The following is a 57,110-nucleotide window of genomic DNA, read 5'->3' as shown; positions in this document are numbered from 1 at the left end:
AGCGCCGCCCGTCGGCGTACCAGGTCGCGGTGGAGGGCACCGTCGACCTGGACGAGGACTTCTGAGCCGGCGCTCCGTTTCGGGGATACGCCTACCGGCGCGCGTTCCGGGGCCCTGAGGCCGCCTGAGCGCGCGCCGGTACCAGGTGTCCTGCCCCGGCGCTCCTACCAGGGCAGCGGCCTCAGCAGCAGGTTGTGCGGGCGGAGCGTGATACCCACGCGGGTGGTGTCGTCGGACCCGGCGACCTGCTCGAAGCGGTACTTCGCCGAGATCGCCGCGGTGATCAGGCTCAGCTGGGTCATGGAGAAGTGGTCGCTGGGGCACTTGCGGTTGCCGACGCTGAAGGGGCTCATGGCGTACTTGGGCACCTCCTTGGCCCGCTCCGGCAGCCACCGGTCGGGGTCGAAGTCGAGGTGGCGGTCGTAGGAGCGGGCGTCGCGCTGGATCGCGTAGGGGCTGTAGACGATGTCGGCCCCGGCGGGAATGCGATAGGCGCCGAGCGCGGTGTCGGTCACCGCGCGCCGCGTCAATATCCATACGGCCGGCCTGAGCCGCATGGCCTCGACGACGACATTGTTGGTGTGCGCGAGTGAGCGGACGTGTTCGAATCCGACCGGTCGGCCACCGGTCACGGATTCGACCTCGGTCCGTACCTTCTCGGCGTGTTCCGGGTGTTCCGCGAGGACCTGAAGCAGCCACATGATCGTGGAAGCCACTGTTTCGCTTCCGGGGGTGAGTATGGCGACGACCTGGTCGTGGATCTCCTGTTCCCCGATGGGGTCGCCATTGTCGTCCTTCGCCTCCAGCAATGCCGTCAGCAAATCGTCCGGCTTTTGACCAGATGCCCTCCGCTCGGCGACGATCTCGTCCACCAGCAGATGCAAATCGGCCAGCGCCCGGTTGAATTCGCGGTTGGCCGGGAAGGGCAGCCGGTACAGCGGCCCCAGCGGGATGACCATCCGCCGGTACATGCCGCGGAAGACGGTGGCGAGGTCGATGCTGAGCCGCTCGGCGCGCTCGTCCATGTACTCGCCGCGCAGCAGGCAGCGGGCGGCGATGCGCACGGCCACCCGGAAGGACTCCGAGGTGCAGTCGACGGTCTCGCCGGGCCGCCAGCGCTCGGTCAGCCCGTGCGCCTCCTCCTCCATGATCGGCCCGTAGTCCGGGATCGCGTCGAGCCGGAACGCGGGCTGGATGGTGCGCCGCTGACGCCGGTGCCGGGGGCCGTTGGCGGTGGCCACGCCCTCCTTGCCGAGCAGCCCCTCGAGGGACTCCCACAGGGGTCCGTCGATCTTGAAGTCGGGGTTGAGGGCGAGCGCGCCGGTGAGCTCCGGGGTGGTGACGGCGTACACCGTCTTGGGGCCGAGCTTGAGGCGTACGACGTCGCCGTGGTCGCGGAGCCGGGACATGAACGCGAGCGGGTCGCGGACCAGTTGCAGGCCGTGCCCGAGGCCCGGCACGGCGCCTCCGGCCAGCGGGGGTTCACGCAGCTCGGTGGTCTCGGAGGTCAGGGGGTGCACAGACTCGACGGTCATTACTCACCTGCCGCTTCGTTCGTGACGTACGGGGGCGTGGACCGGTCGTCCCAGGTGTCGACCATGTACCGGCCGGACTCGTGGTGGAACCAGTAGACGGAGCTGAACCAGTTCCGCATATTGCCGACGCAGGCGCGCACCGCGGCGCTCAGTTCCTTTCCGTGGACGGTGCCGTCGGCGAGGTCGTCGGCGAATTGCAGGGCGTCCTGCTCGACCTGGAGGAATTCATCGATGCATTCCTCGACGCGCCGCCTGACTTCGTCCACCGATTCCTCGAGAGTCAGCCCCTCATGGGTGATGAGACTGATGCCGAGATTGTGGACCTCGTCGCCCGCGATTTCCTTCGGCAGCGAGCACAGATCGTTGTACCAGGCGGCGAATTCCTGGCTGAGCAGCGCGGCCCGGCGATAAGCGGGGTCTTTTCTTACGGAATCCGGGAGTTCACACCCGGCGCTCGGCTCCAGCAGGTCCGTCCATATCCAGTGGGCGAAGGTGTGCCGGCGCAGGGCGAGGTATTCCTCGACGCCGGGGATGTATCCCTCGGTGCGGTTGCGGAACTCGCGGTCGTAGGCCTCGACCACCGCGTGGAAGTGCCGGGCGAACCGCTGGTTCCAGGTGCGCGACAGGAAGCCGTACAACCGCAGCACGCTGTCAGCGAACCCCGCGACCAGCGGGTCCGGGTGGTGCAGATGGTGCCGGGGTGCGTCCAGGGCCGCGTGCAGGCGGTGCCTGAGGCGCCGCCAGTCGTCGGCCCGGCCGTGGACGACGTACCGGTCGTGGCGGTCGTCCCAGACGAAGAACCATGCGCTGTAGTCGGCGATGGCCTGCAGGACCTCGTCGGCGGCGCCGAGGTAGTAGCCCGCCATGAGGTCGGTGTAGCACAGTCCGTCGGCATATTCCTGCACCTTGTCCGCCGGCATGAGCCGTTTTTCCAGCAGCCAGAGACGTGTCTTCTCCTGGAGTCGCGGCCAATACGGGTGCAGTTGCCGAGGAAAGGCGGACTCGATCACCGGGAGTGCCAGCGAGGGTGGTACTACGACCGCCATCGGCGTCGCTGTGGTGCTGTGTGGGAAAGCATGCACGTACAAACCCCTCTCAGCCGCCAGGAGCGCACGCCCCTCCCGTCGTGCCGGGCGTGCGCCGTTGCGTATCCCCGCACTTACATTCAGCACCACAACTGACCGTCATGGGAACGGATTTGCTTCACTCACTACCCCAAGGTGCCGAGAATCCCCCCTTGCGTGACCGATTAAGGATCACCAGGAGGACAGAAGGGATCAGTTGTACGCCGCACGGACGAGCGAGGCCGGGCAAGAGAAGGGCGCCCGACCGGGAGCGATCCCGGCCGGGCGCCCCAAGTGCCCGACGTCGGCTAGTCGTTGGCGACCACCGGATAGCGTGGCTCGTTCTCGGCCATCTGCCGCAGCGCGTCCTTGCGGTCCCGCTTGGACAGCCGGTCGATGTACAGGTAGCCGTAGAGGTGGTCGGTCTCGTGCTGCAAACACCGTGCGAAGTAGCCGGTGCCGCGGACCCTGATCGGGTTGCCCTTCTCGTCCTGGCCGGTCACCTCGGCGTAGTCGGGCCGGGCGAGCGGTGCGTACGCCGTCGGCACGGACAGGCAGCCCTCGTTGCTGTCGTCCAGGCGGCGCCTGTCCGCGGGCAGCTCGACGAGCTTGGGGTTGCAGACCACGCCGGTGTGCCGGACGCCCTCGTCGTCGGGGCAGTCGTAGACGAAGACCTTCAGATCGACACCGATCTGGTTGGCGGCCAGGCCCACGCCCTCGGCGGTGCGCTGGCTGGCGAACATGTCGGCGACGAGCTGCTGCAGCTCCTCGCCGAACTCGGTGACGTCCTTGCACTCCTTGTGCAGCACCGGGTTGCCGACGACCGTGATCGCCCGCGAGGTCCCGCGCTCCCGCCAGGCCTTCTCGCGCTCCTCGCAGTCCTCCGTGTCGACGACGTACCCCTCCTCGTCGACGGGGAGCACGCCCGCGTGCTGCTGATCGGTGTCCTGCTGCGCCATGACCGACGTACGCCTTCCTGCAAAACTGGGAAAAGTCTCGGGTACAGCCTAAAGGCGGCAGGTCGTCGGCGGCTCAGCAAACCTCTTCCAGGTCGCGCCAGTCCCTGGAGTCCGGGCTGTCGGCGACCCACCCGTCCAGCAGCCCCCGCACCAGCGAAGCCGGCGCGGCCACCCCGCACTCCCGCTCCGGCACCCACAGCTGCCCGTCCGTCCGGTGCCCCAGCGGCCCGGGATGACCGGGCTCGCTGTGGTCGTGCGGATCCAGGTGGTCGCCCTCGCCCTCGTCCGACGGCATCCGCGACTCCGAGCACATCCGGCACAGCAGCCGCACCGAGGAGGACCAGTCCTCCGCGGCGAACCCCGCGTCGGCGGCCAGCTGCTCCAGCGCGTCCCGGTCCGCCTCCGTGGCCGCCTCCAGCAGCACCACCCAGGTCGGCACGGGTGAGGGCGCCCACAGCTCGATCTCGTCGAAGACCGGGTAGGCGTGGCCGGTGGTCGTCGTGCGCTCGCCGTGCGGGACCCCGTCGTGCAGCACGACCTCGCCCCAGCGTCGCCCGGACGAGGGAAGCGGGATGGACAGCACCTCTATCCGCGCCGGGTCCAGCCTGCGGCCCCACACGACCTCGGCCTCACCCTCCGGGGACAGCCGTACGGCCGCGCTGCCCAGCTCCATGCCGACCGGTTCCCCGGCCACGGCGGCTCCGCCGGGCACCTTCAGCCCGTACGCCTGCCAGGCGCGGCGGGCCAGCGACCAGTCCTGCAGGGCGGTGGCGGCGATGCCGACGTTCCACCAGTCGGGCGCCCCGTTCTCCCGGTCCAGCAGCGCGACCGCCCGCAGACCGGCCGCGCGAGCCTGCTCCCAGTCGTGGCGGAACTTGTGCAGCAGGGCGAGGTTGAACCAGGACTCCGACAGCCAGGGCTCCAGATCGGCGGCCCGTGTCAGCAGCTCGCCCGCGTCCTCGTAGCGGCCGTCGCCGATGAGCGTGAACGCGCGGTCGGTGGCCTGCCGCCAGGAGGCGGAGGGCCGGTGCCGTCCCTTGCCGAAGATCCTCACGATTCCCGCCTGCCAGTTCCATTTCCGCACAGTGGGCTGGCTTGTGCCCCCGGACACCCTCTCCCTCGCATCCAACCACGTACGCCGGGAAAGGCGCTCATTACCCATGGGTTACCCAGCCGGGAGCGGGGTCAGACAGTGCCGTGCGTCTCCCGTGGCCCGCCACCGGCGCGCTCTCCCGCCAGGCCCGTGGCCGGGCCAGGACCCGGGCGAGGGACTCCACCACCTCCGGAGCGTAGTCACCGGCGGTGCCGAGGCGCAGCTCCTCCAGCGCCCGCAGGGGCCCCTCGGGGCCGGCGTCCCGGGTCTTCTCCTCGTAGGCGTTCACGGCCCGGACGATCCGGGCGGCGACGGGCTGTTCGCGCCAGGGTTCCGCCTGCTGTTCCACCACCACGGCGACGGCCGCGGACACACCGGTCTGCCGTACGACGGCCCCGCCGAGCAGGGCGATCCGCCGCTGCTCCGCGGCGGGCAGGTCGGCGGTGGCGCCGGCCGGGACCGGGTCGACCAGGCTGAGCTGGCCGATGTCGTGCATGAGGGCCGCGTACTCCAGGACGGTCAGTTCCTCCCCGGTCAGACCGAGATCCCGGCCGACGGCGAGGCCGAGCGCGGCCACGCGGCGGGCGTGCCCGGCGGGGGTGCAGCCGGCTATCTCGGTGGCGCGGGCGAGGGAGGCGATGGTCTGCCGGTAGGTGGCGCGGACGGCCGCGTACCGGCGCAGGGACAACTGGGTGAGCAGCAGGGGCAGGCAGAACACGGGCAGCGCCCACAGCCCGGCGACGGCGACCCCGAGCGCCATCACCGCGCCGGTCGCGCAGACGGCGGAGCCGATGCCGAGCAGCCCGCGCAGCTCCTCGCGCAGGCGCGGGCCGAACGGCCAGCGGGTGCGGGAGTGGGCGAGGACGGCGGCCAGGACGGCGTCGCACAGGGCGGTGAGGCAGAGCAGGGCGACCAGGAGCAGGGCGTGCTCGGGGCCGCTCCAGGAGGTGAACACGCCCCTGCCGTAGAGGGGTTGGAAGCAGACGGCGGCGAAGCCGACGGTGAGCACCCGGCGGGCCAGATGGTCGAGGGTGGGGGTGCGTCCGTGCCAGATGTGCGGGACGGCGCCGAGTAGCGCGGCGGCGAGGACCACGGTGACGACCTGCGCCGCGTCGTGGTGCGTGGGCCGTCCGGCCACCGCTCCGAGCAGGGCGTACGACAGCGAGCCGGCGGTGGCGAGGGGGGCGGCCTGCCGTACCTGGGCGCCGCTCCAGCGGGTCAGCTCGCCGACGGCTATGAGCACCCCGAAGGCGAGGGCCACGCCCCGTTCGTCGAGCCCGGTCCACAGGGTGACGGCGAGGGAGCCGGCCGCGGCGAGGGCGGCGGCGCCGTGGACGATCCGCAGGACGGTCACCGGGGTGCCCCGATGACCGGCGTCCGGCCCTGGCTCCCGTGCGGCGTCCCGGTGTCCTCGGAGGTGACCGCGGGGTGCCAGCCGCAGCGGCGCAGCGCCCGGCCGAGCGCGCCGACCATGCGCGGGTCGAACTGCGTGCCGGCGCAGCGCTCCAGCTCGGCGACGGCGGCCTCGACGGGCCGGGCCCGGCGGTAGGAGCGGGTGGAGGTCATCGCGTCGAAGGCGTCGGCGACGGCGACGACGCGGGCGCACTCGGGGATCTGGGTGCCAGCGAGGCCGTAGGGGTAGCCGCTGCCGTCGAGGCGTTCGTGGTGGTGCAGGATCGCGGCGCGGGCCTCGCCGAGGAAGGAGATCCCGCGGACCATCTCATGGCCGTACTCGGGGTGCAGTTCGATGATCCGGCGTTCCTCGGGGGTCAGCGGGCCGTCCTTGCGCAGCAGCCTCGTCGGGACGCCGAGCTTGCCGACGTCGTGCAGGATGCCGGCGAAGCGCAGCACCTCGACGCGGTCGTCGTCCATGCCGAGTTCGCGGGCGATCATCACGGAGGCCTGGCCGACGCGTTCGCTGTGGCCTCGGGTGTAGCCGTCCTTGATGTCGACGGCCTGCACCAGGGCGCGGATGGTGGCCTGGTGGGCGGCGCGTTCGCGGTGGTACTGGGCGAAGATCCACCAGGACACGCACATCGGCAGCAGCACGAGCAGCGCGGCGACCGGGCCGTACGGACTGCGCCACAGCACGGCCATCATCAGCCCGGCGAGTCCGTGCACCGCGACCGGCGCGAGACAGCGGGACAGCAGCCCGCGCCAGGCCCGGCGCAGCGGGATGCCGAGGGCAGCGGCGCGGATGCCGCCGTCGAGGACGGTGAGGATCAGGCAGAAGGCGAGGACGGCCGCGCCGGCGGGCAGCAGCGCGTACGGGAAGTCGGGGCCGACGACCGCGTCCCGGCCGCCGAGCGCCCAGTGCACCCGGGCGGCGCCCCACACGGCGAGCGCGGGCCGCGCGGCCCGCCAGACGCGCCGGAGCGGCGCGGGCCGGTGCCCGGCGCGCTCGACCGGCGAGAGCAGGGCCGCGGGCAGCGGGACCAGCGCGGCGGCCGGCGGCGGCAGCAGGAACGCCCCGGCGAGCAGCACGGGGTAGAAGGTGCCGCCGAAGCGCCGGCGTACGACGTGCTCGGAGGCGGCGTAGAGCGCGGCGAGCAGGCCGAGCGCCCACCAGGGGGCGCGTATCGTCGGCAGCGGCAGAAGGCACAGCAGCGCCAGCAGGGCGACGGCGGCCACCCAGCCGCGTGCTCTCGCCGGTACCGCCTCCATCGCTCCCCTCCCCGACCGTGCCCTGTCCGGGCTGGGAGCCTAGGGCGGAGATCGGGGGGTGCGGGGGCTACGACCTGAGGATTAGCACGTTCGGGTGACGACCCGGCGGTCAGCTCTCCTGCGGGGTGGCGGTCACGTCGTGCTCGGGCACGGCCTGGCCGGAGCGGATCAGGTCGATCCGTCCCATGACCTTGGCGCGCAGGTCGGCGGGTACGTCGTCATGTCCGCAGCACCGCTTGACCAGCTTCTTCACGGCCTGCTCCAGGCCGTACTTCTCCAGGCACGGAGAGCATTCCTCGAAGTGGTGCTGGAACTTGTCGCGATCGATTTCCGGCATCTCACTGTCGAGGAACTCGTACAGATGGTCGAGGACCTCACTGCAGTCCGTCTCGTGCGGCTCTCCGCAGCTCATGAGCCCGAGCCTTTCGCTTCGTTCGACTCTCCGGCGCCCGCCGGGACCAGCCCGCGCTCACGGGCGTAGTCCTCCAGCATGCCGCGCAGTTGACGGCGGCCCCGGTGCAGCCGGGACATCACCGTACCGATGGGTGTCCCCATGATGTCCGCGATCTCCTTGTACGCAAAGCCCTCTACGTCCGCGAGGTAGACGGCGATGCGGAACTCCTCGGGGATCGCCTGCAGCGCTTCCTTCACGTCCGAGTCGGGCAGGTGGTCGAGCGCCTGCGACTCGGCGGAGCGCAGACCCGTCGACATGTGCGACTCGGCGCGGGCGAGCTGCCAGTCCTCGATCTCCTCCGCGGCGGAGCGCTGCGGCTCGCGCTGCTTCTTGCGGTAGGAGTTGATGAAGGTGTTGGTGAGGATCCGGTACAGCCACGCCTTGAGGTTGGTGCCCTCCCGGAACTGGTGGAAGGACGCGTACGCCTTGGCGTACGTCTCCTGCACCAGGTCCTCGGCGTCGGCCGGGTTGCGCGTCATGCGCAGCGCCGCCGAGTACATCTGGTCGAGGAACTCGAGCGCGTCCCGCTCGAAGCGCGCGCTGCGCTCGCCGGTGGACTCGGAGATCGCCTCCGCGCTCACGCCCTGGCCCTCGGGCTGCTCCGCCTGGCCGTTGTCGGTCCCTGCGTCGGTACCGGTGACCGGACCCACCTCCTCAAGATCCCGGGCAGGACCGAGACCGGTCCCACTCGTTTCGGAGGATAGAACACGACCCGTGCCTGCCGCCCCTCGAATAGGAGCGGTCTTGGCCGCGTGCAGCACCGTCCAGTCCAGGTCAGTACGGCTGCTGCGGGCCGGGCAAACGGTCGAACCCATGCGGCGGACTTCCTCTCCTACGACGTCGGTGCCGAGGCCTCAGCACTTCTGTCCGCCTCAACAGTGGTCCGGCGCGGGGCATTCCCGGCCGTCACCCGAGTGACCCGAGCCACCCCGCCACACCCTCGGTGATGATCTCCAGGGCCCGCTCCTCGGTGATCTCCGCGCGCCTGGGGATCGCGAACCCGTGATCCCCGTACGGCACCTCGAGCAGCCCGAAGTCGCCCTTCGGGAACTCCTCCGGCTTCCCGAAGGGGTCGTTGCCGCCCTGCACGACGAGCGTCGGCACCCCGGCCCCCAGCAGCTCCTGGGCACGGGACTTCTCGGGCCTGCCCGGCGGGTGCAGCGGGAAGCTGAGCGCGAGCACGGCGTGCGCGCCCAGCTCGGCCGCCGTGCGGCAGGCGACCCGGGCCCCGGCGCTGCGGCCGCCGGAGACCACCGGCAGCTCCATCCCGGACAGCGCGGGCCAGATGCCGCGCCAGCCGGTGTCCAGGGTCTTCGGCGCGGCGGCGACCTTCTTCCCGGCGACGCGCCAGGGCTGCTCCACGAGGGCCACGGTCACGCCGTGCTCCGGGAGCACCCGGGCGAGCGCCTGGAGGTCCCGTGCCTCGATGCCACCGCCCGCGCCGTGGCTCACGGCCAGCACCAGCCGCGCCCGTTTCACCTTGTGCCAGGTGATGCGCGCGGTCCCGGCGTCGGTCTCGACAATCTCGATCACGCTAGAAGAGTGTGCCCTCTTCCGGCGCCTCGAGCTCCTTCAGCAGCTCCGGGCCGTTGTTGCGGACGTTGCTGACGGCCGTGGAGACCGGGTAGGCGCGCATCAGGCCGGGCGGGGGCGGGGCCAACAGGTCGCGCAGGTCGTCGGGGTCGGTGCGGCCCGGGTCGAGCCAGGCCTCCCAGCGGTCCGGGGTGAGCATCAGCGGCATCCGGGGGTGGATGTCGGCCAGGGTGTGAGGGCCGTCGGCGGGGGCCACGGCCAGCGGGGTCCTCTCGGCCTCCGTGGTGATCACCGAGCACGTGACCCACCAGGCCTGGGGGTGGTCGTCGGGCAGGGTCCGGTCGCGCCAGAACTCGTACAGCCCGGCCATCGCGAACACCGAGCCGTCGGCGGGCAGCACGAAGTAGGGCTGCTTGCGCGGCCGCTTCTTCCTGCCCTCGACCTCCAGCTCGCGCTCCTGCTCGCCGGTGACCCACTCGTAGTAGCCGTCGGCGGGGATGATGCAGCGGCGGGCGGCGAAGGCGCGGCGGTAGGCGGGCTTCTCGTGCACGGTCTCGGCGCGCGCGTTGATCATCCGGGCGCCGCCCTCGGGCGTCTTGGCCCAGGACGGCACCAGTCCCCACTTCAGCTTGCGCAGCTGGCGAACCGGACGCGGGGAGTCCGCGTCTTTCAGGGGACGGTCGAGGACGGCGTGGACCTCCTTGGTCGGGGCCACGTTGTAGTCGGGCTCCAGGGTCTCCTCGGGCTCCCACTTCTCGATCTCAAAGATTCCTGCGAGATCCTCGGGCCTACGACTCGATGCATACCGTCCGCACATACGTGCCACACTGCCAGGCCCACCCGTCACCCGGCCACCACCCCTCAACGACGGCGCTCCGCGCCGACCCCCATTGATCTCCAGCACAGGGAGCCACTCGGACACATGGACAGCAGCCTCGCCGCCCTCGCGCTGCCCGACCTCTGGGACCGGCTCACCGGTACCCAGCCCGACCCCGACGTCTGGGTGGTGCTCGCCACCTCCGCGGCCGCGCTCGCCGTCGTCGTCCCGCACACCCTGTGGCGTATATCCCGCAACGCGATCACCATCGCGCACGAGGGCGGCCACGGTCTGATCGCGCTGCTCACCGGGCGGCAGCTGACCGGCATCCGGCTTCACTCCGACACCAGCGGCCTCACGGTCAGCCGGGGCAAGCCGTACGGGCTCGGCATGATCCTGACGGCGGCGGCCGGGTACACCGCCCCCTCGCTGCTGGGGCTGGGCGGCGCCGCCCTGCTGGCGGCCGGCCGGATCACGCTGCTGCTGTGGGTGGCGACGGCGCTGCTCGTGGCGATGCTGGTGATGATCCGCAACGCGTACGGCGTCCTGACCGTGGTGCTGGCGGGGGGCGCCTTCCTGCTGGTGTCGTGGCTGACGGGGCCGCAGGTGCAGGCGGCGTTCGCGTACGCGGTGGTGTGGTTCCTGCTGCTCGGCGGGGTACGGCCGCCGTTCGAACTGCAGCTGAAGCGGTCCCGGGGTGGCGCCGGGGACTCGGACGCGGACCAGCTGTCGCGGCTGACGCACGTACCGGCGGGGCTGTGGCTGTTCCTGTTCCACGCGGTGTCGCTGTCCTCGCTGATCGGCGGGGGGCGCTGGCTGCTTCAGGTGTGACGGCCTGGAAAGCCCCGCCCCCGGCGTGCAGGGGCCCGGCCGTGCCCAGCCACTAAAGTGGGGCGCATGACCGTTGACCCCGCACACACCGCCCTCTGGCCCGCCCCGCACGCGAGCGGAGCCGTCGACGCGACGGTCCACGTGCCCGGGTCCAAGTCGGTCACCAACCGCGCCCTGGTGCTGGCCGCCCTCGCCTCCGAGCCCGGCTGGCTGCGCCGCCCGCTGCGCTCCCGCGACACCCTGCTGATGGCCGGTGCCCTGCGCGCGATGGGCGTGGAGATCGAGGAGACCGTGTCGTCCAGCTCCTCCGTCGCGGGCGGCGCGGACGGCACCGGCGAGGCCTGGCGGGTGCTGCCGACGGGCCTGCGCGGCCCGGCGACGGTCGACGTCGGCAACGCCGGCACGGTGATGCGCTTCCTGCCGCCGGTGGCCGCGCTGGCCGACGGCCCCGTCCGGTTCGACGGCGACCCGCGGTCGTACGAGCGTCCTCTGCACGGGGTGATCGACGCGCTGCGGCAGCTCGGCGCCCGGATCGACGACGACGGCCGGGGCGCGCTGCCGCTGACCGTGCACGGCGGCGGGGCCCTGGACGGCGGCCCGGTGTCGATCGACGCGTCGTCCTCGTCGCAGTTCGTGTCGGCCCTGCTCCTGTCCGGCCCGCGCTTCAACCAGGGCGTCGAGGTCCGCCACACCGGCGCGACCCTGCCGTCCATGCCGCACATCCGGATGACCGTCGACATGCTGCGCGCGGTCGGCGCCCAGGTCGACACCCCGGAGTCGGGCGGCGAGCCGAACGTGTGGCGGGTGACGCCGGGCGCGCTGCTCGGCCGGGACCTGACGATCGAGCCGGACCTGTCCAACGCCCAGCCGTTCCTGGCGGCGGCCCTGGTCACCGGCGGCAAGGTGCTGATCCCGGACTGGCCGGAGCGCACCACCCAGCCGGGTGACCGGCTCCGGGAGATCTTCACCGAGATGGGCGGCTCCTGCGAACTCACCGAGTTCGGGCTGGTGTTCACCGGTTCCGGCGCCGTCCACGGCATCGACGTCGACCTGGGCGACGTCGGCGAGCTGACCCCGGGCATCGCGGCCGTCGCCGCCCTCGCGGACTCCCCCTCGACCCTGCGGGGCGTGTCCCATCTGCGGCTGCACGAGACGGACCGGCTGGCCGCGCTCACCAAGGAGATCAACGAGCTCGGCGGTGACGTCACCGAGACCGCCGACGGCCTGCACATCCGCCCGCGCCCGCTGCACGGCGGCGTCTTCCACACCTACGACGACCACCGTATGGCCACCGCCGGCGCGATCATCGGCCTGGCGGTCGAGGGCGTGCGGATCGAGAACGTGGCGACCACGGCGAAGACCCTGCCGGACTTCCCCGAGCTGTGGACCGGGATGCTCGGGCAGTAGGGACCTACGCCATGCGCCGCTACGGCAAGCACACCGACGAGGACGACATCCGCACCCGCCCCGGCCGCCGGGGCACCCGGCCGCGTACGAACATCCGGCCCAAGCACGAGGACGCCGCCGAGGGCCTGGTCCTCACGGTCGACCGGGGCCGGCTGACCTGCCTGGTCGACGACCGGACCGTGCTCGCGATGAAGGCCCGCGAACTGGGCCGCAAGGCGGCGGTGGTCGGGGACCGGGTGGCCCTGGTCGGCGACCTGTCGGGCAAGAAGGACACCCTGGCCCGGATCGTCCGCATCGAGGAGCGCACGTCGGTCCTGCGGCGCACGGCCGACGACGACGACCCCTACGAGCGCGTGGTCGTCGCCAACGCCGACCAGCTGGCGATCGTCACGGCCCTGGCCGACCCGGAACCGCGCCCGCGCCTGATCGACCGCTGCCTGGTCGCGGCCTTCGACGGCGGCCTGGAGCCGCTGCTGGTGATGACCAAGTCCGACCTGGCCCCGCCGGACAAGCTGCTGGAGCTGTACGGCGCCCTCGACATCCCGTACCTCGTCACCAGCCGCGAGGAGCTGGAGAACGGCGACGCGGCGGACCAGGTGCGGGAGCACCTGGACGGCAGGGTCACCGCGTTCGTGGGCCACTCGGGCGTCGGCAAGACGACGCTGGTGAACGCGCTGGTCCCCGAGGAGCGCCGGCGGATGACGGGACGCGTCAACGCGGTGACGGGCCGCGGCCGCCACACCACGACATCGGCCCTGGCGCTCCCCCTGTCCGATACGGACGGCTGGGTCATCGACACCCCCGGGGTCCGCTCCTTCGGCCTCGCGCACGTCGACCCGTCCCGGGTGATCCACGCCTTCCCGGATCTCGAACCCGGCACGGAGGGCTGCCCGCGCGCGTGCAGCCACGACGAGCCGGACTGCGCGCTGGACGCCTGGGTCGCCGAGGGCCACGCGGAACCGGCGCGCCTGTACTCGCTCCGCCGGCTGCTGGCCACACGGGAGCGGAAGGAAGGCGACTGAGCGGTCCTTCGTTGTTTGCCGGGGCCCGGGCCCGGTAAGTGCATAATCGCACCGAGCCGGGGATCCGGATCAACGGGAGGACCGCACATGGCGTGGCTGCTGGTCATCGTGGCCGGGATGCTGGAGACCGGTTTCGCCGTGTGCCTGAAGCTCTCGCACGGGTTCACCCGGCTCTGGCCGACCATCGCCTTCGCCTCGTTCGCCCTCGGCAGCTTCGGCCTGCTGACCCTGTCCCTGAAGAAGCTCGACGTGGGCCCCGCCTACGCGGTGTGGACCGGCATCGGCGCGGCCGGCACCGCGATCTACGGCATGGTCTTCCTCGGCGACCTGGTGTCCACCCTGAAGATCGTCTCGATCAGCCTGGTCATCGTCGGGGTGATCGGGCTGCAGCTCTCGGGGTCGGCACACTGAGGGCATGTCCGAGGAGGTTTTCATGAGCTCCGAACAGAGCACCGGCCCCGTCCGGCATCGCGACCAGGGGGCATGGCTCGCCCGGTTCGCCGACCGCGTTCTGGTGGTCTGCCCCCGCTGCGGCGGCCGGGCGGACGTCACCGAGCGACCCGGTCTTCCGGCTCTCAAGTACTACTCCGAGTTGTTGTTCCGGCCCCGTCGGCTCACGTGTGCGGCGTGTGGCGCGAACGCGGAGTGGGAGGCGGCCGTGCGGGGTGGCGGGCTGGTCGCGGCGCAACTCGGCGGGACCGAGGACCCGTTCTTCCTGCGCCCGCTGTGGCTGCAGACGCGTTGTGCGGGCCGCGTGCTGTGGGCCTACAACGTGGCGCACGTCGACGCGCTGGCCGCCTACGTCCGTGCCACGCTGCGCGAGGGCGGGACGGGGGCCACTCGGGCGATGATCCCGCGACTGCCCCGCTGGATGAAGGAGTCGGGCCATCGCGCCGAGGTGCTGGCCGGCCTGGAGCGGCTGCGCACGCTGTCGGAGCGCTCGGCCCCCGCGCACCGGTCCGACGCCGCCCACGAGCACGGCGACCACGCCCGGCCGTACGGCGCCCAGTACTTCCGGGGTGGCCCGTACTGAGACGTGGGCCTCACACCAACTGGCGTGGGACGACCGCCTGGATCAGCTCCGCCATGCCACCCTCCCCCGGCGGTGCCGCGACGCAGGACAGGGCGAGGCGTACGGCCAGTTCGCAGGGGCGGGTCAGTTCGGCGGTGTCGCCGGGGCCGGCCGCGGGACCGGTCAGCGCGGTGACCGCACGGTCCCGCACGATCCGTACGAAGTCGCGGGGCGTGGGCAGCGGGCCGTCGGCGCGCCGCTGCGCCGGCACCGAGGAGGAGGACGGTACGGCGCCGAGCGGTGGGGCGGGCAGCCGTTCGCTCCAGCAGCCGGTGAGCATGGCCCGTACCAGCGCGTTGTCCCGCGCGGCGGAGCTCGTCCAGTCGGCGACGGCGGTGAGCCGTTCCCTCGCCTCGCCCGGCCCGGCGAGGGCCCGCTCCACTCCGGCGAGGTAGCCGTCGGCCTCCCGCCGCACCAGCGCGCGGGCCAGCCCGTCCTTGCTGCCGAACTCGTTGTACAGGGTCTGCCGGGACACCCCCGCCGCCGCGGCCACGTCGACCATCCGCACCGCGGACCACGGCCGGCGCGCGAGGGCCGTGTAGGCGGCGTCCAGGAGGGACTCCCGGGCAGCAGGCATCATCGCCTCCCTGGGGGCGGAGCGGCTCTGCGCCCAGATTTGACGCGCTTGTATGCACTGTCAAGGGTTCGCGGGGGTTCGAGGTCCTGTCGCCGGGGCGGCCCACGCACCAGCCCGGCCGCGGCACCGCGCGCACGCCCACCCGTAGCACAGGGCTCCGACACCGCCCGCCGCTGCTAGCCCCCACCGACCCCGGCGGATACGGTTCCTTACATGCCGGACTACCTAGACGACCTGCGCCTCGCCCACGTCCTGGCGGACGCCGCCGACGCCGCCACCATGGACCGCTTCAAGGCCCTCGACCTGAAGGTCGAGACGAAGCCGGACATGACCCCCGTGAGCGAAGCGGACAAGGCGGCGGAAGAACTGATCCGCGGCCAGCTCCAGCGCGCCCGCCCGAGAGACTCGGTCCTCGGCGAGGAGTACGGCGTCGAGGGCTCCGGCCCCCGCCGCTGGGTGATCGACCCCATCGACGGCACCAAGAACTACGTGCGTGGCGTCCCCGTATGGGCGACCCTCATCGCCCTGATGGAAGCGGCAGAGGGCGGCTACCAGCCCGTCGTCGGCCTCGTCTCCGCCCCCGCCATCGGCCGGCGCTGGTGGGCCGCGAAGGGCCACGGCGCCTTCACCGGCCGCAGCCTGACCTCCGCGAGCCGCATCCACGTCTCCGGCGTCGGCAAGCTCGAGGACGCGTCGTTCGCGTACTCCTCCCTCTCCGGCTGGGAGGAGCAGGGCCGCCTCGACGGCTTCCTGGACCTCACCCGCGAGGTGTGGCGCACGCGCGCGTACGGCGACTTCTGGCCGTACATGATGGTCGCCGAGGGATGCGTGGACATCTGCGCGGAGCCGGAGCTGTCGCTCTGGGACATGGCCGCCACCGCGATCGTCGTCACGGAGGCCGGCGGTACGTTCACGGGCCTCGACGGCCACCCGGGCCCGCACAGCGGCAACGCGGCGGCGTCCAACGGCCTGCTGCACGACGAGTTGCTGGGGTATCTCAACCCGCGCCACTGAGCAGGCAGGGCACTCCCGATACGCCCTCAACTGACCTCGCGCGCCCCCTTGTTGACCCGGGCTTTACCTGTCAGTCTGAGGCTACCCCCACTTGTGAACTTGTGAATCCAGGAACTAGCGCACTGGATTCCTAGCGCACTGGATTCCTAGGAGGTGGCCCCACCCATGCTCGTCCGTGACGCCATGAGCACGGTGATCCTCACCGTCGGCCCCGCCCACACCCTCCGCCAGGCAGCCGCCCTGATGTCCGCCCGCCGCGTAGGCGCCGCCGTCGTCCTCGACCCGGACGCCGGCGGCATCGGCATCCTCACCGAACGCGACATCCTCAACTCGATCGGCCTCGGCCAGAACCCCGACACGGAACGCACCAACGCCCACACCACCACCGACGTCGTCTTCGCCGCCCCGACCTGGACCCTGGAGCAGGCCGCACGCGCCATGGCCCACGGCGGCTTCCGGCATCTGGTCGTCCTCGACCGCGGCGAGGTGGCCGGAATCGTCTCGGTCCGCGACATCATCCGCTGCTGGGCCCCGGCCCCGGAGCCCGCACCGGCGTTCTGAACGAGCGGAACGGGCCGGACCCCGAGCACCATGGGGTCCGGCCCGCCCAGCGGCATCATCGTGCCGCCGACTCGACACGGCCGATTCGGTACACGGCCGGCTCAGCCGCGCAGCACGCCCGCCGTCTCGCTGTCCCGTGGCCAAAGCCAGTTCAGATCCTATATTGGATAGATTCTAAATCAAATGACGATCCAAACTCACACCTATTCCCGTCCTGGTCCCCCTTGCTGCTAGGCTGGTGGCCATGAGCGACCTTCTGGAACGGCTGCGGGGACGCGGATGGCGGATGACCGCGCAGCGGCGCGTCGTGGCCGAGGTCCTCGACGGCGAGCACGTCCATCTGACGGCCGACGAGGTCCACGCACGGGCTGTCGCGAAGCTGCCCGAGATCTCCCGGGCGACCGTCTACAACACGCTGGGTGAGCTGGTCTCGCTCGGCGAGGTGCTGGAAGTCGCGACGGACAAACGCGCCAAGCGCTACGACCCGAACGCGCACCGGCCGCATCAGCACCTGGTCTGCGCCCGGTGCGGAGCGATCCGTGACGTCCACCCGACGGGCAACCCGCTCGCCGACCTCCCCGACACCGAGCGCTTCGGCTTCACGGTGTCGGACGTCGAGGTGACGTACCGGGGGCTGTGCCCGGACTGCGCGCGGGCGTAACTCACCGCTTCGTAACTCACGCTTCCTGGAGCCCCGGCGACCGCCGGGGCTCTTTTCGCATCGCACACGCGCGCACAAAACCGAGGACACGAACACCGAGGACACAAACACCGAGGGCCGGAATCCATCTCTGGATTCCGGCCCTCGGCCTTCAGTAGCGGGGACAGGATTTGAACCTGCGACCTCTGGGTTATGAGCCCAGCGAGCTACCGAGCTGCTCCACCCCGCGTCGGTGAACACGACATTACGTGAGGGAGGTCGACGGAAGCAAATCAGTTACCGCAGAGGTGGCCGAGCTCACGCCGAGAGTTCCTCCCGCAGCGCATCCCGCAGCCGTCCCGCCCGCTCCGAAACCTCCGCCGGTCCCAGCTCCACGGCCCGGTCGGCCCACTTCTGCCCCTCCGCCAGCTCACCCCGACGCGCGTAGACCAGGGCCAGCCGCAGCGCCGCCCGGCCGTGCCCGGCGTCGGCCGCCCGCGTCCACCACACGGCGGCCTCCGGCTCGCTCCCCTCCCGCGCCAGCAGCAGCCCGAGGTTGAAGGCGCCGTTGCGCGACCCTGCCTCCGCCGCCGCCCGGTACCACCGCGCCGCCTCGACCACGTCGCCCCGGGCCGCCGCGAGCATCCCGACCCGCACCTGCGCCCGCCGGTGCCCCTGGGTCGCCGCCCGCTCGTACCACTCCTCGCACTCGGTCTTCTCGTGCACGGTCTCGCCCAGCTCGTGCGCCGGCTCCGGCGGCCGCCGCGCGTCGAGGAGCGCCGCCAGCCGGTAGGCCGCCTCCGCGCTGCCGCCGCCCGCCGCGCACCGCAGGTGCCGCTCGGCCTCCTGCTCCTCGCCCTCGCGCAGCCGGGCGATCCCGACCTGGAGCGCGGCCTCGGTGTGCCCCGCGGCGGCCGCCCGCTCGTACCAGCGCAGCGCCATGGTCTCCTCGCCGCGTCCGGCGTAGAGGATGCCGAGGTTGAACGCGGCGTCCACGCTGCCGGCCTCGGCCGCCTTGGAGAACCACGGCTCGGCGCCGGTGGTGTCGCTGCCCCGGAGCAGCAGGATGGCGAGCGCGTTGGCGGCCTCCCGGTGCCCGGCGTAGGCGGCCCGCCGGTACCACTGTTCGGCCTGCGCGGTCCGCCCCTGCTCGGCACACAGCAGCCCGAGGTTGTAGGCGCCGTTGTCGTCGCCGGCGTCCAGCGCCGCCCGGTACCAGCGCTCGGCGGTCTGGGTCTCGCCGCGCTCGGCGTGCAGCGCGCCGAGCGCGTTGGCCGCGTTGCCGTCGCCCTCCTGGGCCGCGCGCAGCCACCACACGGCCGCGCTCTCGGTGTCCCCGGCGTCGCGCAGCAGAAAGCCGAGTGCGCAGGCGGCCCGGGACTCGCCGTCCTTGGCGGAGGTCAGATACCAGCGCCCGGCCTCCTTCAGTTCCCCGCGCTTCTCCAGGATCGCCCCGAGGTGCAGCGCGGCACGCCGGTGGCCGCGCGCGGCGGCCTGCCGGTACCACTGTTCGGCCTCGGCGACAGCGTTGTCGGCCCCGGCCTCCTCCTCGCGCCCGGCGGTGTCGAGGGCGCGGGCCAGCCGGTAGGCGGCCTCCCGGTGCCCGCGCTCGGCCGCGGCCCGCATCCAGTGCTCGGCGCCGACGTCCCCGCGGTGCTCCAGCAGGTCGGCGAGCGCGTAGGCGCCGAGGACATGGCCCTGCTCGGCGGACTGGCGCAGCCAGTACTCGGCCGCCGGCTCGTCACCGCGCTCGCGGTGGTAGCGGCCCAGCGCGTGCGCGGCGGCGGCGGACCCGGCGACGGCGGCGATGCGCCACCAGCCGGCGGCCTCCTCGGGGTAGCCGCGCTGGTGCAGCAGGACGCCCAGGTTGTTGGCGGCGGCCCGGTCGCCGGCCGCGGTGGCGGCCCGCAGATGGGGTTCGGCTCCGTCGAGGTCGCCGCGGCGCAGCAGCAAGGCTCCGAGGACGCTCGCCGCCTCGGCGTCGCCGCTCTGCGCGGCGAGACCGAGGCGTACCTCCTCGGCGGCTTCCCCCATGTCGGTCAGCTCGTCACGGGGCGGTTCCTCATCGGAAGGCTGCACAAATCGCCCTGACTCGAACAGAGTTGCCTTCTCCCCCATAACGTCCATCGTCGCACCACCTGCACCCTGGGTACACCCGGTATACCGCAGCCCGTGAGGTCACTTCAGCGTTTTGTCGACATGCCCACAGGACGACAAGTCAAACACACACCCCTCAACTCCCCACGGCGGCGCGGCCGTCCCTCCCCTCAGCACATGAGTTCGCACACCACGAAGGCCCGGATCCCTTGGGATCCGGGCCTTCGACTGCAGTAGCGGGGACAGGATTTGAACCTGCGACCTCTGGGTTATGAGCCCAGCGAGCTACCGAGCTGCTCCACCCCGCGCCGTTGCACGTCAACCGTACCACGGCACGGAGTGCCCTTGATCAAGTGCCAGTTTTGCCGGTGCTCTTGTCGGCGTTCCTGCCGCCGCCGGACTGGCCGGCCTTGGCCTCCGCCTCCTGCGCCCGCTGCAGCGCGTCCTTCAGGTCCTTCTGGGCCTTGGCGTACGCGGTCCAGTCCGGTCCGTTCGGCCCCTGCAGGGCCTTCTGACCGGCGTCGTACGCCTTCTGGGCGTCGGCCAGGGCCTGTTGGACGGTCGGGTTCGAGGACGTGGGCGGACTGGTGGTGCCCGTGTCCGGCGGGGTGGTCGAACCCTGCACCCCGAACACCTTGTTCAGCGCCTCGTCCAGGGTGTTCTCGAAGGCCGTCCTGCCGTTGTAGGTGACCAGCACCTTGCCGAGCAAGGGGTACTTCAGCTTACCGCCGAGGACGTAGACCGGCTCCGCGTACAACAGTCCGCCGTCGAGCGGCACGGTCAGGAGATTGCCGTACTCGACCTTGGAATGCCCGCGGGTGAGCAGGCTGATCGTCTCCGCGATGTCCGGCCGGGAGTTGAACTGGCTCTGCACCTGTTTGGGACCGTCGGCCGTCGTGCTGGTCGGCAGTTTGAGAATTCTGATCTTGCCGTAGTCACTCGTGCCCGGGTCGGAGTCGACCGCCATGAACGCGCTGAGGTTGTCGCGTCCGTTCGGTGTGAACGTCGTCGTCAGGGAGAACGCCCGACCGCTCTGGTCCGGCATCTTCATGCTCAGGTAGTACGGAGGCACCGCGCTGCCCGAGTCGTTGGTCGGGTCATCGGGGACCTGCCACACCTCGCTGCCGCTGAGGAACGTCTGCGCGTCCGTCACGTGGTACCGCGAGAGCAGCTCGCGCTGCACCTTGAACAGGTCCTGCGGATAGCGCAGATGACCCATCAGGGCCGGGGAGATGGCCTCGCGCGGCTGCACCGTGCCGGGGAAGGCCTTCATCCAGGTCTTCAGCACCGGGTCCTGGGTGTCCCACTGGTAGAGCCTGACCTCGCCGGTGTACGCGTCGACGGTCGCCTTCACCGAGTTGCGGATGTAGTTGACCTGGTTCTGCTGGGCCACCACCGCGCGGTTGTTGTTGGCGGCGGTCAGCGAGTCGGCCGTCGTGTCCCCGAGGGTCGTACGGGAGGAGTACGGATAGCCGTTGGACGTCGTGTACGCGTCGACGATCCACTGGACATGGCCGTCCACGACCGCCGGATAGGTGTCCCCGTCGATGGTCAGCCAGGGCGCGACCGCCTCCACGCGCTCCTTGGGCGTGCGGTTGTACAGGATCCGCGAGCCCTTGCCGATCGCGCCGGAGTAGAGGATCTGCGGCTCGTTGAACGCCACCGCATACGCGGCCCGGTTGATCGGATTGTCGAGGTTGACGCCGCTCCTGCCGGTGTAGCTGGTGGTCTTCTCGTCGCCGTTGTCCGCCGAGTAGTCGACCTCCTTCTGCGGTCCGCCGACGATGGAGTACGTGGTGGTCTTCTCGCCGTAGTAGACGCGCTGCTGGTACGTGCCGAGGTCGCCCTTGGACGGCAGGTTGGACTCGGTGAAGACCGGCTGGCCCTGGTCATCGGACTCGGTGCCCTTGGCGGCGACCACGCCGTAGCCGTGCGTGTAGCGGAAGTGGTCGTTGATCCAGTTGTTCTTCGGGACGCCGTCCAGGTTCAGCTCGCGCAGCCCGATGACCGTGTCCTGCTCCTTGGCGTCCTTGCCGCCCTTGGCGTCCTTGGCGGGGTACCGGTCGACGTCCAGGTTGGTCGGGAAGGCGTAGTAGTTCTTCATCTGCTGCGCCTGCTGGAACGTCGGCGAGACGACGTTCGGGTCCATGATCCGGATGCTCGCCGCGTCGTCCGCGTCGGCTCGCAGCCTGGTCGCGTCCGAGGCCGTGTCCGAGGCCGTGGACTTGCCGGCGTACTCGGTGACCTTGGTGTCGTCGATGCCGTACGCCTCGCGGGTCGCCTTGAGGTTCTTCTGGACGTACGGGGCTTCCTTGGCCTGCTCGTTGGGCTCGACCTGGAACTTCTGCACGATCGCCGGGTACAGGCCGCCGATGAGGACCGCGGAGAGGACCATCAGGCCGAAGCCGATGACGGGCAGCTGCCAGGTGCGCCGCCACAGCGTGGCGAAGAACAGCAGCGCGCAGATGGCGGCGATGCAGAACAGGATCGTCTTCGCCGGCAGATAGGCGTTGGCGTCGACGTAGCGCAGGCCGGTCCAGTCGCCTGTCGCCTTGAAGTCGCTGGACTTGACGGCCAGGCCGTACCGGTCGAGCCAGTAGGCGACCGCCTTCAGGGCGACGAAGACGCCGAGCAGCACCGACAGATGCCCTGTCGCCGCGGCGGTGGCCCGCGCGCCGGGGCTGGTGACGCGCAGCCCGCCGTACAGATAGTGCGTGAGCGCGGCGGCGATCAGGCACAGGATGGCGGTGGCGAAGCCGAAGCCGAGCAGAAAGCGGTACCAGGGCAGGTCGAAGGCGTAGAAGGAGACGTCGAGGTGGAACTGGGGGTCCTTCTGGTGGAAGGGCACGCCGTTGACCCACATCAGCCAGGTCCGCCACTGGCCGGCCGCGGAGGCGCCGGCGATCAGTCCGACGAGCGCGGTGACGGCGAGCAGCAGCCACGTCTTGTACGGCGCGATGCCCATCCGGTAGCGGTCGAGGCTCTGCTGCTCCATGGACATGGCGCTCAGCGGGGGCCGCAGGCGGTGAGCCAGCCAGATGTTGACCCCCACCGCGACCGCCATCAGCAGACCGAAGACGAAGAAGAGGCCGATCTTGGTCCACAGCACGGTCGTGAACACGGACGAGTAGTGCACCGACCGGTACCACAGCCAGTCCGTCCAGAAGCCGGCGAACATGGTGAACGCCATGCCGAGGACGGCCAGCACACCCAGCGTCATCAGCAGGGTCCGGACACCCCGGGACGGTCGTCCCGCTCTGATCCGTGGCCCCGTCGGGCCTCCGCCGCGGTCCGGCATCTGGAAAGCCAAGGTGCGCACCTCGAAGTTCGCTGTCGATCCGTCAGGCCCTCGTGTTCGCGGACCCGCCGTGGCCCCCCGTGATCGCGGACCCACACCTATGCAACTTACTCACGCTTTGGTCGGTTCCCGATTCGGGTGGGGAACGAGGCAGGATTGTGACCATGTCCAACACTCCCATGGCAGCGAGCCCGCTCACCCGGGCCGTACTCGAGATCGACGAGTACGTCTCCGGCCTCGGCTGGGACCAGCCCGCTCGCCTCTTCGCCCTTGTCGACACCGCACGGCTGCGGGCCCAGGAACCCGCGCTCGCGGCCCAGCTGGGCCTTGAGGACGAGTCCGCCTCCGCCGGTCTCACCCCGATCGAGCAGGACGAGATCCCGTCCGGCAAGCCGCTGGACGAGTTCCTCGGCACCATCGCCTGGCCCGACGCGGTGGCCGGCTGCGCGCTCTCGGTGGAGCGCCTGATGCTGCCGCCGTCCGCCGAGGCGCAGGTCCCGGAGAACCTGAGCGAGGCCGGACTGGCCAAGTGGGTGGCCGAGCACCCCGAGCGCCAGGAGGTGCGCATGACGGTGGCGGTGCTGCGCGACGGCGGCCGCGAGTCGGCTCTGCGGCTGCGCGAGAAGGACTCCCCGACGGAGGTCCTGACCGGCCCCGACCTGGTGCCCGGCCTGGCGGCCGCCCTGGCGGCGACGTTCGCGGACTGATCCCGGCCGGTTCGGTACGGCGCTGGGGGCGCCCCTGCTCTGCGGGGCGCCCCCAGCCGTGTCAGGGTCCGGCCGTGTCAGGGTCCAACCGTGTCAGGGTCCAGCCGTGTCAGGAGTCCGGTCGTGTCATGGCCGGCTCAGCCCTTGGTGGTGCACTTGGGCAGCGCGGCGGTGTTCCCGGTGCGGATGTCCTTCAGCGCGTCGAGCGCGTCGCCGATGTTCTTCACCTTGACCAGGGTGAGCCCGCCCGGGGTGTCCTTGGCGGCGGCCGCGCAGTTGTCGGCGGGCGTCAGGAAGTACTGGGCGCCCGCGTCACGTGCGCCGACCGTCTTCATCTCGACGCCGCCGATCGGTCCGACGGTGCCGTTGTCGTCGATGGTTCCCGTGCCGGCGACGAACTTGCCGCCGGTCAGCTTCCCCGGGGTCAGCTTGTCGTAGATGCCGAGGGCGAACATCAGACCGGCGCTGGGGCCGCCGACGTCGGCGAGCTTGATGTCGATGGTGAACGGGAAGGTGTGGTCGATCCCGGCCGAAATCCCGACGATGGCCCGCTTGGCGCCGCTGTCGTCGGACCTGGTCGTGGTGATGGTGACGTCCTGCGTCTTCGTCGCCGTCTTGTGCGCCTTCTCGGCGGCGGCCTGCTCCTTGGCGGGGACGACCGTGAAGACGACGTTCTGCCCGGGCTTGTGCTTGGTGACGAGCTTGGCGACGTCGGAGGGCTGCTTCACGGCCGTGCCGTCGACGGCCTTGATCACGTCACCGGCGTGCAGCCTGCCCTCGGCGGGCGAGTCCTTGACGACGGTGGAGACGATCACCCAGGACTTCACCGGGATGCCCAGCTGCTTGAGTGCGGCGACCTTGGCGCTCTCCTGGGACTGGCTGAACTCCTCGGCGTTCTGCTGCGAGGACTGCTGCTCGGTCGTCCCGTTCGGGTACAGCGTGTCGTGCGGGACGATCTTGGTGTCGGGGTCCAGCCAGCCGTAGACGGCCTGCACCAGGTTCATACGGAAGTCCGCGCTGGTCACCCGGACGGTTGTCATGTTCAGGTTGCCGCCGGTCTGGTACGTGTCGTGCCCGGTGATCTGCAGCACCGGCTCGCCGTCGTGGTTTCCGAGCGTGTTCACGGTCGGGCCGGGAGACATCTCCGAGTACGGCACGGGGATGAGTACTCCCGCGCACAGGAGCGCGATCAGCATCAGGGTGGAGGCGAGCATCGTCGCGGTGCGGCGTGGCATGCCACGACAGTACGGGACGCCTCTGTCGGCGCACCGTCAGGGCACCCCTGTCACGCGCCGCCGGCTCCCGTGTGAGATCTCTCCATGGCCTCGCGGAACCGGGCATAGCCGTCCAGCTCCGGCCCGTCACCGCGCACCTTACGAGTCCGATTGGCCCAACTGCCCCAGAGTCCGCCGCCGACCGCGGCCACAAGCGGAATCAGCAGCCAGACAAGCGCCCCCATGCCGACCTCCCAACGCCATGAGCGTCCGCAACTGACTGATCAGCAGATTAACCATCCGCACTGACAACGCTCACGCGAGGGTGCCGGTTACGCAACACGGAGGGACCTGTGTGCTCCGGGTGACGTACGTCAGCACCCTCCCGTCACCCGGCCACCACCCCTCGATGACGGCGCTACGCGCCGACCCGCCCTCCCGTCACCCGGCCACCACCCCTCGATGACGGCGCTACGCGCCGACCCATTCGTCGGTGCCGTCGGAGAAACTCTGGTGCTTCCAGATGGGCACTTCGTGCTTGAGGTCGTCGATCAGCTTGCGGCAGGCGTCGAAGGCCTCCGCCCGGTGCGGACAGGCGACGCCGACGACCACGGCGAGATCTCCGACCTGCAGGTCTCCCACCCGGTGCACGGCGGCCAGCGCCCGCACGGGATACTCGGCCACCACCTTCTCGGCGATCCGCCGCATCTCGGCCTCGGCACTGGGGTGGCAGGAGTACCCGAGCGCGTCCACGTCCGCACCTCCGTCGTGGTTGCGCACGGTCCCCACGAACAGGGCGATGCCCCCGGCCGCGTCGTCCCCGACGGCCTGGAACACCTCGTCCACGGAGAGCGCGGTCTCCCGGACACCGATCAACTTGATGGGATCCTGCGCCCCCTGCTCACCGGGGTGCTCGTTCGCGTGTGCCATACCCCCATCGTGCCGCACGCCCGTGACACGCGGGAATACGAGATTCACCAGGCACGCGCGCGGGCCGTTTTGGATGCTTGTACGACGCGTCCGCGTGCACGGAGCCCACCCCCGCCCGGTCCGGCTCAGACCCGCCGCCGGGCCTTCCGGGCCCGCCGTACGACAGCCGCCGCGCCGAGCAGGGCCACCGTCGCCCCCGCGGCACCCGCGGCCGTGGCGTCCTTGCGTCCGAGCCGCCGCCCGGCGACCGTGTGCCGCCCGGAGACCTCCTCCAGCAGCTCCGCGAGCACCTCCTCATTGGTCCAGCGCGGCCGCCACCCGGCGTCGTGCAGCCGGCTGCCGCTGACCACCCACGGGTACATCGTGTACGCCAGGTCGCCGGCCGGAGACGGTGTGAGCCCGATCCGGTGCAGCCGGGCCGCCGCGCCGAGCGCCACCGCCGACGGCAGCTCCATCCGCCGGATCCCGCTCAGCTCCTCGACCTCCTCCTGCTCCAGCCACCCGTCGCAGCCGACGGCCAGCTCCCCGTCGACCTTCTCCAGGACGGCGTACTCCAGAGCACTGCACAGGTCCTCGACGTGGCAGAACTGCCACGCGGGCCGCGATCCGGCGACGACGAGCAGCCGCGGCGACTCGAAGTAGCGGGTCAGCGCGGTGTCCGTGCCTCCGACCAGCACCGCGGGCCGTACGACGGTGACGTTCAGCCCCGGATGCGCGCGCGGCGCCCGCCGGGCCAGCCGCTCGATCTCCAGCAGGTCCCCCACGCCGGTGGCCTCGGCGGTCGCGCGCAGCTCGGCGTCCTCCGAAAGGGGCAGCTCGTTGTCCGGCAGCGCGCCGTAGACCATCGCCGAGGTGCACAGCACGACCCGGTGCACGCCCGCCGCCGCTGCGGCGGTCAGGACGGTCTGTGTCCCCCGGACGTTGTAAGCCGTGCGAGCGGCCGGATCGGTCTCCAGGTCCAGGTCGAGCGCGAGGTGGACGACCACGTCGGCGCCGCGCAGCTTGTCCGCGATGGCGGGGTCGCGCACGTCGAGGATGTGCCACTGCGCCTCGGCGCACTCCCCGCGCCGCTCGTCGATCGCGATGACCTGCTTGATCTCCTCGGAGGCGGCGAGCCGCTCGGTCAGCATGGCACCGACCCCGCCGGCGGCGCCGGTGACCGCGACGACGGGTCCGCGCACGGCGGGAGCGGGCGGGGTTGACGGGTTTCGCGCTGCGCGAACCTGCGGATCTGGGGAACTCACCGGGCGTCTCCAGCGGTTGTCTTCAGTACGAGCGCGAGTGACGCGTACGTACCAGGTGCATCCATCCTGCCGCAGGCCTGCCGTGGGCGAAGCACCGAGGCCCGATCGGGTCCGGGTGTCTACGCTGGGTGGTGTTGTCGGGCAGCCGCGCCGCCGGGAGAGAACCGGTGGCCTTACCAGCCGAGGAATCCCGTGAGTGACACCCCATTCGGTTTCGGTCTTCCGCCGGAGGAGCCGGAGGACGGCGACGAGGGCAAGAAGAAGGACCAGCAGAGCGGCGGTGGGCAGGGACCGGCCAACCCGTTCGGCTTCGGCGGCCTGCCCGGAGCCGAAGGTTTTGGCGGCCCCGGCGCCGACAATCCGCTCGCAGCGATGTTCGGGTCGCTGAACCCCACGGATCTGGGCGCCGCGTTCCAGCAGCTGGGCCAGATGCTCTCCTACGAGGGCGGCCCGGTGAACTGGGACATGGCCAAGCAGATCGCCCGCCAGACGGTCGCCCAGGGCACCCCGGACGGCACGAAGGACGCCAGTGTGGGGCCGGCCGAGCGCAGGGCGGTCGAGGAGGCGGTCCGCCTGGCCGACCTGTGGCTGGACGATGCGACGTCCCTGCCGTCGGGCTCGGCCTCGGCGGTGGCCTGGTCCCGCGCGGAGTGGGTCGAGGCGACCCTGCCCGCCTGGCAGGAGCTGGTCGACCCGGTCGCCGAGCGGGTCGGCGCGGCCATGGGTGACGTCCTGCCGGAGGAGATGCAGGCCATGGCGGGCCCGCTGATCGGCATGATGCGCTCGATGGGCGGCGCCATGTTCGGCACGCAGATCGGGCAGGCCGTCGGCGTGCTCGCGGGCGAGGTCGTCGGCTCCACCGACATCGGCCTGCCGCTCGGCCCGGCCGGCAAGGCCGCGCTGCTCCCGGCCAACGTGGAGGCCTTCGGCAAGGACCTCGGCGTGCCGCAGGAGGAGGTGCGGCTGTACCTGGCCCTGCGCGAGGCCGCCCACCAGCGCCTGTTCGCGCACGTGCCGTGGCTGCGCTCGCACCTGTTCGGCGCGGTCGACGGGTACGCGCGCGGGATCAAGGTCGACACCGCCAAGCTGGAGGACGTGGTCGGCCAGTTCGACCCGCAGAACCCCGAGCAGCTGCAGGACGCGCTGCAGCAGGGCATGTTCCAGCCGGAGGACACCCCTGAGCAGAAGGCCGCTCTGGCCCGTCTGGAGACCGCTCTGGCGCTCGTGGAGGGCTGGGTGGACGCGGTGGTCCACGCGGCCGCGAAGCCGCGTCTGGCGTCCGCCGACGCCCTGCGGGAGACCCTGCGCCGCCGCCGCGCCACGGGCGGCCCCGCCGAGCAGACGTTCGCCACGCTGATCGGCCTGGAGCTGCGCCCGCGCCGACTGCGCGACGCCTCCCGTCTGTGGGCCTCGCTCACGGACGCGCGCGGGGTCGACGGCCGGGACGGCCTGTGGGCCCATCCGGACATGCTGCCGACGGCGACCGACCTGGACGACCCGGACGGCTTCGTGCACCGCGAGCAGCTGGACTTCTCCGAGCTGGACAAGATGCTGGGCGAGGCGGCCGGCAGCTCGCAGGGCAAGCCGGACCTGCGCAAGAAGGACGCCGGCACGGAGGACGACGGCACCAAGGGCGACGACGCCGAGTGAGCCTGTACGACGACGCGGTCCTCGTGCTGAAGGGGCACGAGGGCCAGGACGAGTTGCGCCAGGCCTACCTGGACCATCTGGCGGCCCACCCGGACGGCATGTGGAAGGCCTGCCGGGCGGGCCATGTCACGGCGAGCGCTCTGGTGGTCGATCCCGGGCGCGGCCGGGTGCTGCTCACCCTGCACAGGAAGCTGCGGATGTGGCTGCAGATGGGCGGCCACTGCGAGCTGGGCGACCCGTCCCTGGAGGCGGCGGCGCTGCGCGAGGCGGCCGAGGAGTCAGGGGTCGCGGGGCTGACACTGCTGCCCGGCGGCCCGGTGCGCCTGGACCGGCACCCGATCCCGGCGCCCTGCCACTGGCACTACGACGTGCAGTACGCGGTCCTGGCACCGCCCGGCGCCGTGCAGGCGATCAGTGACGAGTCGCTCGACCTGCGCTGGTTCCCGTACGACGAGGTGGCCGACGTGGCCGACGAATCGGTCGTACGCCTGCTGGAGGCGACGCGCGCCAGGCTGTGACGGTGCAAGGGGTGGCCGTTTCTGCGGCCACCCCTCACCTGCCGGCTCAGCTCCAGACGTTCCCCTGATTCTGCCCGCGCGCCCCGTGCTGCCCCATGCCGAACTGGGCGGCGAGACCCTGCCCGATCACCGCGTTCTGCGGCGGCAGCAACTCGCTGGGCTGGACCAGCGCGAACCCGGAGCCCATGAAGCTCAGCTCCCAGCCCTCACCGGTGTTGCCGCGCCGGCGCCACACTCCGGAGGAATGCGTCTGGGCCTGCATCTGCACGCGCAGCCCGGTGGACCAGGCGACGATCGCGTCCGCGTCGCAGTTGACGTACCTGTCCGGAGTGACCTGCATCAGCAGCGGCGCGCCCGAGGTCATCAGGGCGACCTTGCCGCGCCCGGTGATGTTCAGCTGGTACTTCCCGGAGCCGGAGATGCCGTAGAGGCTGTCGACGGCGACGACCTCGCAGTGCAGCGAGGAGTCCATGGCGAGGACATAGGAGCTGTCGACGGTCAGCCCGTCCTGCTCGACGTCCATGATGTGCACGTGCTGGGCCAGGTTGGCGAGATACACCGTGCCCTGTCCGTGACAGCGCATCAGGTCCAGGCCCTCGCCGGTGTACGCACGCGCGCGTGCCTGGTTGTTGTTCTGGTACTCGGCGTCGAACTCCATCAGCCCCTGGTAGGCCACCATGGTGCCCTTGCGGGCGAGGATGTCGTCGTGGCCCTCCAGGGTGACGCGGAGCAGCTGCGCGTTCTGCAGGCTCCAGCGCTCCTGCGTCTGGAGGTCGTTGTGCGCGAAAAGCGGGCTCTGCATGACTTACTGACTCCCCCTCAGCCCCGGATCCGGAGACGGTCGGTGCTGTCCTCGCTGGGCTGGACGACGACGATGCCCTGGCCGGAGAACGCCATCTGGTAGGCCTCACCGCTGCCCCGGCCGATCAGCGACTGCGCCTTGAAGCTGCGCTTGCCCTTCACCTTCAGGTTCGGCGACCAGGCGACGAGCGCGTCCGGGTCGACGTACGTCTCGTCCTCGCCGCCGCCGCAGTCGACGACGATCGGCGTGCCCCGGGAGGTCAGCGCGACCCAGCCCTGCCCGGAGATCTTCGTGTTCCACAGGCCCTGCCCGGCGAACTTCGCGAGCCCCTTGACGCGTTCCACGCCCCAGCTGAGGTGGGCGTCGAAGGCGAGCAGGTTGGTGGCGTTGACGGAGATGCCGTCGCCGTTGAGGTTGATCACGACGACGTTGGCGCCGTAGTCGGCGAGGTAGAGCAGGCCGTCCCCGGTGCACTTCATCAGGGGCGCGCCCTCGCCGGTGATCCAGTCGCGGGCGATCTGGCGGACGGCCGGCGGGTTGGGCTCGTACTGGATGAAGCCTTCGTAGGCGACCATCGAGCCCACGCGCGCGAGGAGGTCGTTCCCGGTCTGCATGGCGACCTTCAGCATGTGGCTGCCGTGGTTCTCCATGCGGGCGGTGACGGGTGCGGGGGTGTAGCCCGCGAGCGGCTGGTTCATGACGGGCTCCCCTTAGACCTCGTACGGCTGGACGACGATGAAGTTGCCGGGCGCGCCCCGGAACTGCAGGTTGATGCTCTCGCCGGTGTCGCCGGGGTAGGCGTTGCGGCGCATGCGGACCTGGCTGGAGACGATCACCTGGGAGGCCGCCGACCAGGCGACGACGGCGTTGCAGTCGGCGAAGGTGGTCGGCGTGACCGGCAGGACCACGGGTGTGCCGTGGGTCTTGACGACGATCGTGCCGGTGCCCTGGAACTGCATGGTGAACAGCGCTCCGCCGGGGATGCCGTGGCCCTCGATGCGGCGGACCTCGTACTGCAGGCTCTCGTCGAAGGCGAGGACGTTCTCGGCGGAGACGCAGATCGCGTCGCCCTGCAGCTCGACGGGGTGCAGATGGGTGGCGTTCTCGGCGAGGAACACCTGGCCGTTGCCGGTGCAGCGCATCAGCTGCATCTCCTGGCCGGTGGCGTTGCCGACGATCCGCCCGGCGAATCCGGCGCCCTTGTAGCTGAAGTCGACCTTGCCCTGGTAGAGCACCATGCTGCCCTGCCGGGCCAGCACGGGCTGCCCGCCGATGCCGAGGTCGACACGGATGAGCTTCTTGTTCTGCTGCGTCCAGCGCTGCCCGGTCGGCGTCTCCTTGAACGCCTGGAGCGCGGCCGTCACACCGGCGCCGCCCTGCGGGGCGCCCTGCGGCACTCCGTAGCCGCCGGGCTGCCCGCCCGGGACCTGCCCGTAGCCCGGGGGCATGGGCGCGGCGGGCCGGCCGCCGTAGGAGGGCGGCTGGCCGTAGCCGGGGGGCATCGGCGCGGCCGGCTGACCGCCGTAGGACGGCTGCTGGGGCGGCCGGCCGTACGGCTGCTGCGGCTGTCCGTACGGCGCGGGAGCCGGGGCCGGCGGCGGGACGGTGCCGCCGGCGGGCGGGGCCAGGGGAGCGATGACCGTCGGCGCGGCGTGCACGTTCGGCGCCGGGGCCGGTGCCGGAGGCGGGGTGTGGCCCATCGGGGTCTGGCCGGGCGGCGTGAAGCCCTGCGGGGGTGTGGCTCCCGGCGGCGGCGCGAAGCCCTGTGCGGGAGTCGCTCCGGGCGGCGGGGCGAAACCCTGCGCGGCGGGCTGCGGCGCGGGGGCAGGCGCAGGGGCCGGGGCGGGCGGGGCGGCGAACGGGGGCGGGGTCGTGGTCTGGGCGGGCGGGGCGAAACCGGGGGCGGCAGCCGGCTGCGGCTGCTGCGGGGCGGCCGGCGCCTCCTCCTCCAGCACCTCGCCGCCGAAGTTCTTCAGCAGCGCTTCCAGTCCACCGTCGAAGCCCTGTCCGACAGCGGCGAACCGCCACACGTCCTTCAGGTAGATGTCGCCGAGCATCACAGCCCGCTCGGTGGAGAACTCCGCACCGCTGAAGGAGTACCGCGCGACCTCCTCACCGCCCGCAACGATGCGCAGGTAGCCCGGGGCGACGTGCGACATCTGCCCGGCGCCGTCGATGGTGGCCGTGAAGGACAGCTTGCGGATGTGCGACGGGATGCGGTCCAGGGTGACCCGGAACGACTCGGTGTCGCCCGCCTGGGCACCCAGCAGCTGGACGGACTCCTCCGGGGACTTCGGCTGGTTGAAGAAGACGAAGTAACGGTCGTCGGAGAGGCGCTCGTCGGCGTCCAGACCGAAGCAGCTGATGTCGAAGGTCAGCCCGGGGGCGGAGATCTGCACGCCTACGTACAGATCGGTGCCCGCCGTGAGGTCACTGATCCTGGCCTTGTGGCCGCGTTGGAATTCCCTGGCCATGCGTAACGACCGTCCCCCATCCCGAATGTGAGTGCGTCGCGCCAGGCTAACGGCAAAGTGCGACAACGCACGCAGCCGGTACAGACCCGGTACACAACCACGCCCGGAGGAGGACGGACGGCGCCCGGCTCACTCCCCCTGCGCCCCCGGCACATACGGCAGCCGTTCCGCGGCGACCACCCCTTCGAGGTAGCCGCGGGCCCGCTCGGTGCGCGGGTACGCCTCCAGCAGCCGCCAGAAGTCCGGACCGTGACCGGGGACCAGCAGATGGGCCAGCTCATGGCAGAGGACGTAGTCGACGACGTAGTCGGGCATCCCCTGCAGCCGGTGCGAGAGCCGGATGCTGCCCTCGGCCGGGGTGCACGAACCCCAGCGCGTGTTCTGGTTGGTGACCCAGCGTACGGAGGCGGGGCGCGCCCGGCCGTCGAAGTACTGGGCCGACAGCCGCTCGGCACGCTCGGCGAGCTCGGCGTCACCGAGCAGCCGCCGGCTCTCCTGGGCGGCGAGTTTGTCGAGCATGACGGTGATCCAGCGCTGTTCCTCCGCCTTCGACATCCGGGCGGGGATCAGTACGACGGTGCGATCGCCCTCGCGGTACGCGGAGACCGTCCGGCGGCGCCGGTTGCTCCTACGGACCTCGATCGCGCTCGCCCCCGAGCCGCCGGGCGGCTGGCTCGTCGTGCTGCGCTGTGGCTTTCCGGCGCGGTGCAGTGGGTCGGCGGGCACGCCCCGACGTTACCCGCTGGGCGTGGCCGAAGTCCCGGCTCCGGAACGGTTCGATGCCGATCCCCCACCATGCGTTTGATTCCTATGATTCCTACGACTGATCCGTACATCCGGTTTGCGAGGCTCCGTACATCCGGTTTACGAGGCTCCGCACGTCCGTTTTGCCACACCCTGCCCGGCCGTCTTGTATGACGAACACCCCCAACCTGTGGATAACTCTCAGCGCCGGACCGACAGGCACGGCATGCTGGCAGGCGTCGGAGGAACATGACCGGTTCCACCGGCGACGAGATGTTCGGAACGCTTTCCACGGATACGGGGGCCAGTCATGCATCCGGTGATGAAGCCCGCGCTGCGGCGCGGCTGGCGTGATCGCGAGACCGTGCAGTTCGGGATGACCCCGGCACACGCGCTGACGCTGGGACCCATGGACCCGGCGACGCGCGACTTCCTGGATCTGCTCAACGGCACCCGCGGGCTGCCGCTGCTCCGCGAGGAGGGCCGCCGCATGCGGCTCCCGTCCGGCCATGTCGACACCCTGCTGGAACGGCTGACCCGCGCGGGCCTCGTCGACGACGCGCGCGGCGGCGGACCCGCCGCCGACGCACTGCGCGCGAAGACGGACGTCCTGCGGCGGCTGCGCCCCGACCTCGCCGCGCTGTCCCTGACCACGGCCGAGCCCGGCGGCGCGCTCGCCCGGCTCGCCGCCCGCCGCGCACTGCGCGTCCAGGTGCGGGGCGCGGGACGGGTCGGCGCGGTGCTCGCGTCGGCGCTCTCGGCCGCCGGAGTCGGCGAGATCGACGTGCGCGACGCGGGACGCGTGGAGCCGTGGGACGTGGCGCCGGGCGGGCTGCCCGCCGAGTCGCTCGGCGAGCGCCGGGAGACGGCCGCGCGGACCGCCGTGCGCCGCGCTGCACCCGACCACCCACCGCGCCACGCCCACTCCCCCGGATCCGGCGCCCAGGATCCCGGGCTCTCCCTGGTGCTCCTCACCCCCCGGGACGAGGTCGCCGTGCACGCACCGGACCCGGCCGAAGCCGAGCCTCTCATGGCCTCCGGGACGCCCCACCTCTACGCCGGTGTCGTCGAGGGCACCGGAGTCGTCGGACCGCTCGTCCTGCCCGGCGCATCGGCCTGCGCCGGCTGTCTGCACCTCGACCGCGGCGACCGGGACCCCGCCTGGCCACGGCTGACCGCCCAGTGGCGGTGCGCCAGGGCCCGCCGGGTCGGGGCCTGCGATCTGACACTGGCCACGGCGGTCGCCGGACTGGCCGCGGCGCACGCGCTCGCCTTCCTCGACGGGGAGTCGCCGTCCAGCACCGGCACCCGCTGGGAGGTGTTCACGCCCGGTCTGAACTGGCACGCCCGACCGGTCCGGCCGCATCCGGCATGCGGGTGCGGCGCTGCGGACAGACCTGAAGAGGAGCACTCCTCAACCGGCGGCGAAACGCGCGAGACAATGGCGGTGCAACGGCCGTCGACGGAGCGACGACGCAAGGCACGCGCGGCGCGGCCGACTGGGACTTGGAGGGCGCATGTCTGATCTTCCCCGGAAGGCGGTCACCCGAACCGCCAAGCTCGCCGCGCTCCCGCTCGGCTTCGCCGGCCGGGCGACCTGGGGGCTGGGCAAGCGGATCGTGGGCGAGTCCGCGGAGATCGTCGGCCGGGAACTGCAACAGCGCACGGCGGAGCAGCTGTTCAAGGTGCTGGGCGAGCTGAAGGGCGGTGCGATGAAGTTCGGGCAGGCCCTGTCCGTCTTCGAGTCCGCGCTGCCCGAGGAGATCGCCGGCCCCTACCGCGCCGCGCTGACCAAGCTCCAGGAGGCGGCGCCGCCGATGCCGACCCGCACGGTGCACGTGGTGCTCGAGGAGCGGCTCGGTCCGGACTGGCGTGATCTGTTCGAGGAGTTCGAGGACAAGCCTGCGGCAGCGGCCTCGATCGGCCAGGTGCACCGCGCGGTGTGGCACGACGGCCGCGAGGTGGCGGTCAAGGTGCAGTACCCGGGCGCCGGCGAGGCCCTGCTCTCCGATCTCGGCCAACTGAGCCGCTTCGCCCGCCTCTTGGGCCCACTGATTCCCGGCATGGACATCAAGCCGCTCATCGCGGAGCTGAGGGACCGCGTCTCCGAGGAGCTGGACTACGCGCTGGAGGCGCAGGCCCAGACCGTTCACGCGGAGGAGTTCGCGGACGACCCGGACGTGGTGGTCCCGGCGGTGGTGCACCAGTGCGAGCAGGTCCTGGTGACCGAGTGGATCGACGGCATCCCGCTGTCGGAGGTGATCTCGGACGGCACCCGGGAGCAGCGCGACCGCGCCGGCCAGCTCCTGGCCCGGTTCCTCTTCTCGGGCCCGGCCCGCACCGGCCTGCTGCACGCCGACCCGCATCCCGGCAACTTCCGGCTGCTGCCCGGCGGCCCGGCCGGAGAGGACGACTGGCGCCTGGGCGTCCTGGACTTCGGCACGGTCGACCGGCTGCCCGGCGGTCTGCCGACACCGATCGGCGTCTCGCTCCGCATGACGCTGGACGGCGAGGCCGAGCCGGTCTATGAGCTCCTGTGCGAGGAAGGATTCGTGAAGGAGTCCATAGAGCTGGACCCCGACGCGGTCCTCGACTACCTGCTGCCGATCATCGAGCCGGCCCGGGTCGAGGCGTTCGCCTTCAACCGCACCTGGATGCGCAACCAGGCCGCCCGCATCGCCGACCCCCGCTCCCCCGCCTACCAGCTGGGCAAGCGGCTCAACCTGCCGCCCGCCTATCTGCTGATCCACCGGGTGACCCTGAGCACCATCGGCGTCCTGTGCCAACTCGGCGCCACGGTACGGCTCCGCGAGGAACTGGAGGAGTGGCTGCCGGGCTTCGTCCTCGAGATCCCCGAGGACGAACTGGCGGATGACGAACTGGGGTATGACGAATTGGGGTATGACGAACTGCCCGAGGAGGAGCCTGCGGCGGAGGCGTGATCCGGGGTGCCTGGGATCGGGTGACCGGCGTTTCTTGAAAGTGGGGGGGGAGGGGAGGGGGTGGGGGGGAGGGGGAGGGCCCCCGAGAAGCGGCTCACCACCAGGACGAGTCCAGCCGCCCCTCGATCGCCCTCAGATTCTCCCTTGAGCAGATGTCGCAGAAGTACTGGCGGACGCCGTTCTCCACGGAGCAGGTCCAGGTGGCCGGCGGGGGGCCGTCGGCGGGAGCGCCGCAGCGGGCACACACGAGCACGCGGTGCTCCGGGGTGGAGCCGCCCTGATCAGGTTCTCCGGGAAGACTCGTCACCTGGCGACGATAACTCCGCAGGCGGCGGATCGCCGTGCAACGCACCGCGGGGGCCGGTCCGTTCGGCCGGACCGGCCCCCGCTCGAGAAGGCTTCGCCTCCCAGGGCCGGGAGGCCACCACTTCCGCAGGTGTGATCGTTACTGCATGACCGCCATGGCGAGCGCGCGCCGGGCGCGCAGCGAGGCGCGCTCGGCGCGGCGCTGCATCCGCTGGGCGACGACCAGGCGCACGGCTCGGCGTTCCCGCTCGGCGTCACGGAGTCGCTCGTGCATATGCGCACGAGCCAGGGCTTCTTGCATGAGTTGCATCTCTCGGGTCCTGTTCTGGCGCGCTTCGGTCGCGCCGGTGGTGGTGGCGTCTGGAGTCGCGGAGCCTGCGGGCTCGCTGGTGGACGGCTTCATCGGGGCCTGCTTCTTGGGGTCGTGCGTGAGGGGACGGTCGATCGTTCCTGCGGTGTTCATGCTGTGACCGGGTTCTTGCGCGGGCGACCACGCGGCCGCTTCCGGGCGACGACGACACCCTGGACGAACAGCTCGCCACCCCAGACGCCCCAGGGCTCACGCCGCTCCTTGGCGCCGGCGAGGCAGGCCTCGATCAGCGGGCAGGTGCGGCAGAGGGACTTGGCGTACTCGACGTCCGCCGGCGACTCGGCGAAGAAGACCTCCGGGTCGTAGGAGCGGCAGGGGACGGGTACGCCGAGGTTCTCGATGGCGTCGTCGAGCGCGGTGAGCGCGGTGAGGGGGGTCAAGGTGGAGTCCTCCGTGAGGCCGGGCGGGGGGATCGTTTGCGAAGGCGGTACGGACGGGGCGTGCGCTTCGAGTTGCACGGTTGGTCTTCCTCGTCTGGTCGGTCCGGCCGGTTGACCGGGTGTCGGCTTGGTACCGGGTTCTTTTCCTGTCCCGGGGCCCCTTCGCTCCGTCGTCCCCGATTTGGGGAAAACAGAAGGGCCGCGGATCCCGGATGGGGTTCCGCGGCCCTGAAGGCGCCGGCCTGATCGGATCAGGCTGGATCACTCCAGGGTTCTGGCCCACGGAAGGCCCACATCAGGTGGTGCTGCGTCGTCTGCTTCCGGAATCCGGCACCGGCCGCCGCAAAGGCATAGGCCTGCGCCTGTGCCGCTACCGCTTCCAGTGCCTTGGTCGGTCGCTCATTGCGCTCACGGACGGGAAGGCCCGCGAGAGCGTGGGAGGAGGCCGGACGGTCGGCACGAATGCCGGACAGACCGGTGCCCTGGTGGGAGGCGCCGAGCATGCACAGGGAGACGGTCGAGCGATCGGTCAGTTTGGCCGTGCTGATGGTGCTGGTGTTGATGCTGATCACTGGACTCGCCTCCTCTCGGCGTCTCAAGGGACTGGGTGAACCAGTCCGTTCGGATATGCAAGTACATCACGGAGCCGGGGCCTTCGAGAAGGCCGCTGCTTCCGTGCCTAGAACCTATGGGGATTGCCGGGGCATGCGCAAACTATTTTTTCGACGAGTTCGTATCAGTCGTCCTCGTCGCCTTCCCCGGCCTCGTGGCCTGCGCAGATGGCCAGAACGTCGGTTCCGTAGCTGCGCAGCTTGCGGCTGAGGACACCGGGGATGCGGGAGAGTTCGGCGGGACTCTCGGGCCGCGCCTCGGCGATGGCCATCAGGGTCCGGTCGGTGAAGACGCAGAAGTCCGGCTGTCCGCTGCGCTCGGCCTGGACGGCCCGCCACTCCCGCAGCCGTTCGTAGAGCCCTTCGTCCATGTCCGAGGGGCAGTCCTCACAGCGCATCAGCTTCATCTCGCCCGCCTCGGTGAGCGTGCGGCCGCAGACCCGGCAGCGGGCGGGGGTGCGCTGGGTACGCCGGGGGACGGCGATGGTGCCGCGGGTGGTCCCGTGCTCGATGCCTCCGGCGGCGGCGGTTCCGCTGTGGCCGACGGTGGTCGTGGTGCCTGGGCGCAGTCCGTCCAGGAAGCGGCTGGGTCTGCGGTTGGGGCGGGTGCCGGGTGACCGGGACAGCGCCCAGGAGAGGTGGAGCCGTTCCCGCGCCCGGGTGACGCCGACGTACAGCAGCCGCCGTTCCTCCTCGATCTGCTCGTCGGTCTTGGCGTAGGTGATCGGCAGCATGCCCTCGGCGATGCCGACCAGGAAGACGGCGTCCCACTCCAGGCCTTTGGCGGCGTGCAGGGAGGCGAGGGTGACGCCCTGGACGGTGGGGGCGTGCTGGGCGTTGGCCCGCTCGTCGAGTTCCGCCACGAAGTCGCCGAGGGTGGCGCCGGGTCTGGCCGCGGCGAGATCGTGGGCGAGGCCGACCAGGGCGGCGAGGGACTCCCAGCGCTCTCTGACGGCGCCGGAACCGGCCGGGGGCTCGGTGGTCCAGCCCTCTCCGGACAGGACGGCACGCACCTGGGAGGGCAGGTCCACGGCGTCGTCCAGCAGGGAGTCGTTGCCGCCGAAGCGGGCCGCGCCGCGCAGGGCGATGCCGGCCTTGCGCACCTCGGGCCGGTCGAAGAAGCGCTCGGCGCCGCGCAGCTGGTAGGGGACGCCGGCGTCGGCGAGCGCCTGCTCGTAGGTCTCGGACTGGGCGTTCGTACGGAACAGGACGGCGATCTCGGCGGCCGGGACGCCCGCGTCGATCAGCTCGCGGATGCGGCGGGCGGCGCCTTCGGCCTCGGCCGGCTCGTCGGTGTACTCGGTGTAGAGGGGTTCGGGGCCGGGGGCGCGCTGGGAGATCAGTTCCAGCCGGTGGTCGGCGGCGCGGCCGCGGGCCTGGGCGAGGAGGCCGTTGGCGAGGTGGACGACCTGGGGGGTGGAGCGGTAGTCGCGGACGAGTTTGACGACGGTGGCGCCGGGGTGCCGGGTGCGGAAGTCGAGGAGGTGGTCGGGCGTTGCTCCCGTGAACGAGTAGATGGTCTGGCTGGCGTCGCCGACGACGCACAGGGTGTCGCGGTCGCCGAGCCAGAGCTCGAGCAGTCGCTGCTGCAGGGGGCTGACGTCCTGGTACTCGTCGACGACGAAGTGCTGGTATTGGACACGGACCTGTTCGGCGACGTCGTGCCGGTCCTGGAGGATGGCGACGGTCAGCAGCAGGACGTCCTCGAAGTCGATCACGGCGCGGTCGCGCTTGAGGTCTTCGTAGGCCGCGTAGAGGTGGGCGATCTCGGCGGGGTCGCGCGGGGCCTCGCGGCCGGCCTTCGCGGCCGCGTACGGGTAGTCGGCGGGGATGGTCTGGGTGACCTTGGACCATTCGATCTCGGCGGTGACGTCCCGCAGCTCGCCCCGGTCGAGCCGGGTGCCCAGGCCGGCGGCGGCGTCGGCGACGAGCTGGATCTTGCGGTCGACGAGCCGGGGCATGCGGCCACCGATCGCTTTCGGCCAGAAATACTGGAGCTGGCGCAGGGCGGCGGAGTGGAAAGTGCGGGCCTGGACGCCGTGGGCGCCGAGCTGGCGCAGCCGGCCGCGCATCTCCCCGGCGGCGCGGTTGGTGAAGGTGACGGCGAGCACGCTGGAGGGCTGGAGGATGCCGGCGCGTACGCCATAGGCGATGCGGTGCGTGATGGCCCGGGTCTTGCCCGTGCCCGCTCCGGCCAGGACGCACACCGGGCCGTGCAGGGCGGTGGCCACCGCGCGCTGCTCGGGGTCGAGCCCTTCGAGCACCGCGTCGGCCGAGTCCGGTGTCTGCGGGAAAAGGGTGGAGTGCGTTGCTGCTGTCACACCGCCATGCTGCCAGGTCGCCAGGGACCGCCGTGTCGGTTGTCCACAGGCGCGCACGGATAGTCGTATGAATGCGGCAGGCGTCACAGCCACCTGTGGATACCCCAGCGGGGAATGGCGGACGGCTCGCGTACGTTCTTCCCCTGGACGATTTTCCGAGCTGCCTGAGGAGCGCGAGAGACATGCAGGGCACTGTGACGATGTACAGCACGACTTGGTGCGGCTACTGCCGGCGGCTGAAGAGCCAGCTGGACCGGGAGGGCATCGCCTACACCGAGATCAACATCGAGCAGGACCCCGAGTCCGCCGCTTTCGTGGAGAAGGCGAATGGCGGAAACCAGACGGTCCCGACCGTGCTCTTCGGGGACGGCACGACGCTGACGAACCCGTCGCTCGCCCAGGTGAAGCAGAAGCTCGCCGCGTGACGCTCCGCGGGTTTCCGCGGTGACCGCAGCAGGGCGGCCCCCGAGAGGTCGGGGGCCGCCCTGCTGTGTCTGGGACGGAGCGTCTGGGACGGAGCGCTGTGTCCGGGACGGAGCGCTCCGTGTCAGACGAAGCTGCGCGTCGGCAGCGGCTTGCCGTACCACATCTCGATCAGGCGGGCCGCGATGGAGATCCCGTAGGGCGGCAGCACCTCGCCGGACTCGAAGGCGTCGTGCAGTTCCTCGCGGGAGAACCAGCGGGCCTCGTGGATCTCGTCGCCGTCGACGTCGATCTCGGTCGAGGTGGCGCGGGCCATGAAGCCGAGCATCAGGCTGGACGGGAAGGGCCAGGGCTGGCTGGCCACGTACTCCACGGGGCCGACGGTGATGCCGACCTCCTCGGACACCTCGCGGCGCACCGCCTGCTCGATGGACTCGCCGGGTTCGACGAAGCCGGCGAGCGTGGAGAAGCGGCCTTCGGGCCAGTGGACCTGGCGGCCGAGCAGGATGCGGTCGTCCGCGTCGGTCACGGCCATGATCACGGCCGGGTCGGTGCGCGGGTAGTGCTCGGCGCCGCAGGCCGGGCAGCGGCGGATGTGACCGGCGGCGGCGATGACCGTGCGTTCGCCGCAGCGTGAGCAGAAACGGTGGGTGCGCTGCCAGTTCTCCAGGCCGACCGCGTGCACCATCAGCCCGGTGTCGCGCGGCGAGAGCAGCAGGCCGGCCTCCCGCAGCCCGGCGGGGCGCGCGGACTGGTCGATACGGCCGGGCAGCGCGTCCTTCTGGAGCGCGAAGTAGCTGACGCCGTCCTCGTCGATGCCGAGGAAGTAGCGGTGTGCCTCGGTGAGCGGGGCCTCGAAGGAGGGCGTCATGACGAGCTCGGTCCGGCCGTCGGGTGTCTCGTCGATGAGCACCTGGCCGCCGGAGACCACGAAGCAGCGGGTCGTGGGGTGGCTCCACGCCGCCGCGAGCCAGGCCTCGTCGAGCCGGTGGTGGGCGGCGCGGTCGATGCCGCTCGGAGCGGTCAGCGAGATGGGTCGATCGGCTGTGTCGTCGGTCCAGGTGGTCACGGGTGCTTCCAACTCCCCCAGTGCAGCGGTTCGTTCGGCGGGCGGTTCGGCGGGACGTGGGCGGGAGGGCACCGGGCCGGACGCGGGCGGGACGGGCGGGGCGGTCCTGCGGTGTGCCCCACGCGCGATGCCCTCCCGTACGGCACCGGCCGGTCAGGGCGTGGGACGCCAGTGCTCGGCCAGGTCATCCCACAGGTAGGCGCTGGTCTCGACGCCTTTGAGGAGGAGGTCGAGCTCGACCTTTTCGTTCGGGGCGTGCCAGCCGTCGGAGGGAACGGAGATACCCAGAAAGAGCACGGGGGCGCCGAGGACCTCCTGGAGGTCGGCGGCGGGTCCGGAGCCGCCCTCGCGGGTGTAGCGGACCGGCGTCTCGAAGGCGCGGCCCATGGCGCGGACCACGGACTGCAGTGCGGGGTGGTCGAGCGGTGTCAGGCACGGGCGCGTGGCCGCGCCGAAGGCGATCTCGTACCGGATCCCGGCGGGCACCTGCGTCTCGGCCCAGCCGCGGACGGCCTTCTCGAGGTGGTCGGGGTCCTGGCCGGCGACCAGCCGGAAGGACAGCTTCACCATGGCGGAGGCCGGGATGATCGTCTTGCTGCCGGGGCCCTGGTAGCCGCCGCCGATGCCGTTGACCTCGGCGGTCGGGCGAGCCCAGACGCGCTCGAGGGTGCTGTATCCGGCCTCGCCGTGGGTGGCGCGGGACTTGGCGGTGTCCAGCCAGCGCTCCTCGTCGAAGGGCAGCTCGGCGAACAGTTCGCGCTCGCGGTCGGTCAGCTCCACGATGCCGTCGTAGAAGCCGGGGATCGCCACGCGCGCGTGCTCGTCGTGCAGGGCGGCGACCAGGCGGGCGGCGGTGGTGGCCGGGTTGGGCACGGCGCCGCCGAAGGAGCCGGAGTGGATGTCCTGGTCGGGGCCGTACAGCCGGATCTCGCACTCGGCGAGGCCGCGCATGCCGGTGCACACGGTCGGGGTGTCCTCGGACCACATGCCGGTGTCGGAGACGATCACGGCGTCGGCGGCGAGCCGTTCCGCGTGCTCCTCGACCAGGGCCCGGAAGTGGGGGGAGCCGGACTCCTCCTCGCCCTCGATCAGCAGCTTCAGGTTGACCGCGGGGGCGGTGCGGCCGGTGGCGGCGAGGTGGGCGCGGACGCCGAGGGTGTGGAAGAACACCTGGCCCTTGTCGTCGGCCGCCCCGCGCGCGTAGAGGCGGTTTCCGCGGACGACCGGCTCGAAGGGCTCGCTGTCCCAGCCGTCCTCGCGGGCGGCGGGCTGGACGTCGTGGTGGCCGTAGACGAGGACGGTGGGCGCCTCGGGGTCGCCGGAGGACCACTCGGCGAAGACGGCTGGGGCGCCGGGGGTCTGCCAGACCTCGGCGGTCGGGAAGCCGGTCTCCTTGAGCTTGGCGGCGAGCCAGTCGGCGCTGCGCCGTACGTCGGGCGCGTGGTCGGGCTGGGCCGACACTGAGGGGATGCGCAGCCATGCCGCGAGGTCGTCGAGGAAGGTGGCGCGGTGCTGCTCGATGTACGTGCGGACGGCGCTGTCCGGGGTCTGGCTCATGCTCACGAGCCTATCGGCCCGCACCGACATCCTCGGCGGGCGGTTCGTCACACTCAGGTTGCCTGGTGTGCCGTTTCGGAGTCTTCCGTGAGGAGCCGTTCCAGGGCGGCCCGGTCCGGCAGGTCCGGCGGCCGCACGACCTCGCCGGTGCGCACGTACAGGAAGGCGGCCGTGACCGTCTCGGGCGGCACGCCCTGCTGCTCGGCCCAGGCCAGCCGGTACACGGCGAGCTGGAGCGGGTCGGCGGTGCGGGTGCGGCTGGTCTTCCAGTCGACGATCTCGTACGTCGCCTCGTCCCCGTCGCCGTGCTTGTAGACCGCGTCGATGCGGCCCCGTACGACGCGGCCGGCGAGGGTGAGTTGGAAGGGGGCCTCGACCCGGTAGGGGGTGCGCCGGGCGTACCCGGTGCGTTCGAAGGCCTCTTTCAGGGCTTCCAGGTCCTGCTCGTCGGTGATCTCGGCGTCGCTGCCGGGCAGCTCGTCGGGTTCCAGCAGGGGCAGCGTCAGTTCCTCGAAGCGGGCTTCGAGCCAGGCGTGGAACCGGGTGCCCCGGCGCGCGGCCGGTTGCGGGGGGCGTGGCATGGGGCGCGCGAGTTCCTGCGCGAGCCCGTCCGGGTCCTCGGCCAGGCGCAGCAGCTGGGAGGCGGTGAGCGTGGCGGGTAGCGGGACGTCGGTGACGGTCTGCCGGGCGCGCAGCAGCTCGCCGGTGAGCGCGTCCAGGTCTCGGTCCCAGGAGGCGATGGTGCGGGCCTCCTCCGGTGTGAGGTCGGGGTGGGGCAGCGGCTCGGCGGGGCGGGGACGGTGCGGCGGGGCGGGCGCCTGGTGCGGGACCGTGGGCCGGCCGGCGCTCCGGGCGTCCCGGTCGGCGTTCCGGTCATACCGGTCGGCGGGGTCGTCCGGGCCTGGGGCGGTCGCGTCGTACGGCGGTTCGTCCTCGCCGAAAGCGGCTGCGGCGCCGAAGGTGTCCTCGTCGTACGGGAAGTCCTCGTCGTACGGGAGGTCCTCGTCGTACGGGGAGTCCTGGCCGTCCTCGTACGGCTCGTCGCCGTAGGGGTCGTCGTCCGGGGGCGGGGGCCAGTCGGGGTCGTCGAGGGCGCCGGGATCGTGGGCGGCCGGCGGGTGGGCGGTGTCCTGGGCGGCGAGGGCGTCCAGGTGGGCGAGGACGGTCTCGGCGGCCGCGCGGCGGCGGGCCAGGGCGGCGGCGTCCAGCGGGAGCGGCCACACCTGGTCGGCGCCGGCCGTGTGCAGGGCGGGATTCTCCGCGTCCTCGGCGGGCTCCTCGGCCCAGGCCTCGATCTCGCCGTAACCGGCGGCGCAGTGGTCGTGCAGGGCCTGGAGGAAGTCGGAGGGTCCGCGGGGCCTCTTCTGGCTGGGGCCCCACCAGTGGCCGGAGCCGAGCAGGAGGGAACGGGGGCGGGTGAAGGTGACGTAGCCGAGGCGGAGCTCCTCGGTGTGCTGGTGGTCCTTCATGACCTCGTGGAAGGCCTTCATGCCGCGCGCGTCCCAGCCGTCGACGTCGGGCAGGGTGTCGGCGTCGCCGCGCAGGGCGTGCGGCACCACCTTGGCCTGCGCCGTCCACTTCTCGCGGCCCTGTGCGCTGGGGAAGGTGCCCTTGACCAGTCCGGGGACGGCCACGACGTCCCATTCCAGGCCCTTGGACTTGTGGGCGGTGAGCACCTTGACGGTGTTCTCGCCGCCGGGCAGGGCGTTGTCGAGGCCCTTCTCGTACTGCGCGGCGGTGCGCAGGAAGCCGAGGAAGGCGAGCAGGGTGGCCTCGCCGTCGCTAGCGGCGAAGGACGCGGCGGTGTCCAGGAAGTTGGACAGGGTCTCGCGGCGGCGGGCGGCCAGGGCGTGCGGGGACGCGGACAGCTCCACCTCCAGACCGGTGACGGCGAGCACGCGGTGCAGGACGTCCATCAGCGGGTCGGAGAGCGAGCGGCGCAGGTCGCGCAGTTCGGCGGCCAGACGCGCGAAGCGCACGCGCGCGTCCGGCGAGAACGGCAGCCCGTCGTCATCCGCCTCGGCGTCCATGGGTGCTTCGAGGAACGTGTCGAGGGCGTCCGCGAGCGATATCACCTCGGCCGGGTCGACCCCTTCGACGGCGGCGGCGAGCCGGCGGTCGGGGTCGTCGCCGTCGTCCACGCGCGCGTGGGCGACCAGCAGGCGGGCGCGGCGGCCCAGCAGGGCGAGGTCGCGGGGGCCGATGCGCCAGCGCGGGCCGGTCAGCAGGCGCACCAGGGAGGCGTTGGCGCCGGGGTCCTGCAGAACCTCGCAGACGGCCACGAGGTCGGCGACCTCGGGCAGGTGCAGCAGGCCGGACAGGCCGACCACCTCGACGGGGACGTCCCGCGCCACGAGGGCGCCCTGGATCTCGGCGAAGTCGGTCGCCGTGCGGCACAGTACGGCGATCTCGCCGGGGGCCGTGCCGGTGTGCACGAGGTGGGCGATGGAGTCGGCGATCCAGTCGATCTCCTCGGCGTGGGTGGGCAGCAGCGCGCAGCGGACCGTGCCGTCGTACTCGGCGCCGGGGGCCGGGCGCAGGGCCTCCACGCCCGCGTGCATGGCGCGCAGGGGTTCGGCGAGCCCGTTGGCGAGGTCGAGGAGGCGGCCGCCGCTGCGGCGGTTCTCGCTGAGGGCCTGCCGGGTGGCGGGGCGGCCGTCGGCGTGCGCGAAGTGCGCGGGGAAGTCGTCGAGGTTGGCGACGGAGGCGCCGCGCCAGCCGTAGATGGCCTGGCAGGGGTCGCCGACCGCGGTCACGGGATGGCCCGTGCCGTCGCCGAACAGGCCTGCCAGCAGGACGCGTTGGGCCACGGAGGTGTCCTGGTACTCGTCCAGGAGCACCACGCGGAACTCCTCCCGCAGCAGCCGGCCCACCTCGGGGATGCGGGCGAGGCGGGCGGACAGGGCGATCTGGTCGCCGAAGTCGAGCAGGTCGCGTTCGCGTTTGGCCGTCCGGTAGCGGCGGACGAGGTCGGCCAGTTCGCGGCGGGCGGCGGCCGTCTCGGGGACCTTGCGCAGATCGGCGTTGGTGAGCTTGGCGTTCTGGAGGGTGCGCAGCAGGTCCGCGTCCCAGGAGCGCAGTTCCTCGGGGTCGACAAGGTGTTCGGCGAGTTCGGAGTCGAGGGCGAGCAGGTCGCTGACGAGGTCGGCGAAGGAGCGGGTCAGCGCGGGGTAGGGGCCGGGGGCCTCGCGCAGCACGCGTGCGGCGAGCTGGTAGCGGGTGGCGTCGGCGAGCAGCCGGGAGGTGGGCTCCAGGCCGAGGCGCAGGCCGTGGTCGGTGAGGAGCCGGCCGGCGAAGGCGTGGTAGGTCGAGATCACCGGTTCGCCGGGCGGGTTGTCCGGGTCGATGACATCGGGGTCGGTGACGCCGGCCTTGATCAGTGCCTTGCGGACGCGCTCGGCCAGCTCGCCGGCGGCCTTGTTGGTGAAGGTCAGGCCGAGGACCTGTTCGGGGGCGACCTGGCCGGTGCCGACCAGCCAGACCACGCGGGCGGCCATCACGGTGGTCTTGCCCGACCCGGCTCCGGCCACGATCACCTGCGGGGCGGGCGGCGCGGTGATGCAGGCCGTCTGCTCCGGGGTGAAGGGGATGCCGAGGAGCTCTTTGAGCTGCTCGGGGTCGCTGATACGGGCGGGCATGTCGGAAAAGGCTAGCGGCGGGGACTGACAGTCGGGCCCGGATCAGCCACTCGGGGAGGAAGAAGCGCAGGTCAGCACCTGTGGTGCCGTGCGTCACCCCGGCACCTCCCGGTGGACTCCGGCGCCTCCCGGTGACTCACTCGACCACGTGCCGTCCCTCGGGCCGCGCGCTGCACGAGGCGCGGAACGCGCAGTGGGTGCAGTGCTGGCCGGTGTTCGGCGCGAACCGCTCGTCGAGGACCTTGCCGGCGGCGGTGGCCAGCAGTTCGCCGACCCACTCCCCGGACAGCGGTTCCTGGGTCTGCGTCCTGGGCAGGCTGTCGCCTCCGTCGCGCTTGGCGGCGCCCTGCCTGAGGTGCACCAGTTCGGCGCCGCCGGGTTCGGGACGTACGCCGTCGAAGGCCTCGTCGACGGCGCCTTCATGGACGGCGAGCTGGTAGACGGCGAGCTGGGGATGGCGGGCCACCTCGGCGGCGCTGGGGGCCTGCTTGCCGGTCTTGAAGTCGACCACGTAGGCGCGGCCCTCGGCGTCCGTCTCCACGCGGTCCATCTGGCCGCGGATGCGGACCTGGTAGTCGCCGGCTTCGAGGGTGACGTCGAAGTCCTGCTCGCTGGCCACCGGGGTGCGCCCGGTGCGGTCCAGCACGTGCCAGTTCAGGAAGCGTTCGAGCGCCACGCGCGCGTTGTCCTTCTCCTGCTGGGACTTCCAGGGCGCGTCGAAGGCGAGCGCGTTCCACACCGAGTCCAGGCGTTCCATGAGGACGTCGAGGTCGGCCGGGGTGCGGCCGGAGGCGACCTCGTCGGCGAGGACGTGGACGACGTTGCCGAAGCCCTGTGCGGTGGTGGCCGGGGCGTCGGCCTTCACCTCGCGGCCCAGGAACCACTGGAGGGCGCAGGTGTTGGCGAGCTGGTCGAGGGCGCTGCCGGAGAGCACGACCGGCCGGTCGTGGTGGCGCAGCGGCACCTTGCTCTCCGTCGGGTCGTACATGCCCCACCAGCGGTAGGGATGCGCGGACGGAACCAGCGGGCGGCCGTCCTCGTCGGCGAGGGCGGCGAGCCGGGCCAGGCGGCGGGCGGCGGCCTCCCGCAGGGCGGCGGACGCGCGCGGGTCGACCGTGGTGGCGCGCAGCTCGGCGACGAGCGCGGACACCGACAGCGGTCGGCGAGGGCGGCCGGTGACGTCCTTCGGCTCGACGCCGAGTTCGGTCAGGAAGCGGGACGGCTGGTCGCCGTCGTCGGCCGGTGCCTTCACCGCGGTGACGACGAGACGGTCACGCGCGCGCGTGGCGGCCACGTAGAACAGCCTGCGCTCCTCGGCGAGCAGTGCGCCCGGGGTGAGCGGTTCGGCGAGTCCGTCGCGGCCGATGCGGTCGGCCTCCAGGAGGGAGCCGCGGCGGCGCAGGTCGGGCCACAGGCCCTCCTGGACACCGGCGACGACGACCAGCCGCCACTGCAGGCCCTTGGCGCGGTGCGCGGTCATCAGGCGGACGGCGTCGGGGCGTACCGCGCGGCGCGTGAGCGTGTCGGCGGCGATGTCCTCGGCCTCGATCTCCTCCAGGAAGTTCAGTGCGCCCCGGCCTCCGGTGCGCTCCTCCGCCCGTGCGGCGGTGGCGAACAGCGCGCACACGGCGTCCAGGTCCCGGTCGGCGTTGCGGCCGGCGGCGCCGCCGCGCCGGGCGGCCCGCTCCAGGCGCGCGGGCCACGGAGTGCCCTCCCACAGGTCCCACAGCGCCTCCTCGGCCGTGCCGCCGGCCGCGAGCCCTTCGCGGGCCTTGCGCAGCAGCGCGCCGAGGCGCTGTGCCCCGCGCGCGTACGCCGGGTCGTGCACGGCCAGGCGCTCGGGTTCGGCGAGTGCCCGTGCGAGCAGTACGTCGGAGGGGGGCGGCAGCGGGTTGCCGGCCGCCCGCTCCTCCTCGCGCAGGGCACGGCCGAGGCGGCGCAGGTCGGCCGGGTCCATGCCGGCGAGGGGGGAGGCGAGCAGGGTGAGGGCGGTCTCGGTGTCGAGCCAGGAGGTGTCAGGGGTGTGCTCCCCGGGTTCTTCGGGGGACGGCCGGCCCTCCGGGCCGGGTGCGGTGGCGTCCTCGTCGCGGCCGTGCGCCTCCGCCGTGGCCTCGTCGCGGCCGTGTGCCTCCGCCGTGGCCACCGCGCGCAGGGCCGTCAGCAGCGGGGTAACCGCCGGCTCGTGGCGCAGAGGCAGGTCGTCGCCGTCGATGTCCAGCGGGACGCCGGCCGCGGTGAGGGCGCGGCGGAGGGTCGGCAGGGTGCGGGAGCCGGCCCGGACCAGGACGGCCATGTCGCTCCAGGCGACGCCGTCCTCCAGGTGCGCGCGGCGCAGGATGTCCGCGATGTTGTCCAGTTCCGTACCGGCCGTCGGGTAGGTGTAGGCCTCGACGCGGCCTCCGTCCCGTACGGCGGCCGGCTCGCGGTGGGCGCGGACCTTGTCGGCGGGCAGCCGGGGCAGCGGCATGCGCTGGGTGATCAGCCGGGTGGCGGTGAGCAGGGCGGCGCCGGAGCGGCGGGCGGTGCGCAGCACCTCGACGGGGGCGGGGCGGCCGTCCGCGCGGGGGAAGGCCGCCGGGAAGTCGAGGATGCCGTTCACGTCCGCGCCCCGGAAGGCGTAGATCGACTGGTCGGGGTCGCCGAAGGCGACCAGGGTGCGGCCGCCGCCGGCCAGCGCGTGCAGGAGCCGTACCTGGGCGGGGTCGGTGTCCTGGTACTCGTCGACGTACACGGCGTCGTACTGGGCGGCGAGCCGTGCGGCGGTCTCGGGGCGGCGGGCGAGCAGGACCGCGCGGTGGACCAGTTCCGCGTAGTCGATCACGCCCTGCATGTCGAGCACGTCCAGGTACTCGGCGAGGAACGCGGCCGCGGCGCGCCAGTCGGGGCGGCCGATACGGCGGGCGAAGGCGTCCAGTGCGTCGGGGCCGAGGCCGAGCTCACGGCTGCGGGCGAGGACCGCGCGGACCTCGTCGGCGAAGCCCCTTGTGGTCAGGCAGGCGCGCAGTTCGTCGGGCCAGCGCACGTGCGCCAGTCCGAGCCGCTGCAGTTCGGGCTGCCCGGCGAGCAGCTCGCGGACGGTGACGTCCTGTTCCGGGCCGGAGAGCAGCCGCAGCGGCTCGGCGAACAGGCCGCTGTCCTGGTGGGCGCGCACCAGTGCGTAGCAGTACGAGTGGAACGTGGTCGCGTGGGGTGCGCGGGCGGCGCCGATGCGCAGGGCCATGCGGTCGCGCAGGTCGACGGCGGCCTTGCGGCTGAACGTCAGGACCAGGATCCGCTCGGGGTCGGCGCCGCGGGCGATCCGCGCGGCCACGGACTCGACGAGGGTGGTGGTCTTGCCGGTGCCGGGACCTGCGAGGACGAGTAGGGGTCCGCTGCGGTGGTCAACCACGGCGCGCTGTGCCGCGTCCAGACGAGGGGGGTCGACGGCGGCAGGCGGGGTACGGACCAGTCGGTAAGCGCCACGGCTCCCCTGCCGCACCGGGGGGTGCGGCAGGTGCCTGGTGGAGGAAGAGGAGCTCACGTGATGGGCCGGTCCTGGTGTTCGTGCTGGTGGGCGGGCGGTCACGGGCGCGAGGCGGTGGCCGCGGGGTGAGGGGGACGCGTGCAGCCGACGCTACGCCGCCGCTCCGGACGGAAGCAGGGCTTCCGCTTCTTCCCTCGCGGCGCTCGTGCCACCTGCGTCCCACAATCCACGAACGTACGCCATGCCACGGACGTCCCCCATGTCACCCGATCGGGCCACGGGCTCTCCCTGAGGGCATCGGATGGCGGAAGCTGTCAGGTGTGAGCCACCGCGCCCGCCCCGCCGTCCCATCGGGCCCGCCGCATGTCGATCCGCGGCAGATGCCCCTCGGCGCTCCTGGCTGCCTCCTTCAGCGGGGTGCCCTCAGCTCGGTAGTGGGCGAGCGCGCGCAGTTCGTGGCCGGGCAGCAGCACCCCGTCGGCGCGTACGACACGCCACCACGGGACGGCGCCTCCGTACAGCGACATCACCCGGCCCACCTGGCGCGGTCCGCCTTCCTCGAGCCACTCGGCGACATCGCCGTACGTCATGACCCGACCCGGCGGGATCCGCTCGGCGACCTCGAGGACCCGCTCGGCGTACTCGGGCAGCGCGTCGGCGTACCCCTCGCGGGTGTCCTCAGCAGGGCTCCGGTCGCTCATGCGCCCCATCCTGCCGCACCCCACCGACATCGCGGCGCGGACCGCGAGGAACGTCCCTCTCGCCCTCGGACGGCGCGTCCGGCAGACTGTGCGCCCGCGCATCCGCACCCTGATGCCCCCGCGTGTCGGTCGGGCATGCCACCATCGTGCGGGCGGTGACTGGTGATACGAGACCAAGAAGAGACCATGAAGCAGCAGGGCGTGCACCCCGAAGACGCGGCGGGCACCCCTGACGCCGCCGCGCGCCCCGACACCGCCGGTGGCGCACAGGACGACAGCACACGCGCGCGTGAGAACGGCGCAGACGACGGCACGGGCGCGCGTGAGAACGGCGCGGCCGACGGAAACGACGGCACCGAGGGAGCGCACGTCCAGAACACGCCTCACGGCCACGGTTCGTGCGCCGACGACGATCCGCACGCCGAGGCCGTGGAGGGCGACGAACCGCTGCTCCCCGCGCGCGTGCACCGTCCGTCCGACCTCATGCGGCTCCTGGTGGGTGTGCTCGCCATCGTGGTGCTGCTCGCGATCGCCGCGTTCGCGCACGGCACCACCTCGGGCTTCGAACAGGACATCAACAAGGGCACCGGTCAGGCACCCGACCTGCTCATCAAGATCGCGGGTCTGGCGTCCAGCATCGCGATCCTGCTGGTGCCGGTCGCCTTCGCGATCGAGCGGCTGATCAAACGCGACGGGCTGCGCATCGCCGACGGCGTCCTCGCTGCGGTCCTCGCGCACGGAGTGACCCTCGCGACAGACCTGTGGGTCGCGCGGGCCGCCCCGAATTCGATCCAGGAGGCGCTCACCCAGCCGTCCCCGGGCGACATCCACGCCCTGACCGACCCCGTGCACGGCTATCTGGCCCCCGTCATCGCCTACATGACGGCCGTCGGCATGTCCCGCAGACCCAGATGGCGTGCGGTGCTGTGGATCGTGCTGCTGCTCGACGCGTTCTCCATGCTGGTCACCGGCTACACGACCCCCTTCTCGATCATCCTGACGGTGCTGATCGGCTGGACCATCGCCTACGGCACGCTGTACGCGGTCGGCTCCCCCAATGTCCGCCCCACCGGGCAGACGCTGATGGCAGGCCTCAGGCACGTCGGCTTCCACCCCGTCAGCGCGGCCCGCGAGGAGGCCGTGGAGACGGAGAACGGCGACCGCGGCCGGCGGTACTTCGTCACCCTGGAGGACGGCCCGCCGCTGGACGTCACGGTCGTGGACCGGGAACAGCAGGCCCAGGGCTTCTTCTACCGCGCGTGGCGCAATCTCACCCTGCGCGGCTTCGCCACCCGCTCCAGCCTCCAGTCGCTGCGCCAGGCGCTGGAACAGGAGGCGCTGCTGGCGTACGCGGCGATCGCGGCCGGCGCCAACGCACCCAAGCTGATCGCCACCGCCGAACTCGGTCCTGACGCCGTCATGCTCGTCTACGAGCACACCGGCGGGCGCACGCTCGACTCGCTGGCCGACGAGGAGATCACCGACGAGCTGCTGCGCAACACCTGGCACCAGGTTCAGGCGCTGCAGTCACGGCGCATCGCACACCGCAGGCTCGCGGGCGACGCGATTCTGGTGGATCGTTCCGGCAGGGTGATCCTCACCGAACTGCGCGGCGGAGAGATCGCCGCCGGCGAGCTGCTGCTGCGCATGGACGTGGCCCAGCTGGTCACGACGCTGGGTCTGCGCGTGGGCGCCGAGCGCGCGGTGGCCTCGGCCGTCCGGGTGCTCGGGCCCGACGCGGTCGCCGACTGCCTGCCCCTGCTCCAGCCGATCGCCCTGACCCGCTCCACGCGCGCGACGCTGCGCAGACTGGCCCGGGAACAGGCCCAGCGCGAGCGCGAGGCGGTCCTGAAGGCGTCCCGGCAGGCCAAGCAGGCGCGCCCGGAGGCAGCCGGAGCGGAGGGCACGGAGGCCCCGGAGAAGGCCGACAAGAAGGCCGTACGCGCCCAGGAACGGGCCGAGAAGCGGGCCGTCGACGAGGCTCTGGAGGAGGCGCGCGAGGAGGATCTGCTCACCCAGATCCGCCATGAGGTGCTGCGGATCAGGCCGCAGGCGCCGGTGGAGCCGGCCCGGCTGGAGCGGGTGCGGCCGCGCACGCTGATCAGTTTCATCGCCGGTGCCATCGGCGCGTACTTCCTGCTGACGCAGCTCACCCACATCGAGTTGGGGCCGCTCGTGGCCAACGCCCAGTGGGGCTGGGTCGTCGCCGCCGTGCTGTTCGCGGCGCTCAGCTATGTCGCGGCGGCCATGCAGCTGCTGGGGTTCGTGCCCGAGCGGGTGCCGTTCCTGCGGGCCGTGGCGGCCCAGGTGGCCGGCTCCTTCGTGAAGATCGTGGCACCCGCCGCGGTCGGCGGGGTGGCCCTCAACACGCGGTATCTGCAGCGCTCGGGGGTCCGGCCGGGGCTCGCGGTGGCGAGCGTGGGCGCCTCGCAGCTGGCCGGGCTCGGCTTCCACATCCTGATGCTGCTGTCCTTCGGCTATCTCACCGGCACCGAGAAGACGCCGTCCCTGTCGCCGTCCCGGACGGTCATCGCGGGCCTGCTGACGGTCGCGGTGCTGGTGCTCGTGGTGACCTCGGTGCCGTTCCTGCGGAAATTCGTCGTCACGCGCGTGCGGTCACTGTTCGCGGGGGTCGTGCCCCGCATGCTCGACGTGCTGCAGCGGCCCCAGAAGCTGATCACCGGGATCGGCGGCATCCTGCTGCTGACGTTCTGCTTCGTGATGTGCCTGGACGCCTCCATCCGGGCGTTCGGCGACGGCTCGGCCTCGCTCAGCATCGCCAGCGTCGCCGTGGTCTTCCTCGCCGGCAACGCGCTCGGGTCCGCGGCGCCCACCCCGGGCGGCGTGGGCGCCGTGGAGGCGACCCTGACGGTCGGCCTGATCGCCGTCGGCCTGCCCAAGGAGGTCGCCGCCCCGGCCGTCCTGCTCTACCGCCTGCTGACCCTGTGGCTGCCGGTGCTGCCGGGCTGGCTGGCCTTCAACCAGCTCACCCGCAAGGGAGCCCTGTAGGGCGCCCCAGAGCCGCGCAACGGCGCCGGGGCGCCCGTACCTCGTACGGCTCGCGCCCCGCGCGCCCCGGCGTGCACGCCTCCAGGATGGGAACATGGCGAATCCCTCCCGGCTGCGCGCCGCCGCCCTGGCCACCGCCGGCCTGCTGCTCTCCACCCTGCTGGCCGGGTGCGGCGACGGCGGCAAGGACGGCGACCTCGCGGCGCAGAAGCTGGACTGGAAGGACTGCCCGGCTCCGTCGGAGGCCGAGGGCGGCGGCAGCGCCCCGTCCCCGCTGCCGAACGGCGGCACATGGCAGTGCGCCACCATGAAGGCGCCCCTGGACTGGAGCAGTCCGAAGGGCGACACCATCGGCATCGCCCTGATCCGCGCCAAGGCCAGCGGCCCCGCGAGCCGGCGGATCGGCTCGCTCGTGTTCAATTTCGGTGGCCCCGGCGGCAGCGGCGTCAGCTCGCTGCCCGCGTTCGCCTCGGACTACGCGGCCCTGCGCACCCGCTACGACCTGGTCAGCTTCGACCCGCGCGGGGTCGGCCGCAGCGCGCCGGTGAAGTGCGAGAGCGACTCCCAGCTGGACGTGTTCTTCCAGCAGGACGCCACCCCCGACGACAGCGCCGAGCGCACCCAACTCCTGGACCGCACCAAGCAGTTCAACGCGGCCTGCGAGAAGAACTCCAAGAAGATCCTGCCGCACGTGGCGACCACCGACGCGGCCCGCGACATGGACCTGATGCGTCAGGTCCTCGGCGACGACAAACTGCACTACTTCGGCATCTCCTACGGCACCGAACTAGGCGGTGTGTACGCCCACCTGTTCCCCAAGAACGTCGGCCGGGCCGTGCTCGACGCCGTGATCGACCCCACGCAGAACCCCGAACAGAGCGCGCTCGGACAGGCCCGGGGCTTCCAGCTCGCGCTGGACAACTTCGCCGAGGACTGCACGTCGAAGCCCACGCAATGCCCGATCGGAAGCACCCCGCAGGATGTGAAGAACCGCATCGCGAAACTGCTGAACGACCTGGAGAAGACGCCGATCCCCGGCATCGCGCCGCGCCAGCTCACCCAGACCGCCGCGACGAACGGCATCGCGCAGTCCCTGTACTCCAAGGACTTCTGGCAGTACCTCACCGAGGGCCTCGAGCAGGCGTACGCGGGCGACGGCAAGATCCTCATGCTGTTGTCCGACGCGATGAACGGCCGCAGCGAAGACGGCGAGTACAGCAACATCACCGCGGCGAACATCGCCATCAGCTGCGCCGACCAGAAGCCGCGGTACACCGCCGACTACGTCCAGCAGAAGCTGCCCGAGTTCCGTGCGGCCTCCCCGCTGTTCGGGGACTACCTGGCCTGGGGCATGCTCAGCTGCACCGACTGGCCGGTGGCGGGTGCCGCCGACCATCCCGACGTCAGCGCGCCCGGCTCGGCGCCCATCCTCGTCGTCGGCAACACGGGCGATCCGGCCACCCCCTACGAGGGTGCGAAGAAGATGGTGGACGCGCTCGGCAAGGGCGTGGCCGTCGAGCTGACGTACAAGGGCCAGGGACACGGTGCGTACGACAGCAGGAACAGGTGCGTGCAGAGCGCGGTGAACGGCTACCTGCTGGACGGGAAAGAACCGCAGGCCGGCACGGTCTGCTCCTGAGGCACACCGGAGCCTCAAACCCCCGCGACCTTGAAGAAACCGCTGGTCAGAGGGTTATCCACAGGCCGTCACGGGCTCGGTCGGGCGCGCCTACCATGGCCTGAATGCCCGGCGCGGCAGGACGCGAAGGGCCTGTGAGGGGGGTGCGTATGAGGCGGTTCCTGCGCTGGACGGCGGCGGTGCGCGCCGCTCAAGGTACGTCCACCACCGACACCGCACTCGGCGATGCCCGGATGCACTGCTTCGGCATCTCCTACGGCACCGGACTCGGCGGTGTGTACGCCCACTTGTTCCCGAAGCGGGTGGGACGGCTGATCCTCGACGCGGTGGTCGACCCGACCGCGGACGCGGTGGGCCATGCCGAGAACCAGACCCGCGGCTTCCAGCGGGCTCCGGACGACGATCTGAAGTCGACCGGCCAGGGCCCCGAGCAGGGCACCCGGAAGATCGCGGCCCTGCTGCGGCGAATCGGCGAATCCAGCCGGCCGAGGCTGGCCGCTGCGCTCGACTCGGCGCAGAAGGGGGACGGTTCGCCGCTGCCGGCGCGCGCGGACGGCTACAAAGAACGGCACTCCTCGAGGCGCTACGGCACGAAGTCCCGCTCCCAGCAGGTCATATCGCCTCTGGACGAGAGGGAGCGGCCGGCGGAGTTCGAGCGGATCTCGCCGGTGATCGGGGGACTTCCTGGGCTGGGACACGGCCGGCCGGTGCCACGACCGGCCGGTGCCGGGCCAGTTCACGACTGGGGAGGTCAGCGCACCGGGTGCGGCGCCGGTCCTGCTGGTCGGCAACACCGGCGACCCGGCCACGCCTTACGAGGGCGCCCGCAGCATGGCCGACGCACTGGGCAGGGGCGCCGGTGCCGAGCTCAACGGGACGGTGCGGAAGGACGGCAAGCCCTGCTCCTGACGTGGACGGGGGCCCCGGGCGCCGAACACGCCCGAGACCCCCGCCACCCGCACCGGGGAACCGGCTCAGTAGACCGGCTTGTGCGGTTCGATCTGGTTGACCCAGCCGATGACGCCGCCGCCGACGTGGACGGCGTCGGCGAAGCCCGCGGACTTCAGGACGGCCAGGACTTCCGCACTGCGGACCCCCGTCTTGCAGTGCAGGACGATCTTCTTGTCCTGCGGGAGGCCCTCCAGGGCGGTGCCCATGAGGAACTCGTTCTTCGGGATCAGCCTGGCGCCCGGGATGGAGACGATCTCGTACTCGTTCGGCTCGCGGACGTCGATGATCTCGATGTTCTCGCCGTCGTCGATCCACTCCTTGAGCTGCTTCGGAGTGATCGTGGAGTCGGCGGCCGCCGCCTGGGCCTCCTCGGACACGACGCCGCAGAAGGCTTCGTAGTCGATGAGCTCGGTGACGGTCGGGTTCTCGCCGCAGACCGCGCAGTTCGGGTCCTTGCGGACCTTGACCTGGCGGTACGTCATCTCCAGGGCGTCGTAGATCATCAGGCGGCCGACCAGCGGCTCGCCGATGCCCGCGAGGAGCTTGATGGCCTCGTTGACCTGGATGGAGCCGATGGACGCGCAGAGCACGCCCAGGACGCCGCCCTCGGCGCAGGAGGGGACCATGCCGGGGGGCGGGGGCTCCGGGTAGAGGCAGCGGTAGCAGGGGCCGTGCTCGGACCAGAAGACGGAGGCCTGGCCGTCGAAGCGGTAGATCGACCCCCACACGTACGGCTTGTTCAGCAGCACGCACGCGTCGTTGACCAGGTAGCGCGTCGCGAAGTTGTCGGTGCCGTCGACGATCAGGTC

General features: G+C 71.9%; 47 protein-coding genes, 2 tRNA genes and 2 pseudogenes (2 of these 51 cut by a window edge). 18 read left to right on the top strand and 33 right to left on the bottom strand.

Annotation, left to right across the window (positions count from 1 at the left end):
- Positions 1–65, top strand: the 3' end of a protein-coding gene (locus ACWDEN_RS09570) for a ribonucleotide-diphosphate reductase subunit beta (protein WP_351613477.1). It extends 961 nt beyond the left edge of the window; only the last 65 of its 1,026 coding nucleotides appear in the window; the start codon falls outside the window, past its left edge; it ends in the stop codon at positions 63–65.
- 99 nt (positions 66–164) lie between these two features.
- On the opposite strand, the gene ACWDEN_RS09565 is transcribed toward ACWDEN_RS09570, so the two are convergent.
- The 10 genes from ACWDEN_RS09565 to ACWDEN_RS09520 all read right to left on the bottom strand — a co-directional run bounded on the left by ACWDEN_RS09565 (position 165) and on the right by ACWDEN_RS09520 (position 10,119).
- Complete coding sequence (locus ACWDEN_RS09565) at positions 165–1,535, bottom strand: bifunctional albaflavenone monooxygenase/terpene synthase (protein ID WP_450858232.1); 1,371 nt, start codon at positions 1,533–1,535, stop codon at positions 165–167.
- Positions 1,535–2,617: an epi-isozizaene synthase gene (cyc1, locus tag ACWDEN_RS09560; protein ID WP_450858230.1), complete on the bottom strand. Its 1,083-nt coding sequence runs from the start codon at positions 2,615–2,617 to the stop codon at positions 1,535–1,537. The genes ACWDEN_RS09565 and cyc1 overlap by 1 nt, the downstream gene beginning before the upstream one ends.
- A gap of 290 nt (positions 2,618–2,907) precedes the next feature.
- A complete protein-coding gene (def, locus tag ACWDEN_RS09555; protein ID WP_351613469.1) occupies positions 2,908–3,558 on the bottom strand; it encodes a peptide deformylase in 651 nt (216 codons plus the stop codon).
- Between the two features lie 73 nt (positions 3,559–3,631).
- Positions 3,632–4,612, bottom strand: coding sequence for a hypothetical protein (locus ACWDEN_RS09550; protein ID WP_351613466.1), 981 nt, complete (start codon positions 4,610–4,612; stop codon positions 3,632–3,634).
- A gap of 100 nt (positions 4,613–4,712) precedes the next feature.
- A complete protein-coding gene (locus ACWDEN_RS09545; RefSeq protein WP_351613463.1) occupies positions 4,713–6,005 on the bottom strand; it encodes an HD-GYP domain-containing protein in 1,293 nt (430 codons plus the stop codon).
- Positions 6,002–7,315 carry an HD-GYP domain-containing protein gene (locus tag ACWDEN_RS09540; protein WP_450858227.1) on the bottom strand — a complete coding sequence of 438 codons (1,314 nt, stop codon included), beginning with the start codon at positions 7,313–7,315 and terminating at the stop codon, positions 6,002–6,004. Before ACWDEN_RS09540 ends, ACWDEN_RS09545 begins: the two co-directional genes overlap by 4 nt.
- Positions 7,316–7,424: 109 nt before the next feature.
- The gene (gene rsrA, locus ACWDEN_RS09535; protein ID WP_351619584.1) at positions 7,425–7,727 is read right to left on the bottom strand and encodes a mycothiol system anti-sigma-R factor; all 303 of its coding nucleotides are present in this window, start codon (positions 7,725–7,727) and stop codon (positions 7,425–7,427) included.
- Positions 7,724–8,419 (bottom strand): RNA polymerase sigma factor SigR, encoded by a 696-nt coding sequence (gene sigR, locus ACWDEN_RS09530; protein ID WP_351619587.1) that lies wholly within the window; start codon positions 8,417–8,419, stop codon positions 7,724–7,726. Before sigR ends, rsrA begins: the two co-directional genes overlap by 4 nt.
- A 256-nt stretch (positions 8,420–8,675) precedes the next feature.
- Entirely contained in the window at positions 8,676–9,302 is a 627-nt protein-coding gene (locus ACWDEN_RS09525; protein WP_351619590.1) for an alpha/beta hydrolase family protein, read from the bottom strand.
- Between the two features lies 1 nt (position 9,303).
- The gene (locus ACWDEN_RS09520) at positions 9,304–10,119 is read right to left on the bottom strand and encodes an SOS response-associated peptidase (RefSeq protein WP_351619593.1); all 816 of its coding nucleotides are present in this window, start codon (positions 10,117–10,119) and stop codon (positions 9,304–9,306) included.
- Positions 10,120–10,224: 105 nt separating this feature from the next.
- On the opposite strand from ACWDEN_RS09520, the gene ACWDEN_RS09515 reads away from it, so the two are divergent.
- The 5 genes from ACWDEN_RS09515 (at position 10,225) to ACWDEN_RS09495 (ending at position 14,412) form a co-directional block, all read left to right on the top strand.
- On the top strand, positions 10,225–10,950 hold the full coding sequence (locus ACWDEN_RS09515; protein WP_351619596.1) for a M50 family metallopeptidase: 726 nt from the start codon (positions 10,225–10,227) through the stop codon (positions 10,948–10,950).
- Positions 10,951–11,016: 66 nt separating this feature from the next.
- Entirely contained in the window at positions 11,017–12,357 is a 1,341-nt protein-coding gene (aroA, locus tag ACWDEN_RS09510) for a 3-phosphoshikimate 1-carboxyvinyltransferase (protein ID WP_351619599.1), read from the top strand.
- An 11-nt stretch (positions 12,358–12,368) separates the two neighbouring features.
- The gene (gene rsgA, locus ACWDEN_RS09505) at positions 12,369–13,379 is read left to right on the top strand and encodes a ribosome small subunit-dependent GTPase A (RefSeq protein ID WP_450858223.1); all 1,011 of its coding nucleotides are present in this window, start codon (positions 12,369–12,371) and stop codon (positions 13,377–13,379) included.
- An 87-nt stretch (positions 13,380–13,466) separates the two neighbouring features.
- Positions 13,467–13,790 (top strand): DMT family transporter, encoded by a 324-nt coding sequence (locus tag ACWDEN_RS09500; RefSeq protein ID WP_228623413.1) that lies wholly within the window; start codon positions 13,467–13,469, stop codon positions 13,788–13,790.
- Positions 13,791–13,812: 22 nt separating this feature from the next.
- The gene (locus ACWDEN_RS09495; protein ID WP_351619604.1) at positions 13,813–14,412 is read left to right on the top strand and encodes a hypothetical protein; all 600 of its coding nucleotides are present in this window, start codon (positions 13,813–13,815) and stop codon (positions 14,410–14,412) included.
- A 10-nt stretch (positions 14,413–14,422) separates the two neighbouring features.
- Here ACWDEN_RS09495 and ACWDEN_RS09490 read toward each other — a convergent pair whose 3' ends face one another.
- Positions 14,423–15,031 (bottom strand): TetR/AcrR family transcriptional regulator, encoded by a 609-nt coding sequence (locus ACWDEN_RS09490; protein WP_351619607.1) that lies wholly within the window; start codon positions 15,029–15,031, stop codon positions 14,423–14,425.
- Positions 15,032–15,241: 210 nt separating this feature from the next.
- Here ACWDEN_RS09490 and hisN point away from each other — a divergent pair, with 210 nt between their 5' ends.
- The 3 genes from hisN to ACWDEN_RS09475 all read left to right on the top strand — a co-directional run bounded on the left by hisN (position 15,242) and on the right by ACWDEN_RS09475 (position 17,264).
- Positions 15,242–16,042: a histidinol-phosphatase gene (gene hisN / locus ACWDEN_RS09485; RefSeq protein ID WP_351619610.1), complete on the top strand. Its 801-nt coding sequence runs from the start codon at positions 15,242–15,244 to the stop codon at positions 16,040–16,042.
- A gap of 165 nt (positions 16,043–16,207) precedes the next feature.
- Complete coding sequence (locus ACWDEN_RS09480; RefSeq protein WP_351619613.1) at positions 16,208–16,603, top strand: CBS domain-containing protein; 396 nt, start codon at positions 16,208–16,210, stop codon at positions 16,601–16,603.
- A 244-nt stretch (positions 16,604–16,847) separates the two neighbouring features.
- The gene (locus tag ACWDEN_RS09475) at positions 16,848–17,264 is read left to right on the top strand and encodes a Fur family transcriptional regulator (RefSeq protein WP_228623407.1); all 417 of its coding nucleotides are present in this window, start codon (positions 16,848–16,850) and stop codon (positions 17,262–17,264) included.
- Between the two features lie 155 nt (positions 17,265–17,419).
- On the opposite strand, the gene ACWDEN_RS09470 is transcribed toward ACWDEN_RS09475, so the two are convergent.
- From ACWDEN_RS09470 to ACWDEN_RS09455, 4 genes are all read right to left on the bottom strand, one after another.
- Positions 17,420–17,493 (bottom strand) — tRNA-Met (locus ACWDEN_RS09470).
- Positions 17,494–17,561: 68 nt separating this feature from the next.
- Positions 17,562–19,370, bottom strand: coding sequence for a tetratricopeptide repeat protein (locus tag ACWDEN_RS09465; protein ID WP_351619617.1), 1,809 nt, complete (start codon positions 19,368–19,370; stop codon positions 17,562–17,564).
- Between the two features lie 204 nt (positions 19,371–19,574).
- Positions 19,575–19,648: transfer RNA gene (locus ACWDEN_RS09460), tRNA-Met, on the bottom strand.
- A gap of 41 nt (positions 19,649–19,689) precedes the next feature.
- Positions 19,690–22,638 carry a UPF0182 family membrane protein gene (locus ACWDEN_RS09455; RefSeq protein ID WP_351619647.1) on the bottom strand — a complete coding sequence of 983 codons (2,949 nt, stop codon included), beginning with the start codon at positions 22,636–22,638 and terminating at the stop codon, positions 19,690–19,692.
- A gap of 164 nt (positions 22,639–22,802) precedes the next feature.
- Here ACWDEN_RS09455 and ACWDEN_RS09450 point away from each other — a divergent pair, with 164 nt between their 5' ends.
- Entirely contained in the window at positions 22,803–23,345 is a 543-nt protein-coding gene (locus ACWDEN_RS09450; protein WP_351619620.1) for a PPA1309 family protein, read from the top strand.
- Positions 23,346–23,482: 137 nt separating this feature from the next.
- Here ACWDEN_RS09450 and ACWDEN_RS09445 read toward each other — a convergent pair whose 3' ends face one another.
- The 3 genes from ACWDEN_RS09445 to ACWDEN_RS09435 all read right to left on the bottom strand — a co-directional run bounded on the left by ACWDEN_RS09445 (position 23,483) and on the right by ACWDEN_RS09435 (position 26,733).
- On the bottom strand, positions 23,483–24,580 hold the full coding sequence (locus ACWDEN_RS09445; RefSeq protein WP_351619623.1) for a YlbL family protein: 1,098 nt from the start codon (positions 24,578–24,580) through the stop codon (positions 23,483–23,485).
- A gap of 450 nt (positions 24,581–25,030) precedes the next feature.
- A complete protein-coding gene (locus ACWDEN_RS09440) occupies positions 25,031–25,489 on the bottom strand; it encodes a molybdenum cofactor biosynthesis protein MoaE (RefSeq protein ID WP_351619626.1) in 459 nt (152 codons plus the stop codon).
- A 125-nt stretch (positions 25,490–25,614) separates the two neighbouring features.
- Positions 25,615–26,733, bottom strand: coding sequence for an SDR family oxidoreductase (locus tag ACWDEN_RS09435; RefSeq protein WP_351619629.1), 1,119 nt, complete (start codon positions 26,731–26,733; stop codon positions 25,615–25,617).
- 192 nt (positions 26,734–26,925) lie between these two features.
- Between ACWDEN_RS09435 and ACWDEN_RS09430 the strand changes: the two genes are divergently transcribed.
- Complete coding sequence (locus ACWDEN_RS09430; RefSeq protein ID WP_351619632.1) at positions 26,926–28,383, top strand: zinc-dependent metalloprotease; 1,458 nt, start codon at positions 26,926–26,928, stop codon at positions 28,381–28,383.
- Positions 28,380–28,901, top strand: a complete 522-nt coding sequence (locus ACWDEN_RS09425) for an NUDIX hydrolase (protein WP_351619635.1) — start codon at positions 28,380–28,382, stop codon at positions 28,899–28,901. The genes ACWDEN_RS09430 and ACWDEN_RS09425 overlap by 4 nt, the downstream gene beginning before the upstream one ends.
- Positions 28,902–28,947: 46 nt before the next feature.
- Here the strand turns inward: ACWDEN_RS09425 and ACWDEN_RS09420 are convergent, their stop codons facing one another.
- The 4 genes from ACWDEN_RS09420 to ACWDEN_RS09405 form a co-directional block, all read right to left on the bottom strand.
- Entirely contained in the window at positions 28,948–29,703 is a 756-nt protein-coding gene (locus ACWDEN_RS09420; protein ID WP_351619637.1) for an AIM24 family protein, read from the bottom strand.
- A 17-nt stretch (positions 29,704–29,720) separates the two neighbouring features.
- Positions 29,721–30,401: an AIM24 family protein gene (locus ACWDEN_RS09415; RefSeq protein ID WP_351619640.1), complete on the bottom strand. Its 681-nt coding sequence runs from the start codon at positions 30,399–30,401 to the stop codon at positions 29,721–29,723.
- Between the two features lie 12 nt (positions 30,402–30,413).
- On the bottom strand, positions 30,414–32,177 hold the full coding sequence (locus tag ACWDEN_RS09410) for a TerD family protein (protein WP_351619642.1): 1,764 nt from the start codon (positions 32,175–32,177) through the stop codon (positions 30,414–30,416).
- Between the two features lie 129 nt (positions 32,178–32,306).
- Positions 32,307–32,903 (bottom strand): M48 metallopeptidase family protein, encoded by a 597-nt coding sequence (locus tag ACWDEN_RS09405; RefSeq protein ID WP_351619645.1) that lies wholly within the window; start codon positions 32,901–32,903, stop codon positions 32,307–32,309.
- Positions 32,904–33,231: 328 nt separating this feature from the next.
- On the opposite strand from ACWDEN_RS09405, the gene ACWDEN_RS09400 reads away from it, so the two are divergent.
- On the top strand, positions 33,232–34,446 hold the full coding sequence (locus ACWDEN_RS09400; protein WP_450858214.1) for a TOMM precursor leader peptide-binding protein: 1,215 nt from the start codon (positions 33,232–33,234) through the stop codon (positions 34,444–34,446).
- Positions 34,439–35,863: an ABC1 kinase family protein gene (locus ACWDEN_RS09395; protein ID WP_450858212.1), complete on the top strand. Its 1,425-nt coding sequence runs from the start codon at positions 34,439–34,441 to the stop codon at positions 35,861–35,863. The genes ACWDEN_RS09400 and ACWDEN_RS09395 overlap by 8 nt, the downstream gene beginning before the upstream one ends.
- A gap of 94 nt (positions 35,864–35,957) precedes the next feature.
- Here ACWDEN_RS09395 and ACWDEN_RS09390 read toward each other — a convergent pair whose 3' ends face one another.
- The 5 genes from ACWDEN_RS09390 to ACWDEN_RS09370 all read right to left on the bottom strand — a co-directional run bounded on the left by ACWDEN_RS09390 (position 35,958) and on the right by ACWDEN_RS09370 (position 39,908).
- Positions 35,958–36,170, bottom strand: coding sequence for a hypothetical protein (locus ACWDEN_RS09390; RefSeq protein ID WP_228623393.1), 213 nt, complete (start codon positions 36,168–36,170; stop codon positions 35,958–35,960).
- A 138-nt stretch (positions 36,171–36,308) separates the two neighbouring features.
- Complete coding sequence (locus ACWDEN_RS09385; protein WP_351608429.1) at positions 36,309–36,632, bottom strand: hypothetical protein; 324 nt, start codon at positions 36,630–36,632, stop codon at positions 36,309–36,311.
- Complete coding sequence (locus tag ACWDEN_RS09380; RefSeq protein ID WP_023546912.1) at positions 36,629–36,997, bottom strand: WhiB family transcriptional regulator; 369 nt, start codon at positions 36,995–36,997, stop codon at positions 36,629–36,631. The genes ACWDEN_RS09385 and ACWDEN_RS09380 overlap by 4 nt, the downstream gene beginning before the upstream one ends.
- Positions 36,998–37,170: 173 nt before the next feature.
- Positions 37,171–37,491, bottom strand: a complete 321-nt coding sequence (locus ACWDEN_RS09375) for a hypothetical protein (RefSeq protein WP_351608426.1) — start codon at positions 37,489–37,491, stop codon at positions 37,171–37,173.
- Between the two features lie 164 nt (positions 37,492–37,655).
- On the bottom strand, positions 37,656–39,908 hold the full coding sequence (locus ACWDEN_RS09370; protein ID WP_450858209.1) for an ATP-dependent DNA helicase UvrD2: 2,253 nt from the start codon (positions 39,906–39,908) through the stop codon (positions 37,656–37,658).
- 125 nt (positions 39,909–40,033) lie between these two features.
- On the opposite strand from ACWDEN_RS09370, the gene ACWDEN_RS09365 reads away from it, so the two are divergent.
- Entirely contained in the window at positions 40,034–40,276 is a 243-nt protein-coding gene (locus tag ACWDEN_RS09365; protein ID WP_351608420.1) for a mycoredoxin, read from the top strand.
- 122 nt (positions 40,277–40,398) lie between these two features.
- On the opposite strand, the gene nudC is transcribed toward ACWDEN_RS09365, so the two are convergent.
- From nudC to ACWDEN_RS09340, 5 genes and pseudogenes are all read right to left on the bottom strand, one after another.
- Positions 40,399–41,343 carry an NAD(+) diphosphatase gene (gene nudC, locus ACWDEN_RS09360; RefSeq protein ID WP_228623388.1) on the bottom strand — a complete coding sequence of 315 codons (945 nt, stop codon included), beginning with the start codon at positions 41,341–41,343 and terminating at the stop codon, positions 40,399–40,401.
- 153 nt (positions 41,344–41,496) lie between these two features.
- On the bottom strand, positions 41,497–42,900 hold the full coding sequence (locus ACWDEN_RS09355) for a dipeptidase (RefSeq protein WP_351608417.1): 1,404 nt from the start codon (positions 42,898–42,900) through the stop codon (positions 41,497–41,499).
- A gap of 10 nt (positions 42,901–42,910) precedes the next feature.
- Positions 42,911–46,538, bottom strand: a pseudogene (locus ACWDEN_RS09350) (UvrD-helicase domain-containing protein).
- Between the two features lie 136 nt (positions 46,539–46,674).
- A complete protein-coding gene (locus ACWDEN_RS09345) occupies positions 46,675–50,058 on the bottom strand; it encodes an ATP-dependent helicase (protein ID WP_450858206.1) in 3,384 nt (1,127 codons plus the stop codon).
- 257 nt (positions 50,059–50,315) lie between these two features.
- Positions 50,316–50,702, bottom strand: coding sequence for an MGMT family protein (locus tag ACWDEN_RS09340; protein WP_450858204.1), 387 nt, complete (start codon positions 50,700–50,702; stop codon positions 50,316–50,318).
- A gap of 186 nt (positions 50,703–50,888) precedes the next feature.
- On the opposite strand from ACWDEN_RS09340, the gene ACWDEN_RS09335 reads away from it, so the two are divergent.
- The 3 genes and pseudogenes from ACWDEN_RS09335 to ACWDEN_RS09325 form a co-directional block, all read left to right on the top strand.
- A complete protein-coding gene (locus ACWDEN_RS09335; protein ID WP_351608406.1) occupies positions 50,889–53,711 on the top strand; it encodes a lysylphosphatidylglycerol synthase domain-containing protein in 2,823 nt (940 codons plus the stop codon).
- 94 nt (positions 53,712–53,805) lie between these two features.
- Positions 53,806–55,350, top strand: a complete 1,545-nt coding sequence (locus ACWDEN_RS09330) for an alpha/beta hydrolase (protein ID WP_450858202.1) — start codon at positions 53,806–53,808, stop codon at positions 55,348–55,350.
- Between the two features lie 173 nt (positions 55,351–55,523).
- A pseudogene (locus tag ACWDEN_RS09325) lies at positions 55,524–56,259 on the top strand (alpha/beta hydrolase); the annotation flags it as partial.
- Positions 56,260–56,324: 65 nt separating this feature from the next.
- Here ACWDEN_RS09325 and moeZ read toward each other — a convergent pair.
- A protein-coding gene (gene moeZ, locus ACWDEN_RS09320; RefSeq protein WP_351608401.1) for an adenylyltransferase/sulfurtransferase MoeZ crosses the window boundary here: on the bottom strand, positions 56,325–57,110 show its 3' portion. It continues 393 nt past the right edge of the window; 786 of the gene's 1,179 nt are visible here — the last part of the coding sequence; its start codon lies beyond the right edge, outside the window; its stop codon occupies positions 56,325–56,327.

It is taken from the genome of Streptomyces sp. NPDC001153 (assembly GCF_053598315.1).
This window is presented reverse-complemented; position numbering and strand designations above follow the sequence as displayed.

Bases quoted from the DNA above. Each gene is read 5' to 3' on its own strand.
- hisN (WP_351619610.1), top strand. From the start codon at position 15,242: ATGCCGGACTACCTAGACGACCTGCGCCTCGCCCACGTCCTGGCGGAC.
- ACWDEN_RS09415 (WP_351619640.1), bottom strand. From the start codon at position 30,401: ATGAACCAGCCGCTCGCGGGCTACACCCCCGCACCCGTCACCGCCCGC.
- def (WP_351613469.1), bottom strand. From the start codon at position 3,558: ATGGCGCAGCAGGACACCGATCAGCAGCACGCGGGCGTGCTCCCCGTC.
- ACWDEN_RS09465 (WP_351619617.1), bottom strand. From the start codon at position 19,370: ATGGACGTTATGGGGGAGAAGGCAACTCTGTTCGAGTCAGGGCGATTT.
- rsrA (WP_351619584.1), bottom strand. From the start codon at position 7,727: ATGAGCTGCGGAGAGCCGCACGAGACGGACTGCAGTGAGGTCCTCGAC.
- ACWDEN_RS09410 (WP_351619642.1), bottom strand. From the start codon at position 32,177: ATGGCCAGGGAATTCCAACGCGGCCACAAGGCCAGGATCAGTGACCTC.
- ACWDEN_RS09335 (WP_351608406.1), top strand. From the start codon at position 50,889: ATGAAGCAGCAGGGCGTGCACCCCGAAGACGCGGCGGGCACCCCTGAC.
- ACWDEN_RS09445 (WP_351619623.1), bottom strand. From the start codon at position 24,580: ATGCCACGCCGCACCGCGACGATGCTCGCCTCCACCCTGATGCTGATC.
- ACWDEN_RS09400 (WP_450858214.1), top strand. From the start codon at position 33,232: ATGCATCCGGTGATGAAGCCCGCGCTGCGGCGCGGCTGGCGTGATCGC.
- ACWDEN_RS09450 (WP_351619620.1), top strand. From the start codon at position 22,803: ATGTCCAACACTCCCATGGCAGCGAGCCCGCTCACCCGGGCCGTACTC.
- ACWDEN_RS09490 (WP_351619607.1), bottom strand. From the start codon at position 15,031: ATGATGCCTGCTGCCCGGGAGTCCCTCCTGGACGCCGCCTACACGGCC.
- ACWDEN_RS09395 (WP_450858212.1), top strand. From the start codon at position 34,439: ATGTCTGATCTTCCCCGGAAGGCGGTCACCCGAACCGCCAAGCTCGCC.
- ACWDEN_RS09330 (WP_450858202.1), top strand. From the start codon at position 53,806: ATGGCGAATCCCTCCCGGCTGCGCGCCGCCGCCCTGGCCACCGCCGGC.
- ACWDEN_RS09440 (WP_351619626.1), bottom strand. From the start codon at position 25,489: ATGGCACACGCGAACGAGCACCCCGGTGAGCAGGGGGCGCAGGATCCC.
- ACWDEN_RS09515 (WP_351619596.1), top strand. From the start codon at position 10,225: ATGGACAGCAGCCTCGCCGCCCTCGCGCTGCCCGACCTCTGGGACCGG.
- ACWDEN_RS09565 (WP_450858232.1), bottom strand. From the start codon at position 1,535: ATGACCGTCGAGTCTGTGCACCCCCTGACCTCCGAGACCACCGAGCTG.
- ACWDEN_RS09475 (WP_228623407.1), top strand. From the start codon at position 16,848: ATGAGCGACCTTCTGGAACGGCTGCGGGGACGCGGATGGCGGATGACC.
- ACWDEN_RS09495 (WP_351619604.1), top strand. From the start codon at position 13,813: ATGAGCTCCGAACAGAGCACCGGCCCCGTCCGGCATCGCGACCAGGGG.
- ACWDEN_RS09385 (WP_351608429.1), bottom strand. From the start codon at position 36,632: ATGAACACCGCAGGAACGATCGACCGTCCCCTCACGCACGACCCCAAG.
- rsgA (WP_450858223.1), top strand. From the start codon at position 12,369: ATGCGCCGCTACGGCAAGCACACCGACGAGGACGACATCCGCACCCGC.
- ACWDEN_RS09540 (WP_450858227.1), bottom strand. From the start codon at position 7,315: ATGGAGGCGGTACCGGCGAGAGCACGCGGCTGGGTGGCCGCCGTCGCC.
- ACWDEN_RS09420 (WP_351619637.1), bottom strand. From the start codon at position 29,703: ATGCAGAGCCCGCTTTTCGCGCACAACGACCTCCAGACGCAGGAGCGC.
- ACWDEN_RS09340 (WP_450858204.1), bottom strand. From the start codon at position 50,702: ATGAGCGACCGGAGCCCTGCTGAGGACACCCGCGAGGGGTACGCCGAC.
- ACWDEN_RS09520 (WP_351619593.1), bottom strand. From the start codon at position 10,119: ATGTGCGGACGGTATGCATCGAGTCGTAGGCCCGAGGATCTCGCAGGA.
- ACWDEN_RS09355 (WP_351608417.1), bottom strand. From the start codon at position 42,900: ATGAGCCAGACCCCGGACAGCGCCGTCCGCACGTACATCGAGCAGCAC.
- aroA (WP_351619599.1), top strand. From the start codon at position 11,017: ATGACCGTTGACCCCGCACACACCGCCCTCTGGCCCGCCCCGCACGCG.
- ACWDEN_RS09480 (WP_351619613.1), top strand. From the start codon at position 16,208: ATGCTCGTCCGTGACGCCATGAGCACGGTGATCCTCACCGTCGGCCCC.
- ACWDEN_RS09455 (WP_351619647.1), bottom strand. From the start codon at position 22,638: ATGCCGGACCGCGGCGGAGGCCCGACGGGGCCACGGATCAGAGCGGGA.
- ACWDEN_RS09365 (WP_351608420.1), top strand. From the start codon at position 40,034: ATGCAGGGCACTGTGACGATGTACAGCACGACTTGGTGCGGCTACTGC.
- ACWDEN_RS09500 (WP_228623413.1), top strand. From the start codon at position 13,467: ATGGCGTGGCTGCTGGTCATCGTGGCCGGGATGCTGGAGACCGGTTTC.